We start from the raw sequence: 57,671 nt of genomic DNA, 5'->3' as shown, positions 1-57,671 counted from the left end.
TGGCTCTTCCCGGGCCAAGAGCACGCGTGCCGACCCTGGAGGTCGGCACGCGTGCTCTGCCCTTTGGCAATCGCGCCTACATCATGGGCGTGGTCAACGTCACTCCCGACTCCTTTTCCGATGGCGGCGAGTTCTTTGGGCCCCGGGCAGCCATCGCCCACGGCCAGGAGTTGGCGCGCTCTGGTGCCACACTGCTGGACGTCGGCGGCGAATCCACGCGCCCGGGCGCCGCCCCCGTCTCGCTGCACGAGGAGTTGCAACGGGTGATCCCGGTCGTGGAGGGCCTGGCGCAAACCACCGAGGCCTGGATCTCGGTCGATACGACCAAGGCCGAAGTCGCCCGCCAGGCGATCAACGCCGGCGCCCACATCATCAACGACATCAGCGCTATGAGGTTCGATGCGGACATGGCCCGGGTGGTGGCCGACCACCAGGTGGGCGTGGTGCTCATGCACACCGCCGGCCGCCCGGCCAACATGCAGGACCAGATCCCGGAGGGAGACATCGTCGAGGAGGTCATCTCCCACCTGAGCCAACGTGTGGAAAGCGCCCTTGCCGCTGGCATCGCGCGGCACAGAATTATCCTGGACCCGGGCATCGGCTTTGGAAAGAGCGTCGACCAGAACTTCCGCCTTATCGCCGAGCTTGGCCGTCTGCGCACGCTGGGCTGCCCGGTGCTCCTGGGAACCAGTCGCAAGAGCCTCATCGGCGCCGTGACCGGCCGGCCGCCCTCCCAACGCCTGATGGGCACGGCGGCTACCGTGGCATGCGGAATTATGTGCGGCGCCGATATCGTTCGAGTGCACGACGTCTCGGAGATGGTGGACGTCGTCCAGGTCACCCAGGCTCTGTGTCAGATGCCCGCCGGCGACTAATACATGCGAATTTTTTTGCCCTCTGCCCCGCTCTACGACACGATGGCCCCGGCGCGGCAGGCGCCCTGATTTAGAAGACTTTTAACGTCGCCTCGGCGGCGAATTCGGCAGCGCATGGAGCCCCTTTTTGACATCTTCCGGGTGGACTCGGGCTGGCAAGCCTTCCTCACCATCCTGGACATGGCGATCGTCTTTTTCGTCATCTACCGCGTCCTCTTGCTCATCAAGGGTACGCGCGCGCTGCAGATGCTCTTCGGGCTGATCTTCATCCTGATCTTTTTCTACATCTCACAGGAAGACTACCTCAATCTGGCCACGACCCACTGGTTGATCGATATGTTTATCGCCAACCTGATCATCATCGTGGTCATCATCTTCCAGCATGATATCCGCCGCGCATTGGCCCAGGTCGGCCGGGCTCCCATCCTGGGCGGAACCCGCTCCTATGAGGAAACCTCCGTCCTGGAAGAGGTCGTCAAGGCCTGCGTGATGCTCTCCAGCCGCAAACTCGGTGCCCTCATCGCCATTGAGCGCGAGGCCGACTTAAGTCACTTCACCGAAGAGGGCATCAAGCTCGATGCGGTGGTGACCAAAGACGTCCTCTTCACCCTCTTTTTGCCCGAACATCAGAACCCCTTGCATGACGGCGCGGTCATCATCCAGAAGGGTCGCGTCTCGGCGGCCGGCTGTTTCTTGCCCCTGACGATCAACCCGCGGGTGGAGAAAACCCTGGGCACTCGCCATCGCGCCGGCATCGGGGTCACCGAAGACACCGACTCCGCGGTGGCCATCGTCAGCGAAGAGACCGGCACCATCTCGGTGGCCTACGAAGGCGAGCTTTATCGGGATCTGGATGCCAACGAGATGCGCTCACTGCTGCAAAAGATCTACCGCGCCGGATCCAGCACGCCCTCCACCCGCTCGTTAATGGCGCGTCTGAAAGCCGGCCTCCAGGACAGCGCTTCGCCTGCGCCAACGAGCACTGACCACAAAGATCACCAGAAAGAGGACTCGAAGACCGATGAGGTGTCCTCGTGAGCTCGCTGACCCTGCGCAACATCCTGCGTCGCATCTTCGTGCACAACTTCTCGATGAAGTTCATCGCCGCGGTGCTGACGCTCGCGCTCTACATCTGGGTCAGTGAGGACCGCGAGACGGTGGTCGCCAGCTTCGCCCCGGTACGCATCGTGGTGCCCGACAACCTGGTGCTGGTCTCCGACCCGCTCGACCGGGTCAAAGTAACAATCCGAGGCCGGTGGTCCGACGTCAATCGATTCGATCCCAGCCAACTCGAGCCCATCCGCCTCGATCTCACCCGCGCCGACAGTGATTCCATCGTCACCATCACCCCCAACATGGTGAGGGTGCCCCCGGGGCTGCGCGTAGTCGCGCTGGAACCAAGCTCGATGTACGTGGAATTGGAGCGCGAATCGCAACGCGTGGTGCCGATCATCCCGCAGACCACCGGCGAGCCCCAGGCCAACTACGTCGTCGAGGGCATCCGCGTGAACCCGGCCCGCGTGGCCATCCGCGGGCCTCAATCACGGCTGGAACGCATCAACTCCGTGCAGACCGAGCCGGTCGACGTCAGCAATCGCAATGAGTCCTTTGACCGCAACATCCAACTGCGCGTGGAGGACGGCCTGGTGCGCGTCGACTACGACCGCCGCATCCGGGTCAACGTCGAAATCGGCTCGGAGCTCGACACCCGCACCCTGGAAGATATCCCGGTCACCGGCGTCAATACCTCGTTGCAGGTGGACATCTCCCCGGCAACGACCTCGGTGACCGTGCGCGGCCCCCGAGCGCTGGTCAACCGCCTCAACGCCGATGTGGTACGGGCCGAGATCGACCTGAGCGACGAAGATCGCCGCCCCCCGGGCACCTTCTCCAAAGAAGTGCAGATCCAGAACCTTCCTCAAGACGTCGAACAGGTCCAGGTCTATCCCGACCGCTTCCGAGTCGTGACCTCCGAGCGCTGAGGCTTGTCCGGCCCCCAGACGTGCGCATCTTCCCCGACATTCTTGTTGCCATCCCCGCCCCGCTTTAGCGGCCTTGGCGAACGTGCTATGGAAGGGCCCTTGCGCCCCGTGGCTCGCCACACCCTCGTTTGGCACCTCACCCAGAAAGGGACCACGCCATGACTACCCGACAGCTTTTTGGAACCGACGGCATCCGAGGCGTTGCCAATCAATACCCGATGACCGCCGATCTGGCTGTTCGCCTGGGACAGGCCATCGCCCGTCACTTTAAGTGCACCGCTGGCGAGCGCCCCTTCGGCCACCGCACACGCATTGTCATCGGCAAAGACACCCGCATCTCGGGATACATGTTTGAGTCGGGTCTGGCGGCCGGCATCACCTCCATGGGGGCCGACGTCCAACTGGTCGGCCCGCTGCCGACGCCGGGCATCTCCTTTTTGACCACCGGAATGCGCGCCGATGCCGGTATTGTCATCAGCGCAAGTCACAATGCCTACCAGGACAACGGCATCAAAATCTTTGCCTCCGACGGCTTCAAACTTCCGGACCAGGTGGAACTGGCCATCGAAGATCTGGTGCTGGGCGAGGATAATCTCCAACCCAATACCGACCGTATCGGCAAAGCCTCGCGTATCGACGATGCCACCGGCCGTTACATCGTCTTTTTGAAAAACACCTTCCCCCGCGATCTCACCCTGGACGGGCTGCGTGTGGTGGTCGACTGCGCCAATGGCGCCGCCTACAAGGTCGCCCCGGCGGTGCTCCGCGAGCTGGGAGCCGAGGTCTTCACCCTGGGAGTCGATCCGGACGGCTACAACATCAACCAGGACTGCGGAAGCCTTCACCCCCACAACACTGCCCGCCGCGTGCGTGAGACCCGGGCCGATGTCGGAATCACCCTTGATGGGGATGCCGACCGCCTGATCCTGATCGACGAAAACGGCGACATTGTTGACGGTGACGGCATCCTAGCCCTCTGCGCGATTCACCTCCATGAGCAAGGCAAGCTCGCCGACAACACCCTGGTAACCACCGTCATGAGCAATGTCGGGTTGGAGGTCGCCCTGCAAAAGCGTGGCATCCGCCTGGTGCGCACGGCCGTGGGCGACCGCTACGTGGTCGAGGAGATGCGCAAAGGCGGTTACACCCTGGGCGGCGAACAAAGCGGCCATATGGTCTTCCTGGAGCACTCCACCACCGGCGATGGCATGCTCGCCGCCCTGCAGGTGCTCGCGATCATGCAACGCCACCGGACCTCGCTGAGCAAACTTGCCCGGGTCATGACGCCCTTCCCCCAGGTGCTCTTGAACCTGGAGGTCAGCGAGAAGCCCCCGCTCGAAGAGCTGGAGGCTTTTCAGAAGATGGTCCGCCAGGTGGAGAGCGAACTCGCCGGAGAAGGCCGTGTGTTGGCCCGTTACTCCGGCACCGAGTCCAAGGCCCGCATCATGGTCGAAGGCCCCGACCCCGCCCGAGTTCGCACCTATGCCGAAGAGCTTCAGAAGACCCTGCGCCAGCTCATCGGCGCCTGAAACCTCGCTCTCGTTGTAAGGAGTCCTGCATGAATCCCACTCATCGTCGCCCCCGTCTGGGCGTCAACGTTGACCACGTCGCCACCATTCGACAGGCCCGTGGCACAACCTATCCCGATCCCGTCAGCGCGGCGGCCCTGGCCGAGCTGGCCGGAGCCGACCAGATCACCATTCACCTGCGCGAAGATCGCCGCCACATCCAGGACCGCGACGTGCGGGTGATGCGCCAGACGGTGCAAACGCGCCTCAACTTGGAGATGGCGGCCACCGAAGAGATGCTTGAGATCGCGCTCGAAGTCCGCCCGGACATGATCACCCTGGTGCCGGAACGTCGGGAAGAACAGACCACCGAGGGCGGGCTCGCCGTCGCGGGCCACGAAGACACCCTGGGCCCCTACCTGGAACGGCTGCGCGCGTCGGGCGCGTACTTAAGCCTGTTTATCGATCCGGAGCAGGCACAGATCGAAGCCAGCGCGAAGCTCGGCGTCGAGATCGTGGAGCTGCACACCGGGGACTACTGTGAGGCCGCCGCCGAGTTCACCAACAAACAGGTGCCCTCGGCGTTCGATCGCAACACCGAGTGGCGCCGCCTGCGCGATGCCGCCCAACTGGCCGCGTCCCTGGGGCTGACCGTCGCTGCCGGACACGGCCTCGACACCAAGAACGTGCTCGCCGTGGCGGCGATCCCGGAGTTCGAGGAGTTTAATATCGGTCATAGCATCGTGGCGCGCGCGATTTATGTAGGATTTGAGCGCGCGGTCGCCGAGATGATCGACGCCCTGGCCGAAGGCCGTTCGCTGGCCGAGTAACCCCTCTTAACTTCCAGCAGTGAGGAGCTATGCACCTGGTCACCCCGGAGTCGATGCGGGAGATGGATCGCCGCACCGTCGAGCATGTAGGTCTTCCCTCGATTCTTTTGATGGAGCGCGCCGCACGCGGCGCGCTCTCCTCGCTGCTGGAGCACTTTAACCCCGAGCCGGGGGCCCGCATCGGGGTACTCTGCGGCATGGGCAACAATGGCGGCGACGGCGTGGCGCTGGCCACCATGCTTCATCACCGGGGATTCCACCCGATCCTGGTGCTGATGGGAACCCCGGAACGCTTTAGTCCCGAGGCGCAGAGCTACCACCGGGTCGCGGAATCCCTCATCAGCGACCGCCACCAGCTCAATGGATTGGACGCCGCCGGGGTTCGCCACGTGTTGACCTCGCTGCCTCCCTGCGCCCTCTGGTGTGATGCCCTGCTCGGCACCGGACTGGATCGGCCAGTCGAAGGGCGATTCGCCGCGGCGGTGCGCTTCTTAAACGATCAGCCTGCCCCGGTCTTCGCCCTGGATACCCCCAGCGGAATCGATGGACGCACCGGACAGGTCTTAGGCGTATGCACGCACGCCGACGCAACCGCCACCTTCGGGTTCACCAAGATCGGCCAGATCCTGGATCCCGCCCGCGAACACAGCGGCACCCTCTACCCCATCGACATTGGTATCCCCGAGAGCGTTCGCGACGAGGTCGGAGTCGATGCCTTTGCGCTCGACGACGCCTGGCTCACCGGCAAAGTACCGGCGCGACCGCCTCACGCACATAAAGGGGCGGTGGGGAAAGTCGCGCTGATCGGAGGTCGCGCGCCCACCACCGGCGCGCTCACCCTGGCGGCCCGAGGAGCACTCCTGGGCGGCGCGGGGCTTCTCTATATGGGCACCGATCTCGAAGGCGTCAGACGGGCTCAGAACTCGCCAGAACTGATGCCCCGCACCATCTTTGACGCGGAGGGCTCACTCGACGCCCGGGCGCTGGGTGAGGTGCTCGAAAAAGCCGACACCCTCGTCGTCGGCCCGGGGCTCGGTACTGATGCCGCCGCTCGCCAGATCCTGCATCACTGCCTCTCCGCGGCCCCGCGCCCCACGGTGCTCGATGCCGATGCCCTGACCTTGCTCGCGACAGACCCGGAGCTGCTTCAGGCAGCTCGCGATCTGGCCGCCCGCGCTCCGCTCGTACTCACGCCTCATCCCGGAGAGCTCGCTCGCCTGCTGAATATCAGCATCGAGGAGGCCCTGAGCGACACGGTGGGACACGCCCGCGCATTGCTGGAGGTGGTCCCCGCAGTCGTCGTGCATAAAAGCGCGGCGACGGTGGTCGCCGCGCCAGCTCATCCGCCCGGCATCAACCGGACAGGTAACGCAGGCATGGCCACCGGTGGCATGGGCGATGTACTCAGTGGCATCATCGCCGCCAGCCTCAACGATCATCTGGATGCGCCCTGGACCGCGGCGGCCATCGCGGTCTGTGTCCACGGACTGGCCGGCGATCGGGCTTGCCGCCGCCACGGTATGCGCGGAACCACCGCAAGTACACTGCTCGACGAATTAGGGGCGATCTGGCGCAGGTTTGAGTAATGAACCTCTCTCGGCCGATGCAGATCCTGGGCCTTTTGCTCGCACTGCTGCTCTTCGTCGGCTGTGAGACTCCTTCAGACCCGGTGGCCCAGGGCACCCTCTGCACCCCACCCACCGGAGATTGCCCCTCGGCGGTGAGTCTGCAGCGCATCGGCGTGGGTCGAAATGCCCTGGAGTTCGAAGTCCGAGCTCCGGCCGATGAAGACCTGGAACTCACCCTGGAAGTCAGCACTCCCGAGGACAGCGGTTTGCCCCTGCCTGAAGACCTGCCACGACGAGAGGGGCGCGTCGTTCTTGCTGAGCGCTCCTATATGCTGGGCGCCGGAGAACGACTCGTCGAACGTATCGAACCCTTTGAACTAACCGTCACCCCAACCCTCCTCATCACAGCCGAGGCCAACGCCTCGGCGCAGATCAACTACCTGCTAGTTGCCGAACCCCTGGAGTGCATCGACGACGGAGATTGCCCTCGCCGCGAGACCTGCGAACCGACCTACGGACGATGTGCAAATTGCCTGAGTGACGGAGACTGCCAGGCCTCGCAGACCTGCGATCGGCGGAGCGGGCGTTGCTTCCCCGAGACCCAGTCCGGCTGCCAGCTCGCGCCATCTCCCGGCCACGCGCCCCCGCTGTGGCCGCTGGGCCTGCTCCTCCTGGGAGCCGTCCTGCGAGCGCGCCGGGCCTCTCCTGCTCGCGCCGCCTCGCTTAGCGCGGTGATACTATTCGCCTCAACCTTTCTGGCCACATCCACGGCTCACGCGGCCCCGGGAGCCTCATTAAGCGTGGGTGCCGGAGGACGACTGATGGTTGGCTCATTTGCCGAAGGCGCGCGCCCCGGCTGGGGGCTGGCTCTCAATCAGGAGTTTCGGTGGCGACATGCCGGCATGAGCCTGCAACTTATCAGCGGCAATCACACCACACACAACGACAGTCCTCCTTTTGAAGCCCCGGCCCACAGCTACGGCGTCAGCGCGGGACCGCGCGCCTACCTCCCCCTGGGCCCCATCGAAGCGCAGGCCGGTGTAGATTACATGTGGGTAGGGCTTGCCGGCACCGGCCTCGTCCAGAATACGGGCCTGGATAGGACCTTCCACGCCCTGGGAGGCACCGCCGGCGCGCGCTTTAGCCTGGGGTCTTTTCACCTGATCGGACGGGCGACCTACCATCACCTCTTCGACGCCCCCGGCGGCCTCATCGGCCTCGACGTCATGGTGGGCATGGGGTTCTGACGCTCGCTACTTGGAGCGCTTTGCCTCTTTCTCGCGGAGTTCCTTCAGACGCGTTTTGAGCTTGCGGCGGCTAAGCACCCGTGCCTCCACCAACATCTCGGCCAGCGCCTGTAGAATCGACTTCTGATACTCGACTTCACGCTCCAGACGCATGATGTGCTTGCGCTGACGGGATACCACCTGGGCCAGCGTCGGCTCGCTTTCGGCCCCTTCCGTCTCTTGATCGTCGAGGAAACCAAAGGGCTGTCGTTCCACCGGAAAGAGCCCGGATTCCCCGCTATCAAAGCCCGGCGCCGAACTTACCCCGGGATCAGACGACGGCGCCCCAATACCCGACCGACTGTAGTTCGAACCGGTGCGCACTCGACGCTCAAATCCAGAGTGCCCCAGACGGCTGGAACTCGACTGCTCTCGGGGCTCAGGAGACGCCTGCCCCGCGTCGAGCTGCGCGTCAAAGTCGCTAAGCACTCCCGTCATATCACCGAAGTCGCGCTCTGCCAGAGTTTGCACCTGCGGTGAGTGACGCCCTGCAGCAGGCAACGAGGGCTCCGAGGTCCGGCTTCTGCTCTTAGGCGCCCCGCCTCCCAATTGATGCTCATTCAACGCATCGGTGAACGCGTCCTCGAACCCATCGAAGAAATCGTCACTCGTCTGAATCCCCGGGGTGGTACGCTTGGTAAGGTTGGCCTGGGGCGCGGTGTCACGAGCGTTTTTCAACAAGTCCAGAAAGGGGTTATCTTCGACCGATGCAACGTCCACCTGACGCGTCGGACCGCTGTCATCAAGGTGCACCACACGCGTGGCCTGATCGTACTGCTCACCAGGCATATGACGAGCCGGACGTGCGCTGCGAGACATCGCAACCATTGAGGGTTGCGCCGGCGCTGCCACCGTCTTATCGGCTGCATGCTCGTGGTTGTAATGTCGAAAGACCTCGCGCTCAATCGTGGAACGCGGCGCTATCACCAGGGATGGCGAGATACCGGTAGCTTCTCGCACCTCCTGAATGATCGGTCGGGCGCGATCCAGGTCAAAGATCGCCAACTGCACCTTCCCGGCCCCTTTGTCGTAGACCACCGCAAGCACGCCGTAGGTCTCCGAACGCTCCAGATCAAGCAGCGCCAGCGCCTCGGCCTGCGCGTGAATCGAGGGCATTTCATGAACCGAGAGGCCGAAATGTTCGGCCATTGCGCGGGCGAGTACACGCTCATCGACTCCAGCACGCGTGAGCAGCTCTTCGACCACCGAGCCCTTCGACATAGAGGCACGCAGCATGCAGCGTTGGATGTCCTGTCGGCTGACCACTGCTCGCGCAACCAGGTGGTCGACAAGTTGGCGTTCCATGGGCATTGGCCCCTATTCTAGTGCTGGCAAAAGTGAATTTCTGTAGCGAGCTAAGCCCGGCCAATCTAATACGCCGCGGGAGGCGAAGCAAAGCCTTTTACATTCCGGCCTGCCAGGCTCGCGCTTAAAACGCCCTATCTGCGTGCATCGGGTACGTTGCTGGCCCCCACCTGAGCGCCATCCTAAGCGATGCGCTGCCTCATAAAAGGGCGTCGCCTCAAAATATCGCCCATTCTCCCTTCACGTGAATCATCGAGGTGCGTCTACGGAGTTGACTTCCTGGTCGCCCCTCCCTCCTGGCGCATACGTTGCGCACGCCCCTTGGCCGTCGGCAACCGAACCTGGAGTCATGGTCGCGCTGGCGAACCTCGGCACACGTCCTTCGTGCACCAGCCGGCTGCCCGCCACCTCCCCCGGAAAGCTCCTTGTCCGTCGCCGGCGGTGGTCTTCCACGTGGCGAAGAGCGCTTGACGCTCCCCCTCGCCCCCAGCGATCGTCACCACGCGCACCGCCTCACTACGCGCGCCCCTCCTTTCATGCAGGCTCTCTCATGACCACCGAACTCCGCTTTGAATGCACCCGCTGCCAGCGCTGCTGTGCGCGCCCCGGCGAAGTCTTCTTCAGCGCCCCGGAGGCCTTTCTGGCTGCCGCCTTCCTCGAAATCCCCCTACTCGAACTCATTGACACCTACATGCACCGGCACAACGAAGGCTGGCGTATCGATGTGCAAAGCGATGCCCCCTGCCCTTTTCTGACCTCGCAGGGCTGTGCGATCCACCCGGTGAAACCCTCCCAGTGCCGCACCTACCCCTTCTGGCCCGAAATCATCGGCGAGGCCGGAGCCTGGGACGCCGAGGCAGAACATTGCCCGGGCATTGGCCAGGGACCGCTCTACGATGCCGATCGCATTGCCGCGATCACCGAGGGCGAGGACGATACCCTGGAGAACCTCCCGCAATCGTAGCCCCCTCACGTAATGTAGCCTGGGATCGACTCGATTCAGCCCAGCGCCCGGGCAAAACGTGAGACCGCACCAAGGAGCAGGCCCCGGGCATCCGCCAGTTCGGGCTGGGAGAGCGTGCGCGTTCCCAGGCCGATCAAGAGTGTATCCACCGGTTGCCGGAGCCCTTCACCGGCGGGATGAGCACGACGGTGAGTCTCCAGCCCTTCCCCCGGCACCACCGAGCCGAAGATGCCGTCCGCTGCGCGGTAAGGCCAGGAGCGCACCAGTGAGAAGAACTCGGCGGCCGCTGCTACCACAGCCGGGTCGCTCAACTCCCGCGCCTGCGGGTAGGCCCCGCGCTCGGTCGCCGCGAGCTCAAAAAACGTGCGGATCAACCGCGGGTTCGTGATGACCAACCCGTAGAGGTAGGAGTCGGGCACGGCCGCCAGCACGAGGTTCACCTCCTCGCGTTTGAGCACCGCGTGCGCCGCACATAAATAATCTTCGCAGGTGTGGCGATCATACACGCCGCAATCGCGGCCATCGACGCCATCATTCTGCAGCGGATGCACCAGGCAACCGACCCTCCCCCTGGTATCCAGGCCGTCGAGCAGCCCCAGAAAGGGACAACTCGCCAGTTCACCGAGCAACTTCACCTCGGGCGGGTCCTCCCACTTCTGGCGGAATGCCCGCAACGAGGCGGCATCGTCAATCGAGGCCTCCCGCCGGAAGGCCTCGGTACGATGACGCAGCCGTGCCATCAACTCCGGCTCCGCCGTCTGGCGATGGTTGTACATCCCACAGCACGCCCCGCAGCTCTTCTGGCCGTCGGGATGGCAGAGCGCGCGCCGGCTCCGGTCTTGCTCGCTCAAGCTGGCGGTGCTCATTTTTACTCACACTCCTGCTGAGCGTTGAGCAGACGCGCACCCTGGGGAGCTTCAAACTCAAACCCGGAATCGGGCAAGTTTCGGTTCACCCGGGTGTTCTGAAACACGATCTCGTTGGTGTTCCCATAAGGATCGTAGACCGTGGTGCGCGTCACTTGAAAGGTCTGAGGATCGACCCGGAAACGCAGCTCCCGATAATGCGGGGTGGGTTCTCGCGGCGTGAGCTTAAGCTCAGGAGCCTGAGCCGTGGAGCGCTCGCTGAGTTCCGCGGTGAACTCCTCCAAAAGATCGCCTTGCCCCATCAAAAAACGCAGGCTGGTGGGAAGCTGACTATCGGCCAGGCACTGCTTGAAGACCTGCTGGAACTCGAATTCATAGATCCAGAACGCCGCGCCATCGCTCACCAGCACGCGTTCGCGCCGGGTGGCGTCGGTGGCGCTGTAGTAGTCCCAACGCATCTTCCCGGGCTTCTTAAAGTAGACGCGTCCGCGCGAGCGCTTGCTCTCCCCGGCGGCGATGTCGGTATAGGTCTGGGCAAACGCAGCCTGGAAGTCCCCGGTCTCCTGATAGAAGCGCTGCACGCGGCGAGCCACGTCCTCGGCGCTCATGTTCGCCGGCGCTTGCGCCTCAGCCGTCGCGGCGGGATCCTGGGCCTGCGACTCCATCGGGGCTCCCAGCACCGCGACTCCTCCCAGGGCCAGCATTGCCAGAGCCCGGCGAATGGAAGTCACCTTCGTTCGTCTACTCACCATGTCTTCTCTCAATTCAGTAGTGGCGCGTCATCGACCGCCCCGAAACCCGGGGCTCGCTCGTGTATAAGACGCGGGCCGGCGGGGATTATTCGCACGCATTCTCGACTCGCCAGCCCGTGATACGGGCTTCCCTCTCAGGAAACCAACTCCTGCGGATCGCTCTCTTCGGCGGGCCGACGCTCGATCTCCACGCTGATCACGCGTTTGGCGTCGGCGTCAATAACGCGAAATACCAGATCGTTCCACACGATCTCATCGCCCGGCTCCGGAACACTCCCCGATTGCGAGAGCAAGAACCCTCCCAACGACTCGTAGTCCGGGTGTTCCGGAAGATCGATGTCGTAATACTCCTCGAGTTCGTAGATCGGCACCCGGGCGTCGGCCATCACCCGCACGTCATCGACCGCAATGATCTGAGCCGGCTCCGCGTCATATTCATCCTGAATATCACCAAAGAACTCTTCGATAATATCTTCCAGGGTGATGAGCCCCGCAGTACCCCCGAACTCATCGACGACCACCGCCATATGGATCCGGTTGATCTGAAACTCGGTCAGGAGGTCAGCGATCCGCTTGGTCGCCGGCACAAAATAGGTGCGCCGCAGTAAGCGGCTGAGCTCAAACTCCTGGCCGGAGGCCATCAGCTGAATGACGTCTTTGGCGTAAAAGAGCCCGACAATATCGTCGATCGTCTCCCGGTAGACCGGAATTCGACTGTGCCCGCACTCCATCAGCACTTCGAGCACCCGTTCCAGAGTGGTGTCCTCGGGAATCGCCACCATATCGGTCCGCGGCACCATGATCTCGCGCACCACCGTATCGGGAAACTCAAAGACCGAACGCAAAAGACGCTCCCGATCCTCGGTGAGCTGTCCTTCACGTGAACCGACGTCGATCATGTACTGGATCTCGTCGCTGGTGGCGTAGGGCTGCTTCTCGTCCACGCTCCCGCCAACCAGTCGCATCACGCCGGCGGCAAGTTTGTTGAAAAAAAACGTGACCGGCGCGAAGAGCATCACCGGCAGACGCATGGGCCACATGACCAGGCGCGCCACCTGCTGATTGCGAACTTTGGCGAGCGTCTTGGGCGTGATCTCACCAAAGGTCAGCAGCAAAAAGGTCGTCGCTCCAACCGCTACCGGGATTGCCCACTGCGAGGCCGAAGTCCCCCCGAGCACCCGTGCCGCCAGATCGGTCGCCAGCGCCGATGCTGTGATATTGAAGATGTTATTGCCGATGAGGATCGAGGTCAGAACGACCAGAGGCTTCTCGCGCCACAGACGCAACGAGTTGATCCCATCTTCTTCGATAAGCCGCTCGGTCTGGCCCTCGCTCAAGGAGGTTAGAGCCGTCTCCGAACCGGAAAAGTAGGCGGAGCAGATCAGACAGACAAAAATCCCGATGGCTTCCGCTATGACAACGTCCAACGCCGTCGACCTGGGTTAAGGTAATCCATGCGGGCCCGGCCCCTTTTAATCAGGGGGCTGTTCCCTTCCCTGTGCGCCGCGGCGCCGCTCACCACCGAAGGTGCTACGCGGACATCGGAGGCGAATGGGATAAAGGTATAAACACTCCGTCTCCCCTACTATTTCAGACCTTTCGAGCGATGTCGATGCTCACGAGCACGCCGCGCGCCCATCCCTGTGGAAATACGTACCACCAGGGGGCCACGGACTTCGGCTACTCATCGTCGGGCATCTACGATACATCCTCCCCACGTTGTGCATTGCCTGCTGGTTTACTCAGGCCGTAGCCCCCACCGGCCCGCGCTCGGGATTTCCCGTATCGGAGCCCTGTTTCGGAGGTTCCCGTGCGCTTGCTCAAGTGTATCGCGTCCCTTGTTCTTGCCCTCATCGGCCTCTACCTGCTCAATTTGAGCTTCGCTCAACTTCAAGACGCCCGGCGCATCAGCCGTATGCCACTGAGCAAGGTTCAGGGCGCTCTCCCCGGCGAGGTCTACCTGCGTGGCCAGGTCCACCAGCTTGAGGGGACGACCCTGCTGCGGAGCACCGATACCGACACGCCCTCGGTCTACTACCACTACGAGATCGAACGCGAGGAAACCGACAGCGACGGCGACACCCGCTGGGTTACGATCCACAGCGAGCAACGCTTCATTGATTTTGTGCTCCAGGATGACACCGGCCCGATTCGCGTGCATCCGCACGACGGTGCCCCCTTTAGCCTCCCCGTCTCATCGATGCGTACCGCCGGCGATAAGCGCTACACCGAGCGGCGCCTGGAACCGGGACACTCCGTGCTGGTGATGGGCATGGCCGGCTATGCCGACGAGGCCCGACTGAGTGTCGGATTCGCCTCTCCCGGAAGCTACGTGCCCATCATCGCCAGAGCAGATCAGAGCAGCGAGACCCACCGGCGCGCGAATCTCGCCGTCGTTAGCAATGGTTTCGGCCTGGTGCTCTTGATGATTTCGGCCTTTCTCTTCCTCGGCCTGTTCCGCGCCCATAACACCACGCTTTTCCTGATCACGCTCTCAGCCGGCGCCTCCATCATCCTGATCGTTATGGGCCTGCAGCTGGCCCAACGCGACGTCGAGGAGTGGCACGACCGCCTAACACGCCTGGATGCGGCCATGTCCACGGAACTCTCATCCCTGGGGGCGCTACCAGCCGATGGCGACTGGCGAAATGACCCGCTGCAACTCGGCGCCCTGGCAAATAACTACGACCGTCAGCGGGCACGGCGCATTCGTGTGGCGGCGACCCAGGTGATCGAATCAGCCCGCGCTGATCTGACGCGTTTCCCCGAACTCGTGTTTGCCTCCCGGGTACCTGAAGCCCTGCTCGAAGGGCCGGAACTCAGCAAGGAGGAGGACGCACTGCGTGCACCAATTGAGTCTCCGTCCTCTGCCCCCGGAATGTTCGGATGGATCGTGTTCGCGATCTGCTCCGTCGCCATCTTTTTCTTCACGCGCAGCGGCCTACGCTCGGTGAAACTCAAACGCATGATGGAACACATGCCCACCACCAGCGCTCGCGGCGCGACCTACGGACTCAACGAGCTCCACGGTCAGGTAACGCTCGGCGACGAGCAGCAACCCCTTAACTCCCCGCTCTCTGACAAGCGATGCGTGTATTATCATTATAAGGTGACTAAAAAGTCAGGCGACAGAACCACAACCATCACCGATGAAACCCACCACATCCCCTTCTGGCTCGACGACGGGAACGCAGCGATACGCGTCACCCCCGAGCAGGCAACCTTTTATACCCGCCACCACAAGTCGAAGACCGCCGGCTCCAAAACGTACTCCGAGAGCGCCATCCTCCTCGGCGAGCCTCTCTACGTGCTGGGAGGCGCCGGCATGCGCGATGATAACCACGCATGCCTGGAGATCGGCGCGCAGGACGATTTGCCCTTTGTGCTCTCGGCGCTGCCCGAGCGAGAACTCCACTATCGTATCGGCCGCCAAGGCAACCTGAAACTCGGGGTGGGCATCACCCTGGCGGCGGCCCTGGGGATGTACACGTTTACCGCCTTTGGGACCTTTGGCGCGGGAGACTACTTCTACGCAACGGCAACCAGCCTGGCGTACACCACGGTCTGCTTCATCGCGCTGATGTTCAACGACCTGGTCTTCGTCCGTCAGCGCGTGCGACGTGCCTATGCCAACATCGAAGTGGCGCTCAAAAAACGCTTCGACCTTATTCAGGCTCTCCTCCCGGCAGTGAAGGCCTACGTTGCTCACGAGCACGAAACACTCCAGATGATCGCGGCCCTGCGCACCCACGCCCCGGCATCGGCGCCCTCTGAGATCACCCTGCGCCAGACCAATCAGGATGTGGCCGAAAGCAACGCCGCCAGCACCCGACTCTTCGCCCTCCGCGAGGCCCACCCCCACCTGCAGGCCGACGCACATATCACTCGCCTGCTGGATACGCTGACCGACGTGGAGGACGAACTTGCGCTTATGCGCTCGGGCTACAACGACGCGGTCGAGCACTACAACACACGTATCGCTACGCTGCCCGAGTTCTTCATCTCCCGCACGTTCGGATTTGAACCGATGCTCCTCCTCGATGAGACCATCGCCCGCGTATCCGACGCGCCGGACATCGGAATCCTCTGGGAGGCCCCCAGCCGGCAGACCTCCCCCACGCATTGAACCTCCTGAGCACCTCTATCCCGCCGAAGGGTGCGACAACCTGCCACGGCGCCCATGTGGAATGCCTCTGCAAAAGGGCGACGTTGGCGTGTTGCGATCCGGGAGGCTCCGTGCCACAAGAGGCCCGGCCCCGGCCCATTCTCATTTTTTAGCGCGTCCGCCGCGCTCTCCCCGCCTCTAAGAGCCCCCTCCAGATGACCCCGCGAAGCCCCATACGCCGCCTCTTTCCGATCCTGCTGCTCAACATCACGGGCTTCGCCATCGCGATCCCGGTGTTACCCGCCCTGGCCGAAGCCCTGGGCGGAACGGCAGTCGATGTAGGTTTGCTCTACGCGACCCAATCGCTGGGGCAATTTCTGATGGCTCCGGTCTGGGGACGACTCTCCGATCGTCTGGGTCGCAAGCCCGTCCTGATGGCGACCTTTGCCGCCGCGGCGCTGCTTGAACTCTTGACCGCGCTCACCCAGAGCCTTCCCCTTCTCTACGTAGCGCGCTTTGTTGCCGGACTCTGCGCCGGCAACGTTGCCACCGCCAGCGCATTGATCGCCGACAGCACCGACGCCCGTGGGCGCAGCCGTGGCATGGCGGTGATCGGGATCAGCTTCGGACTCGGCTTTACTCTGGGCCCGGCACTCGGTGCGATCGCCGGCACATTCGCTCAACCCGGTGCCGGCCTCCTGGGCGCGGGGCTCCCCTTCGCCGCCAGCGCTGTCTTGAGCCTGATCACCTTTGTCCTTGCCGCATTTGTACTGGTGGAACCTCCCGCCAACGAAGAGACGCGCCGTGCCAACCGCGTCCGTTACCGACCGGCACGGGTCAGCGAACACCTCAAAAGTCCGCCGATTCTGGCGCTCTGCGCGCTCTTTTTTGTCTACACCGTCGCCCTGGCGGTGCTTGAAGGCACCTTTTTTCTCTATATGTCGGCAACCTACGGGTATGACATCGTCGAAGTCGGATTCATCTTCGCCGGCATGGGCATCGCCATGGCGATCTTCCAGGGCGGCGTCGGCCCGATCTCCCGTCGACTTGGTGACCGACGCATGACCGGCCTGGGGCTCGCAGCGCTGGCGCTCGGACTGGCGATCGCACCACTCTACCCCTCGCTGATCTACCTCTTTGCCACCCTGGGGATCGCCACGATAGGACGCGCGCTCGTGCACCCGGGGATCCTCGCCCTGACATCGCGCCAGGCAGAAGCGCAGCAGAACACCGGTCAGATCATGGGCATCCTGCAATCCTCGGCGAGCCTGGGACGTATCGCCGGCCCTGCCGCCGGCGGCGTGCTTTTTGCTGCGCTGAGCCCGGCGGCACCCTTTGTGCTCTCGGGCATCCTGCTGGCCGCCTCCGGGCTTGCCTGGTGGGTCCTCTGGCCTCGAATCAATCGGACTGCCAATGCCTGATGCGTCAAAATGCCACACTCGATCCCCCCACCCTAAACTGGTCGGGATACCCCGGCGCTGATACCTTCAGCCGGTGTGATTTCGGTGCTCGCAAACCACTGCCTTATCAACACCTTGGCGCGATACAGCGGTAACCTTGCGATATCACTGGAATATTTCACACCGCTTCAACACAGCACGCTCAAAACTGCGTTTCACCGCGAAAAATCAAGGCAAAACGCGATCTTAGTTGCTGCTATAAACCTGTTGACAAGGCCGCCAACCGCGTGTGAATAAAGGCCTCGTTTCCGCAGGGCGAAGTGCTCTCAATGAATCTGGCGCCCGGCGCCTGCTCGACGAAGTTATCCCATCGGTTCACGGAGTCGTTGGACGTATGAATGCACGTTATCTGACCATTACCGGCATCCTTATGCTGGCCGCAGCGATCGGGTTCTCAGCCTGCTTTAATCCCCGGCAAGGTTACGCCCCCGAACAGCCCATCGCCTTTAGCCACCAGCTTCATGCAGGGATCAACGAGATCCCCTGTGGCTACTGTCACGTTAACCCCGGCGAGGGCCCTGTTTCCGGCGTTCCCTCGGTCAACACCTGCATGAACTGTCACTCGCAGGTCAAAACCGACAGCCCTGAGATTCAGAAGATCCACAAGAGCTGGCGCGACGGCACCCCGATCAAATGGGTCAAGGTGCACGATCTTCCCGATCACGTGCAGTTCAGCCATACGCCCCACCTCAACCGCGGCATGGATTGCTCCGAATGTCACGGTGCGGTGAACCGCATGGATGTGGTCGAGGTGACCAACCCCTTCAACATGGGTTGGTGTGTGGATTGCCACCGGCAGCCCCAGCACAACGCCCCGATCGACTGTGTGACCTGTCACTACTGAGCGACGCGCCAGCCGCCCACCCTTCTTAAGAGTGGACGGCGCGCATCGTTCACGTATCAGGCGCCCTGGCTTCGCGGGGGCGCCGAGGAAGTTTTCACTCAACGTCAGGTCGGACCCGGCTTTCACGCCCCGACCCGTCTGCCCCACGAATGGCCGCTATGAGTAAGCACCTCAAAGATCCCGATCTTCCCAAGCACTCGGAACCGCAACCGGGCGCCTCGGCGCTTCTGCGCGCCGACGCTCAGGGCGACGTCACGCTGAGTTTCTCCGATGGCTCCGAGCCCTTGAAGATGAACCGCCGTGACTTCCTGCGCGTAAGCAGCGTGGCAGCGGCCACCGCAGCCATGAGCAGCGCGGCGTGTCGCCGCCCGGTCCGCGAGATCGTGCCCTATGTCGACCGCCCCGAAGAGGTGCGCATCGGCATGGCCAATCACTACGCCAGCGTCTGTAACGCCTGCCCCTCGCAGTGCGGCATGCTGGTGAAGACCCGCGCCGGGCGCCCGATCAAACTCGAAGGTAACCCGCAGCACCCGGTCAGCCAGGGTGCTCTCTGCGCGCGCGGCCAGGCCAGCTACATCGACCTCTACGACCCGGACCGCCTGCGCGCTGCCCAGCGTGTGTCTGGCGAGAGCGTCGCCGAGGTCAGCTGGGAAGATCTCGACACGCAGGTCGCCGCCAAACTTGGCGAGATCCGCGGTGGTGGTGGTCTGCGCATCCTTACCGGTGCCCTGCACGGCCCGGCCACCGATGCGCTGATCGGCGAAGTAATGGCCAGCGTGCCCAACGCTCGCCACTACACCTATGAGGCGTTGGGTGATGACGCGATGCTCGCCGCCAACGAAGCCTCCTATGGCGCGGCGCACATCCCGCACTACCGCTTCGACAAGGCGACGCTGATCGTGGCCTTCGGCAGCGACTTCCTGGGCACCTGGCTCTCCCCTTCGGAGTTCACCCGCCAGTTCGCCAGCCGTCGTAATCCCAACGGCGAGATGAACCAGCTCATCTCGTTTGAGCCGACTCTGACGCTGACCGGCATCAACGCCGATGAGCGCGTTCGCGTGCGCCCCGACACCCTGGTGGACGTGGCCATGGCCGTGGCTCATCAGCTCTTCACCGCGCACAACCCCAAGGGCGTGCCCTCCTCGGCTGTGCGTCAGGCTCTGGCGCCCTTCGCGCCGGCAGATGTGGTGGAGCGCCTCGGTGGCGACCTCAGCGTTGAAATCATCGAAAGCGTCGCCGCGAAACTCGCTCAGACGGCCGGCAAGTCCATCGTGGTCGCCGGCGGCCAGGCCAGCGCCACCGCCAATGGTGTCGCCCTGGAGAGCGCGGTCAACCTGATCAACGCGGCCCTCGGCAACGACGGCCAGACCATTGAGCGCGATCGCCCCTCTTACGGCGCCGCCGGGCTGGCCAGCCTTCAGAAGCTCATCGCCGAAATCGAAGCCGGCGACGTGGATATGCTCATCATCCACGGCACCAACCCGGTGTACTCCGCGCCGGCCGGTCTCAACGTCGCCGCCGCGTTCGCGAAAGTGCCGATGGTCATCAGCACTTCGACCCACTTCGACGAGACCGCCCGGCACGCGCATTATGTGGCCACCGGCTGTCACTCGCTGGAGGCCTGGGGCGATTCCAATCCCCGCGTGGGGGTGCATGCGATCCGCCAGCCGGCGATCCTGCCCCTCTACACCACCCGCTCCTTCGAAGACAGCCTGCTGACCTGGTTCGGAACCGCCGAACTCAGCCGCAAGCTCGCCGCGTTCATCCCGGCGCCGCCCCAGCCGGCCGGCAACCACCCGGGTGCCAACCAGGCGTACGACGCCGGGCCCTTCTATCGCTTCCTCCAGAACTACTGGAAGAGCGAGGTCTACCCGAAGGCCGATTCGCTGGCGAGCTTCGACCAGTTCTGGCTGGCCACGCTTCGCGAAGGCGTCTACCTGAGCGACGATGCTCAGCCCGTCGCTGCGCTCAACGTGCGCCAGACCGTCGCCAAACTTGCGAAGGCGCCCACCGAGTTTGAAGCGCCGGCCGATGGCGACCTCAGCAAGAAGGTCATCCAGGCCTACGCGTCCATTCCGCTCTACGACGGTCGCCAGGCCAACAACGGCCACCTCCAGGAGCTTCCCGATCCGATCAGCCGCCACACCTGGGGCTCGTTCGCGATGGTCAGCTACAAGACCTTCAAGGGCGCCAAGCTCAAATCCGGCCAGTACATCAACGTCCAGGTCGAAGGTGGTCCCGAGATGGGCTTCCCGGTGATCATGGTTCCGGGGATGCACGACGATGTGATCGCCATCCCGCTGGGATACGGTCGCACCGGTGCCGGCGATGTTGCCAACGGGGTGGGCGCCAACGCCTTCAAACTTACTCGTGTTGGCGATGAAGGTGCCCTCTTCTCCGGTGCCGCGACCTCGGTTAAGAAGACCGACAAAGTCGAAACGCTCTCCGTGGTTCAGGAAGGCCAGATCATCGATCAGGACTACCACCGTATCCTGGCGACCGCCGACCTGGCCGAATATCGCGAGAACCCGGCCGCCGGCATCTACAAGCCGCTGGCGACCAAGAACCTCTGGGAAGACCACAACTTCGGCAACCTGAAGTGGGGCATGTCGATCGACATGTCCAAGTGCACCGGGTGCTCCGCCTGCGTGATTGCCTGCCAGGAAGAGAACAACATCCCGGTCGTCGGCCGCCAGGGCATCCTGGAAGGTCGCGAAATGCACTGGATGCGCATCGACCGCTACTACAAGCTTCCCGAAGAAGCCGTGAAGATCCGCTCCTCGGTGGTCAACGACCCGATGTACTCCTCCGAGCCGCACATCGCCTTCGGTGAGTATCTGGAGAACCCGCGCGTCGTGATGCAGCCGATGCTCTGCCAGCACTGCGATCGCGCTCCCTGTGAGACGGTTTGCCCGGTTCTGGCCACTATGCAGAGCAGCGACGGCCTCAACCAGATGAGCTACCAGCGCTGCGTCGGTACGCGCTACTGCTCCAACAACTGCCCCTACAAGGTGCGTCGTTACAACTGGTTCAACTACTCCGAGAACCGTGGAGACACTTTCTTCGCGCGCCTCTACCCCGAGCTCAAGGACCACGGTCGCTTCAACCAGACCGAACCTCTTCAGCTGGGTCTGAACCCCGACGTCACCGTACGTACCCGTGGTGTGATGGAGAAGTGCACCTTCTGCGTGCAGCGCATCCGCCGCGGCAAGTGGGAACTCATGAAACAAGGACGTCGCTCCTTCAAAGAAGGCGAAGTCGTCACCGCCTGCCAGCAAGCCTGCCCGGCCGGCGCTATCGACTTCGGCAACGTCCTGGATGATTCCCAGACCGTGACCCAGATGCATAAATCGCCGCGTGCGACCTTCGCGCTCAGCGATATCAACACCAGACCGGCCATTGCCTACATGACCAGCGTCTGGAACACCGACGAAGAGCTCGTCTAAGCACCCCATTGTTGTCGTGGCGAGCCCCTGCGCTCGCCATGATCCCCCGATGTTTTGATCCACTGACGCTCCAAAGAGTTCCGGCATGAAACAAAGCGAACTACAGGGACGCCCACGGGCTGCCGAAGCCGAAGGGCCTTTTGGTGGCCCGTTGGCCCGGCGAGAGCCCCTCGTCGCCGATAACAAGACCTGGGCGCAGGTCGACGATGACATCGCTCGCCATACCGAGGTGATGCCCACTGCCAGGTGGTGGGCGGTCTTTGTGCCCTCGGTGTTGCTGATGCTGGTCTTCCTCACCTCGCTCGGGGTTGCGATCGGTACCGGTATCGGTACCAGCGGCATCAGTCACCCGGTTGGTTGGGGTGTGTTCATCATCAACTTCGTCTTCTGGATTGGTATCGGACACGCCGGGACCCTGATCTCGGCTATCCTTTTCCTCTTCCGGCAGAACTGGCGTACGGCCATTAACCGCTCTGCGGAGGCGATGACGATCTTCGCCGTTATGGTCGCCGGTCTCTTCCCACTGCTGCACACCGGCCGGCCCTGGTTCGCCTACTGGCTCTTCCCGATCCCTAACGGGCGCGGGCCGCTGTGGGTGAACTTCAACTCGCCGCTGCTGTGGGACGTGTTTGCCGTTTCCACCTACGCCACCATCTCCGTGGTCTTCTGGTACGTGGGCCTGGTCCCTGACCTGGCCACCGTGCGTGACCGCGCTCAGCACCCGCTGCGCAAGAAGATCTACGGCATCCTCAGCCTGGGATGGACCGGTGGCAACCGCTCCTGGCGCCACTACGAAGCCGCCTACCTGATGCTCGCCGGCCTGGCGACGCCCCTGGTTCTTTCGGTGCACACGATCGTGTCCTTCGACTTCGCCGTCTCGGTGATTCCCGGCTGGCACACCACGATCTTCCCGCCCTACTTCGTGGCCGGTGCGATTTTCTCCGGGTTTGCCATGGTGATCACGCTGACGATCATCCTGCGCCACGTCTTTGAACTCAAGAGCTACATCACCATCAACCACCTGGAAGCGATGGCCAAGGTCGTCCTGCTCACCAGTGGCGTGGTCGGTGTCGCCTACCTTACCGAGTTCATGATCGCCTACTACTCGGCGGTGCCCGCGGAGCGCTTCCACTTTGCCAACCGTATGTTCGGCCCCTACGCCTGGTCGGCCGCCATTATGTACGGCTGCAACATGGTGCTTCCGCAGCTGCTGTGGATCAAAAAGATCCGCCGCTCCATCCCGGCACTCTTTGTTATCTCCCTCTTTGTGAACCTGGGCATGTGGTTTGAGCGTTTCGTCATCGTCGTCACCGCGCTCCACCGCGACTTCGTGCCCAGCTCCTGGGGTATGTACAACTTCAAGGCGATGGATTGGCTGCTGACCATCGGGTCGTTCGGGATGTTCTTCACCCTCTTCCTGCTCTTCGCCCGCGTGCTGCCGACCATCACCATGTTCGAAGTCAAGGCCGTGATGCCGCCCGAAGAAGCATCGCGCAAGAACCGTAAGGAGGTCGTCGGTGGCTAAGGACAACAACGAGAAAGAGACGCTGGAAGAAACCAGCGAAGAAACCGCCGCTGAGACCTCTGCTGACGATGTCGAGGCCTCGGCCGAAGACAACGGGAATGAGACCGTGAGCGACAAGCCCGAAAGCACCTCGGAAGAGGTGGCCGAAGAGGCCGCCGCCGAGAGCGCCGAAGAAAGCGAAGAGGCCCAGGAAACCCAGGCCGCCGACGACGCCAATGCTGAAGAAGCTGCGCCCTCCGATGAGGACGCCAGCCTCACCGGCGAGGGTTCCGGCGACGCGACGGTGCCGCCGGCAGCCGAACAAGGCTCCGAGGGCGAAGGGATGAAAGGCATTGCCGCCTATTTCGACCTTCCCGACGACCTGATGCTCGCTGCGGCGCATACCCGCGACTCCAAGTACGACGACTTCGAAGCCTACTCGCCCTTCCCCATCCACGGGATGGACGATGCGATGGGCCTGGGTCGCTCCTGGATTCCCTGGGTGACCTTCGGCGCCGGCTCGGCGGGTTTCCTGACCGCCAACGCGCTGCAGTTCTTCACGATGTCCTTTGACTGGCCGATGATCGTCGGTGGCAAGCCCTTTGCGCCCTGGCCCTCCTTCGTGCCGATCATGTTTGAACTCACGGTGCTCTTTGCCGGTGTGACCACCGCCATCGTGATGCTGATCGCGGCGGGCTGCTTCCGCAAACCCTTCATCATCGATCCGGAGATCACCAAGGACCGTTTCGTCCTGTGGATCTCCGCCGACGACGACGCTTTTGACCCCGAAGAGGTTCGCTCTTTCCTTGAGGGCCTCAACCCGGTTGAAATTCGAACCATCACGAAAGGCGCTTAATCTCATGAGCATTCCAAGCACGCTAAAAACTCGCGTCGCTGTGACCGCGTTGGCCCTCCTGGGCGCCTCGTTCGTGGGCTGCATCTATGAGGTGGGAGTTCCGGCCGACGGCAGCAAACCCTTTGCCGAGCTCAACCCGATCGAGGGCATGCATAACCAGACCTCGTATAAAGATCAGGAAGCTCAGCCGGTATTCCGCGACGACCAGGCCCCGGGGATGCGTCTGCCGCCCCCCAAAACCGTGCCCGTCGACGGCTTTCTGCGCCCTGACCAGCCGACCCCGGCGCAGAGCGCGCTGCTGGAGAACCCGGTTCCGGTCAACGCCCAGAGCCTGGAGTACGGTCGCTTCCTCTTCCGCACCAACTGCGTGGTCTGCCACGGCACCGAAGGCGCGGGCAACGGCCCCATCGTCGAGTCGGGCGCCTACGGCGCGCCGCCCAGTCTGCTGACCGATAAGCTGCGCGGATACGAGGACGGACGCATCTACCACGTCGTCACCTACGGACAGGGCGCGATGTGGGCGTATAAGAACAACCTCACCGAAATGGAACGCTGGGCGGTGATCAATTACGTGCGTGCACTTCAGCGCGCGGATTTCCCCGAACCCATCGATCTGGACCGACTGCGCGATCAGTAAGTTATGGTTGACCGGTGCGCACTCCGACGCACGAACGACCGCTGAATTAGCATAGAGGCAAATTCCAATGGCTCACTCCTCTCACCACCACGACATCGCGCCGCCCAAGCGCTTCGAGCTCCCCAAGGGCTTCCAGACGGCCGGCATCGCGCTCTTTGTGCTGGGCCTGGTGGTCTTTGTGGTCGGTCTCCTGATGGGAGACGACAGCGCTGAGCGCGCCTGGCGCGGCTACATCATTGGCTTCTGGTTCACCATGAGCCTGGGCCTCTCAGGCCCCTTCTTCATCGCCACCCAGTATCTGGCCAAGGCCGGCTGGAGCATCTCCATTCGTCGCATCCCTGAGGCGATGGGCGCGTTTCTCTACCCGGTGATCATTCTCGGGGCGATCGCGCTCCTCGGCGTGGACGTGCTCTTCCACTGGGCCGATCACCACCACGCGATGGAAGACCCGGTGGTGGCTCAGAAGCTCGGCTTCCTGAACTTCACCGGCATCAGCCTGACCACCATCGCTTCGGCGCTGATCTGGGCGGGAATCTACTTCCTGATCCGTCGCAACAGCCTCAAGCAGGACGAAGTTGGCGGCTACAAGCTCTTCCACACCAACATCTGGTTGAGCGCCGGCTTTTTGCTGATGTTCGTCGTCGGGTTCTCGTACATGACCTGGTACTGGATCATGTCGTTCAACCCGCACTGGTACTCCACGATGTTCTCAGTCTACGCCTTCGCCGGCCTCTTCCAGTCCGGTCTGAGCGTGATGGTCCTGGTGATCCTCTACCTCAAGCGTCGCGGCTACTTCGGCGACACCGTCGGCACCAAGCACATCCACGACATGGGCAAGCTGGTCTTCGCCTTCACCGTCTTCTACGCCTACATCGCGTTCAGCCAGTTCATGCTGATCTGGTACGCAAACATTCCGGAGGCGGCTGACTGGTTCGTCCAGCGTACCGAAAATGGCTGGGGCTTCTTCCTGCTGATCCTGCCCTTCATCAAGTTCATCATCCCCTTCTTGCTCTTGCTTCCGCAGGACCATAAGAAGAATAAGAACAACATCCTGCAGTACGTGTGCGGCTGGCTTATCATCACCCAGCTCTACGAAGTGTGGCTCTGGGTAATGCCCTACCCCAAAATCGGCGACAGCTACGCGCCGAAGTGGCCCATCCTGGAACTCCCGATTGCCCTGGGCTTTGTGGGACTCTTCATGGTCGTCGTCGGCAAGGCGCTGGCCAAGCACAACCTGGTACCGCTCAAGGATCCTTTCCTCGGCGAGAGCATCCCGCACTCCCACGACGACCTCATTTACCCCAACGGCAAGCCGGAATAAGGTTCTTCCTCCCTGTCCGCCTTGAGGTTTTGGCATCCACGCTCTTCGCAGTGACGTCATGAAAAACGCTACGCTTAAAAATGGTCTTAAAATCGCGCTGGTCGCCGGTGGCATGGTGGCCCTGATTCCCACGGTCTACGGCCAGGGAATCGGGCTTCAGACGCTCGACCGCATGCTGGTGCCCACCCCCCAGAAGCTTGAGCGCGGGGAGAAGGTCTTTGCTGAACAGTGCGCTACCTGCCACGGCGATCAGGGCCAGGGTGGTGCCGAGCTCGGTGAGCGCAATGGCGCTCAGGGCTTCGTGGGCACCGAGGTCCAGCGTTCAGGTCTGGAATCGATCTACAGTGTCGTGGCCCACGGCTACGCCACTGAGACCTTCGAACATACCCCGTTCAACAACCTCTTTTTTCAGGATCAGTGGGCGGTATCGCACTACGTTCACAGCCTGATCGACAACCCGAACCCGGTGCCGGCGGCGCTGCAAGAGCGAATCCGCCAGGAAGCCGAGTTTGGCGTCTGCGATCCGGAGATCCGCGGTGGGATCGCCGGCCTGGTGGAACCCTCGGGTGATGAGCAGTTGGCCAAGGGCGAAGAGATTTTCGCCGCCCAGTGTGCCTCCTGCCACGGCGCCCAGGGTGGCGGCGACGGCCCTGCCGGTGGTGCACTCAACCCGCCGCCGCGCAACTTTGCGGCGCCTCCGGCCGATTGGACCAACGGCACCAGCGCACTGGCGATCTACAACACCCTCTTCTCGGGTATCGCGGGCACCTCGATGCCGGCGTACGGGCACCTGGCCGAAGATGAGCTGTGGGCCCTGACCCACTACGTGCGCGAGAGTTTCGTGCCCGCAGAGAACCAGGAGCCGGCTACCGATACTCAGGTCGACGATGTCTGCCGTTCCTTGAGCGCCCCGCCCCGCCCGGATGCCATTCCGGTCAACGACGCGATGCGCTTTTTGGCGGCCGATGCCGCCGACACGCGCCTGATCCGGCTGGGCCAGTACGATGCTCCGGTGCTCGCCGCCGATGCCGACGCGTCCAACGGCCAGCAGATCTACGGTCAGATGTGCGCCAGCTGCCACGGCAGCCAGGGCGCCGGCGCTCGTAACGTCGGTCCCTACGGTGCCTTCCCGCCCTTCCTGCACATCAACGTCGGACGCCTTGTCCCGGCGGCGATGGGCGGCACCTATCAGGATGTAGCTGCGCGCACCATTGGCGGTGTTCACGCCACGCTTCCCGACATGCCTCCGGTCGCCACGCTCTCCGCGCAGAGCTGGAAGGATCTTCAGGCCTATGTCGCGTCCTTCGAAGGACAGGGCAGCGATCGCGTCGGCACCGCTCAGCCTGCTGAGGTTCCGGCTGATGACTTGACTCCTGAGCAAGGCGCTTCCGCCCCGGCTCCCGAGCAGGTTCCGGCCGAGGAAACCCAGAACTAAGATGACGGGCGGCGCTACTTTTTGAGCGCCGCCCTGGAACCTACTTACGCTCTGCGTTATGAACGCTTCAACCTCCAGTCTAACGTCGAAGCGGGTTGGCCCAGTGCCTCCGACGAACGGCAAGCATATGAGTAAAAAATTCATGAGCGGCTCTCTCAACCAAAGCCTCCTGAAGCGCGCCGGTTTGCTCCTCGCGCTCGTGCTGGCAGTGATGATCCCGGCGACAGCCTTTGCCGTCCCCGGTTCCGGCGACTTTGTGGCTCACTACTCAGTGAATGGCCGCGACATGACCGCCCTCTACAACATGATCGCCAAGATCTGTCTTGGCGTTCTGGTCATTGTTGAGAGCGTTCTGATCATCTCGATCATTCGCTTCCGTCGCCGCAGCGAAGACGAACGGCCGGTGCAGAACCACGGCAATATGGCGCTGGAGATGGGCTGGACCGGGGCCGCGGTCCTCTTTCAGATCTGGATTGGCGTCGCCACCATCAATGTGATGTTCGCCACCGAGGTCATCCCCGACGACATCGACATGACTGTCGAGGCCGTGGCCTATCAGTGGGACTGGCAGTTTGTGTACCCCGATCAGGGTGGTCTGGTGCACGGTGACCTGGTGGTCCCGGCCAACACCAACATCAAGCTCGAGGTCACCTCGCGCGACGTCATCCACTCGATCTTCGTGCCCGACCTGGGCATCAAGATCGATGCCGTGCCGGGCCGCTTCAACTACTGGTGGTTCCGTGCCGATGGCCCGATCAACCAGGTGCGCGTCGACGGCTTTGCCATGGTCGACCGCCCCGAGTTTGAGTATCCCTCTACCCGCCCGGACTTCATGCAGAGCCGTCCCGACGCTACGAAAAAGACCATCAACGGTCTGGAGCGCCGCGTCGGATACCTGGGCCGCTCTCGCCAGGTCGAAGAGGTCTCTCCTTACGCTAACTACAGCGCCATTGAGTACCAGGGCACCTGCACCGAGCTCTGCGGCCTGGGCCACTGGGATATGTACTTCCGCGCCGTCGTGATGACCCCCTCGAGCTTCCGCCAGTGGGTCCACGACATGCAGAACCAGGTCACCGAAGCCAACGGCCCCGAAGTCTTCGCCGCGCGCTGCGCAACCTGCCACGGTGAAAGCGGCCAGGGCCAGGGCGACCAGTTCCCCACCCTTGTGGGCGCCGCCCGCGTGGTGGAGGAAGGTCAGAAAGACTCCCACATCCAGCTCGTCCTGCAGGGTAAAGGCGTGATGCCTCCCTTCGGACAGGTACTCAACGACGCCGAAGTCAGCGCGGTTATCAATCACGAGCGCACGAGCTGGGGCAACAGCGGTGGCGAAGTTAGCGATGAAGACGTTGCCCGCGTGCGCGAGTCGCTCGGCCTGCCGCCCTTCCCCGCCGGTGGCGTGGAGCCGACTCCGACCCCCGAGCTGATGGCTGCCGGTGAGCGCCTCTTTGAGAGCTGCGTGAGCTGCCACGGACGTGACGGTCAGGGCCCTGACTACATCCCCGCCCTCGCCGGTAGCAGCAAGGTCAATGGCGATCCCGCCGCCCTGGCGAAATTGCTTATCGAAGGCGCGGATACCCCGCAGTGGCCGGGCGAGAAGACCCCGGTGGCGCGTTCGATGACGGACTTCCAGCTGGCGTCGCTTCTGACCTACCTGCGTGGTTCCTTCGGCAATGAGTCGGAGCCTGTGCAGCCTGGCGACATCGAACGCATCCGGCGCGACTTGAACTAAGAGACGCTCGACAGCGGCGCCGCCTTGTACGGCGCCTCATCGACCCGACATACACCCGGGGAGCCCCGCGCTCCCCAAGCAGGCTAAAAAGCGGCGAGGCATCGCATCATGGAAATCAAGGCCAAAGGTTACCTGTCTCCTCTCTCCGAAGAGGCCAAGACCTCCCTGTGGGTCTACCTCAAGGAATGGATGTGCACGACGGACGCCAAGCGTATCGGAGTGCTCTATCTGCTCTTCGCCACCTTCATGGCGCTGTGGGGAGGTTTGCTCTCAGTCATCATCCGTCTGGAGCTGGCCCAGCACGGTCCGGACATCATCACTGACGCTTCCTTCTACAACGCGCTGCCGGGGATGCACGCCACGGCGATGATCTTCTTTTTCATCATCCCGGCGTTCACCGGCGTGGCCAACTTCGTGGTGCCCATTCAGATTGGCGCTCCCGATATGGCCTTCCCCAAGCTCAACCTTGCCGCATTCTGGATTCTGCCGCCGGGTGCCCTTCTGACCTTCGCGGGCTTTTTCATGAATAGCCTCCCGGAGTTCGGCTGGACGGCGTACCCGCCCCTCTCCAACTCGGTCTACACCCCTATCTGGGGCGCGGACTTCTGGGTTGTCGGCCTGATTCTGGTGGGTGTGAGCTCGACCCTGGGTGCGGTGAACTTCCTGGCAACCGTCTTCAACATGCGCTGCAAGGGCATGAAGATGTTCCAGTTGCCCCTCTTCACCTGGGCCATGACGGTCACCAGCTTCCTGATTCTGGCGGCTACTCCGGTGCTCACCAGCGCGCTCATCATGCTGACCTTCGAGCGTATGTTCCCGGGCGTCTTCTACTTCTTCAACCCGGCCGGCGGTGGTGACCCGATTCTCTATCAGCACCTCTTCTGGTTCTACTCTCACCCGGCCGTCTACATCATGATCCTGCCTGGCTTCGGCATGGTCAGTGAGGTCATCCAGGTCTTCAGCCGCAAGCACATCTTCGGTTACGTCCTGATGGTCTGGTCGATGATCGCCATCGCCGTGCTCGGCTTCCTGGTCTGGGCTCACCACATGTTCGCCACCGGTATCGCGCTGAACGTCCGCGTGGGCTTCATGTTCCTGACGATGCTCATCGCCGTGCCTACCGGCATCAAGATCTTCAGCTGGCTGGCCACGATCTGGGGCGGTTCCATCAAGTTCGATACCCCCATGCTCTATGCCACCGGTTTCCTGGCGATGTTCACCATCGGCGGTCTCTCCGGTGTCGTCGTGGCCAGCGTGCCGGTCGACATTCAGCTTCACGACACCTACTACGTCGTCGCCCACATCCACTACGTTCTCGTGGCCGGATCGCTGATGACCGCGTTTGCCGGGGTGTACTTCTGGTTCCCCAAGATCACCGGCCGCTTCTACAACGAAACACTCGGCAAGATTCACTTCTGGTTGACCGCGATTTTCATCAACGTGACCTTCTTCATCCAGCACTGGCTGGGCATGAAGGGGATGCCGCGCCGCTACTACGACTACGACCCGGCCTTTGAAATGGCCAACCTGATCTCGTCGGTGGGTTCGGTGGTGCTCTTCCTGGCGCAGTTCATCTTCATCGCCAACATGCTCTACAGCTGGCGCAAAGGTAAGGTGGCCGAAGGCAACGCCTGGGGTGACGGATTTACCCTGGAGTGGCAGATCACTTCGCCGCCCGATCACCACAACTTCCATCACCCGCCCTACTGGAAGCCGATCATCCGCCAGCATGTCGCCGCCGACCAGCCTGGTGGCGTCTGGCACCGCAACGGCGACTGATCCCCAGGCGCCCTCGCCCACACCGCGGGGTAGGGGCGCCTCGCCAGAGTCTTTCCTGATACGAGTAATTGACTTAAGAGGTCATTGAAATGGCAACACAAGACGCCTCCCTTGCGGCAGATCCGATGATCGGCGAAGAGTCGTTGGGTGTAACCAACGGCAAAATCGGCATGTGGACCTTCCTGGTCATGGACGCCATGACCTTCGCCGGTCTGCTGGCTGGCTACGCTCGCCTGCGCTGGACCCCGGGCAGCGAGTGGCCCCTGCCCATCGAAGCCTTCGGCTTTACCGGAATTCAGCTCACCGCGCTGAACACGTTCATCCTGATTTGTTCCAGTGTCTCCATGGTGCACGTGCTCGCCGAGCAAATGCGCGGCAACATGGACCGCGCCAAAAAGTGGATGCTCGCCACCATTATCGGCGGCCTGCTCTTTCTGGGTATTCAGGGCTTCGAGTGGACGCACCTGATCCTGGACATGTGGCCCTACCTCTTTGACGAGGGCTATGAGGCAGCGTACAGCGTCAACTTTGCGGCTACCTTCTTCATCCTCACCGGCTTCCACGGCCTGCACGTCTCGGTCGGGGTGATCTACAACGTGATCATCTACCTGGGCCTTAAGAGCGGCAAGATCAGTAAGGATGACACCTCCGTCGTAGAGATCGCCGGCCTCTACTGGCACTTCGTCGACCTGGTGTGGATTCTGGTCTTTACCTTCGTGTACTTGATTTAAGGTCAGGCTGCGCGCCTTGTGACTCGTACAACGCATCTACAGGACTTTTGACATGGCTTCTCACGACGCAACCAAAGACCCGAACGAGGGCTGGGGCTGGGGGGTAGACTTCCTCTACAGCCAGTACATGTGGGTCTGGCTCGCCCTGCTCATCCTGACGCTGGTCGAAGTGATCATCCCTGAACCGCAGATCATCGGGTTGAGCTTCCAGTTCCCTCGTACCTTTGTGGTCATCTCACTCATCAGCCTGGCGCTGGTGAAAACTTGGATGGTTGCCTGGTACTACATGCACCTGATCGCGGAGCGCCCCTCGATCATTCTGCTGGCCTGCGCGCCCTTTATGTTCTCGATCTTCCTGACCATCGGGATCTTCCCCTGGAACGGCGGTTGAGCTAGCGACCAGCGCGGCCTGCACGACCTTCATCGCCTCACGTCGACCTGAATCAGGGTTCGATGTGAGGCGTTTTTTGTGCACATCCTGCGCGACAATTTGCCCTCTTGGCTTGAAAGTCCCCCCCTCCCATGATTAGGTTGGCGCGATCAAGGCTCGCCATGCGAGCCCCTTTGCAGCCCCTTCCTGTACTGCCCTTCTCAAGAGTCTGGCCGATGCAAGGCGTTCAACGATTTCTGTTTCTGGCGCGCGAATTTGCGCAGTTGACCAAGCCGGGCATCCTGCGCCTGCTGGTCATCACTCAGTTCTGTACGATGCTGGTTGCCGCCGGCGGAGTCCCGGAGCTCTGGACGGCGATCTGGGCGACGCTCGGCACAGTGCTTATCTGCGGCAGCGCCAACACCATCAACATGGTCTGGGATCAGGATATCGATCAGCTGATGGGCCGCACCGCCCACCGCCCCCTGGTGGTCGGGACGATCAAGCCCGCCCACGCGCTGATCTTCTCGGGTGTCCTTGGGCTCAGCGCGGTGATGATTCTCACCTTCCTGGTCAACCCGCTGGCGGCCTTGATGGGCATTGCCGGGCACGCGTACTACGCGGTCCTCTACACCATGTGGCTCAAGCGCAGCACTCCGCAAAACATTGTGATCGGCGGCGCCGCCGGGGCCTTCCCCGTCCTGATCGGTTGGGCGGCGGTCACCGGTGAATTGAGCATCACGCCCTGGCTGATCTTTGCGATCGTCTTCTTCTGGACGCCGCCGCACTTCTGGGCGCTGGCCCTCTATAAAGATGTGGAGTACGGCAAGGCCAATGTGCCGATGATGCCCAATGTACGCGGCCACTACACCACCAAGTTGCAGATGCTCGTCTACATGCTGCTGCTGCTGACCACGACTCTGGCGCTGGGACTCACCGGGGATGTGGGGCTGATTTACCTGATCGCCGCGGTGATCCTGGGCGCCGGCTTCACCTACTGCTGCATTCGCGTGGCCTTCGATAAGACCGATCACTGGGCCAAGCGCACCTTTGCATTCTCCATCATCTACCTGGGGCTGCTCTTCGCGGCGATGAGCGTGGACAGCCTGCAGACACACCACTTCACCGAGCGCCACTACCTGGCTGCGATCGAGCGCGATGCCGATCGGATGCGTGCCGAACAGGATATCGACGAGATTCGTCGCCTGCATAACGCCACCGAAGCCCCGGTATGGACCGCCACCCCCTGAGCCTGGGAGCGTCATTATGGCGAGCTCACCGCATTCTACTGTCACATCTGAAATGGCCGAACGTAACGCAAAGATGAGCAAATGGCTCATCAGCGTAATCGTGGTCATGTTCCTCTTTGGTTTCGCCTCCATCCCGCTCTACCGCTGGGTATGCGCGAAGATCGATCCGGGCGGGTCCTCCTATTTCACGGGGGATTCCGACGTCTACGAAGGCGTGACCGTCGATGAAAGCCGCACGGTCCGCGTGCGCTTTGCCACCAACGTCGAACGTCAGCTGCCCTGGACCTTTCGCGTCGACGAGTCGCACGTCGAGGTGCACCCCGGCGCCAAGCGCCTGGTGACCTTCGAGGCGTTCAACGAAGCGCCCTTCCCGGTCAAAGGCAAGGCCGTCTACGACATCAATCCGCCCGAAGCCGCGCCCTACTTTAAGAAGATCGAGTGTTTCTGCTTTGTCGAGCAGACCATCGACGGCGAATCCGGTTACTCGATGCCGCTGTACTTCTGGTTCGATCCCGAGCTTCCCGAGCACGTCAAAGAAGTCACGCTGGCGTACACCTTCTTTAATGCCGACAGCTCGATGTCGCGCTCCAATCGAGGCCCGCGATGACCGAGCAGCGCTCGAACGAAGACGCCATTTCGAGCCCAGAACCTGTGCCGGGCCCCGGCGGCTTCCAAATCGATGAGGCCACCCGACGTCGCAATCGCAATACCGCGATCATCATCGCCGTATTGGTCCTGATCATGATTCTTGTCGGCACACGTAACCAGCTCTTTGGACCCTGATGTCATCCCGACGTTTTAAGGCCCCGGGGCCCATCGCCACGTTCTTTGCGTTGCTCGGTCTGGGGATTCTCCTCTCGCTGGGGAGCTGGCAGGCCCTGCGCTACCAGCAAAAGTCACACGCCGAGGGGCAGCGCGACGCCCTCGCCGAGGCCACACCCCGCCCTATTTCCGACCTGGCGGCGCTGAATCGCGGCGAGCTTGATTTCCACCCGGTGACGGTCCGCGGCGAGTTTTTGAGCGACCGGGCTTTTTTGATCAAGCATCGCGTCCATCAAAATAAGCCGGGTTACTGGCTTGTAAGCCCGCTGCGACTGCCCTCGGACGAACTTCTGCTGATCAACCGTGGCTGGGTGCCTTATGAGCGTGGTGAGGCCATCGCCCGGTCGCTTCTGGAAGCCAGCGCCGGAGAGCAAGAGTTCCACGGGCTTGTGCATTTCCTGGATTATGTCGTCGCCGACACGCCTGCGCGCCAACGTCTGGCGCGCGGCGAAGCATCCGAGGCGATTCTGCTCTGGGACTCTTACGATACCGAAGGCATGCACAGCGCGCTTGAAGGAACCACCGCGCAACGTGCCGTGATCGTCACGCTCGCCCCAGACCATTCCGGTGAGCCCTACCCGATCGCCAGCCTCGCTCATATCACTGAGCCCTACCTCACCGCCGAAAAACACTTCGGCTACGCCCTCACCTGGTACAGCCTGGCGGTGGCGTTGATCGTCATTTATGCCGCCGCCGGATTTGGCGTTCTTCACGCCCAACCGATGGCAACGCGTGCCTGAATGCGCTGGACGGGGGCCCCGAGTGTCGAGGTCGCCCCCTCCTCCCGCCGACGCGGCGCTCAAAAGCGCCCCCGAACCTGCACACTGGCGGCATCCCGACTAAATCCCACCTCCAGGGCCGGGGCTCCTGCGGGCATCGGCCGCTCACGTGCCGATCCTTTGAGCAACACCGCGCCAAGCACCGCCGCACCCAGCCCCATGGTGATGCCGGCGCCGAGGCGATGAAGGTGGTTCGCTCTGGCGCTGGCCAGTCGCTCGGCGTCGCTCTCAAAGTGCAAGGCCTGTGTGCCTTCACAACTCATGAACGAATCGCCACCAGTTTGCGCGGAACACCGGTAGCGATGGGACTCCATCAGCGCCCATCCCATCCAGGCAGCACCGGCCACCAACGCCGACGACGAGCCGATGATGGCGCCACGCCTCGCCACAGAAGGCTTTGGCGGCTCGGTGACAGGCATCATCCCGGGAGCTCCGGCGCGCGCATAGAGTTCGGGAAGAATGGCCCCCAGGGAGCGTTGCGCCGCTGCCCCCTCGCCAGGCGCGTAGCGCGCGTCTTCTTCTGCCGACGAACTCCACACGCATATCTCGCCATCCCCGGCTTCAGCGCCCTCGGAGCAACGAGCACTCTTCCCGACCACGACCACCACCTCGACCCCCAGCGTAGCGGCTGCCGCCGCGAGCCCGTCTTCATTCGGGGCTTCGGCAGCAAACGCGCCCGGCCAGTACACATACCGGTTCTCGCCAGGCGCCCTCCCGACCACTGACCACGCCGCCGGATCAGGCATCCCGGGCGCGGGGTCCGCGCAGTGGCTGGAAAGCACGTAGCGTCCACCAGGACGCACGCGCAGGCGCTGTACGTGCACCCGCTGTCCATTGATATACAGTGGGCACTCCCAGCCCTCTACGGCTCTCAGGTTCATCCAGGCATCATCGCCAGCCAGGGACGCCCGCGCCTCCTCCCAGACCTGGGCCAACTCCGGCGGCCAGCGTTGCCCGAGCACAGATTGAGCCACAAAGAGTTCGGTCAAGCGCGCGGTCAGCGCCCGGGCCAACTCCGGCTCTTCGAGATCGAGAAGCGCACGCGCCAGATAGAGCGCGGCGTATTGAACCGCCTCCGCAAACTCCGGATCTCCTCCCCATAGTTCAACCTGCTTAAGAGCCTGCTCGACCGGCTGCTCCAGCATGGCACGAGCCGCCTCGGCGCCCTGATAGAAGTACGCACGCTCGGCGGCTTCCTTGCGCTCGATCCATGTTTGTTTATCGGCCTCGTCGACCTCGGGCAGCGCCTCCGGCGCATCAACCATCCGAAGGGACGACCAGCTCTCCAGGCTCCTGCGCACGTGATCGCGGGCCTGAAGATCAGCCTCTTCGGCACTCAACGCCATCACCACGACCGTGCTGCGATCTCCGGGCTCCGACCACACGACCGGCGCCAAATGCTGCGCGCTCAACGCCAACGGCATCATCGCCACCCAGATGCTTATCACCACCCCAACGCTCCACCGCATCCCTGCCTCCCTCATCTCTCAACACCCGTGGTTGTCGAGCTGGCACCAGCTCATGTCGATCTATTGTCGGGAAGCGTCGACTTACCTTGCTATTGTTTACATAGTTTTACACACACCCCCCACTCACCGCCTGCGCCGCCCCCCTTCAACAAAAAACCCCGCCCTCACGTGGAGGACGGGGTTGAGAAACGTTGAGTTACCGTTTTCGGGCGGCGTCGCTCAGTACACGGTCAACGCGTGGTAAGGCACACCCTTAAGACGCTCTCCCCCCTTTAAGAAGGCAAGCTCAATAAGGAATGCGCACTCCACCACCACGGCGCCCAGCTCCTGCACCAGAGTGATGCTCGCACCACAGGTGCCGCCGGTCGCCAGGAGATCGTCGATCACGACCACACGATCGCCGGGCTTGAGTGCATCAACGTGCATCTCTACGCGGTCCGTACCGTATTCGAGGGTATAGTCGACCCCAATGCGTTCGTAGGGCAGCTTTCCGGGCTTACGCACCAGCGTGAACCCCACTCCGAGCGCGTTGGCGAGCGCCGCCCCAAAGATGAAGCCCCGCGACTCGATACCGACCACGCTGGTGATGTTTTGTGAGGCGTAACGCTCCCGCCAGGCCTCGATAATCTCACCAAAGAGAACGCCGTCGGCGAGTACCGGGGTGATGTCCTTAAAAACAATGCCTTCGTGGGGGAAGTTCGGGACGTCGCGCAGGGTCTCATGAACTTTCTGGCTTAAATCACTCATTATCGTCTCGCGTCGGCTGATCCGAGTTCATATCGGACACAGGTTGGAGTTCGTCCCATTGGCGCAGCTCACCGAGGAATCGGTAATGGGTCAGATCCAGGTCCACCGGGCTCAGGCTGATGTCGCCTGCAGCCACGGCATTGCAATCGCTGCCGGGCATATCATCAAACCCGAGTTCCGAGCCACCCAACCAGTAGTAAGGAAGATGACGCGGGTCTTCTTTTGCAACGACCTGGCGACCATAATTGCGGCGCCCCAGCTTACTGACGCGAATGTTACTTTGCGGCGAGAGCGTGGGAGGGAAATTCACGTTGAGGAAGGTCGCCCGCGGCATCCCGCGCGCGAGCGCTGCCCGCGCGATGCGCTCGACCCAGGTAGCGAGCAGGCGCTCCTCAAACGCACCGCGACCGGCCTGACTAAAGGCGATGGAGGGCACGTCGGAGAGGGTTGCCTCGATGGCCGCGGCGACCGTCCCACTGTAGAGCACGTCATCGCCCAGATTTGCCCCGTGATTTATCCCGCTGACACAGAGCGTGGGTCGGCGCGGAAGGGCGTGGTTGAGCGCGATGTACACACAGTCGGTGGGCGTCCCACTGACGGCGAGCCGGCGCTCCCCGTGCTCCACGATGCGCAGGGGCTGGCGCAGACTAATCGCCCCACTCACCGCGCTCTGCTCGGTGGCCGGCGCCACGACCCAGACCTCTCCCAACGCCTCCATGGCCCCGGCGAGCAGTTCGATGCCGGGAGCATGAATCCCATCGTCGTTGGACACCAGAATCAAAGGTCGGTTCACAACGGTCCTCAAAGCAAGCTGTAGAGAGAAAGTGCGCGCGGCAAGCCTCAGCCGCCCTGCCCCAGAGAGACTTTCATCAGGTAGAGCGCTTCGCGGGCGGCGTTCGCGACCAGCTGACTCTCGACCGGCTCGTTGGCCACCGGCTTAATGGACTTATCCGGCCCCACGTCAAACGAATCGTCCAAACTCAAGCCCACCAGCTGATCCAGAAACTCCCCTCGGGTCAGCGCCCGGTCGCCTCGATAATCAAAGAGGCGTACCCGCTTAACGCGTCCGCGCGCATCAACTCCGATGCCCACTTCAATGCGAACCACATTCCCCTCAAGCAGACGTGATTCGACGCGGGGGTCGATAAAGATTGCCACGCCTAAAAAGCGCCGTTTGCCGCCGCTTTCATCGACGGCGATATAGAACTCGGGATTTCGATCTTCCGGATAGAGCTCAAATCCGAGTTCGGCTTCGATCTGGCGCACCTGCGCCTCGGAGTAGGTATCGCGACGACGCAAGAAATCGGTCGCATCCGGGAAGATCTCCTGGAGATAGCCACGGGTGATCTCCCAGCTCCCGAAGTTCGCCAGATGTGCCTCAGCCGAGGGTGGAGTGCCCAGCGTCAGCGCACCCAACACAAAACAGGTCGCGACCATGCGTCCGACCACAGGAAACGTTCTCATGGGGTTGCCCCGGGGCCTGGATTCAGCCCTCTTCGTCTTCTTTTTTCTTCTGGGCTCGTTTCAGCGAATCGACCTGACGGTGGAGACGATCGAGTTCACGCTTCATCGTGCGCAGATCATCGCGGGTGGCCAGGTTAAACCGACGGGCAAACTCGTCGCGTTTTTCGTCGATGCCGTTTTTGATCTCAAACGAGGCACGAAAGGCTTTGCTTACGCCTTTTTGCACCTTCTCGTTGTTCATGAGCTTCTGCGCTGTGGGGCTCTGCAGCGCCTTGAGCGCGCTGTTGACGAGATCGTCTTTCCAGCTTGGCATGATCGGACTCCTTGATGTCATCGATGGCCGCGCGCCGGGCGGCGCGAGTCGGGGTGAAGATTGCCCTGCCACCTATAAATGTCAAGGCGGCCCCGACTCGCTTGGCCTGGGTCAGCCAACACGTTAGAGTCACTATCTGTGAGACTCATGTTCATTCACGACACAGCCGCCAAGCCGGCCGCTAATGCACCGCTATATTCCAGGAGAAGCGATGGGAACGCCCAGAACGTCTTCACTTGCACTCGCCGCCTTGATCCTTACGAGCGCCCTCTTACTGCTGGCCGGGTGTTCCTTTGAGTCGGCTCAGCTCGCGTCGGTGCGCTGCGAGCAAGAGGGCGAAGTGCGAGACGATCAGCGGTGCACCGAGGGCTACTGGGTGAAAACCGACGATCTTCTAGACCTTGGCCTGGGAGATACCGCAGACACCCCCGACGTCTGTGTACCTGAGTCCGACTCCGCGCTCTGTGCAGATCACGGCGCGGTGTGCGGACCGCTCAGCGTGACCGACCGCTGCGGCGAGCCTCGAAACGTGGAGTGTGGCAGCTGTCCTGGCGAGTCGTACGAGAGAGAAGTTGGCGATCCCTACCCCTGCTGTGAGGGCAATCAGACCTGCATGTGCCAGGACGTGGAGCGCTTCGGCCCCGGCTGCGAGGACGGCACCTGCAAGGAAATCTTTCTGGGACAGGAGACGCGCACCAGCGGTTGCGCGCCCTGCGCCGCGGAGTGCGATTCCTGGGGAGAGTGCAGCTGGTCGTCGACCTGCGCGCTCACCGGCGAGCGCACTCGCTCCTGCACCGGCCAGGCCTGCCAGGCAGGAGCCTGCGTCGACGCCGACGCCCCCTTTAACGAAACCGAGGCCTGTCCGCGGGACACCGACACCCTCAGCTGCGCGGTGCCCGATGCCTGCTCGACCGGAACCTGCGGCGCCGGAGAGTGTCAGAGCAGCCCCCGTTGTGAAGGCACCACCGAAAGCTGCGGCTGCGAGAGCTGCGAGGACTGCAGTCTGCGTGACGGCTGGTATAATAGAGGCACTGCCGAACCCTGTTGCGGAACCGGCTCGACTGCGTCGAGTTGCCTGTGCCAGACACGAGAGTATCGCGAGTACAGCTGCGATGGTACTGCGTGCACATATGAGGTGACTAACACCGACGTCATCCAAAGCAATTGCACGACCTGTCAGCCTAAGAGCTGCGTGGACTACTCCCCTTGTGAGACGGGCTCCACGTGTGGCACCCAGGGCACCCGCACACGCACCTGCCAACGCGAGATCTGTGAGCCGACCACGGGAGAATGTACCGCTCGCATAAACGTCGAAGAACACAGCTGCGTGGTAGACACCGCGGGACGCTCCTGCGACCTCAATGACACTGACAGCTGCATAATGGGGGTATGCTCGGAAGGAAGCTGCATCTCGGTCCCGGTCTGCGAGGGGACAAACGCCAGCTGCGGGTGCGCGACCTGCGAGGACTGCACTCAGCGAGCAGACGAGTGGATCGTGGATGAAGACTCCCTTGCGGACTGCTGCCACGAGGGGGGGGTATGCCAGTGTGGGCAAGAGGTGCTTCACACGTGGCGCTGCGGTGATACGGGCTGCGAGCGCTACCCTACCGCCACCGTGCGAGACGCCCAAACGTCGTGCACTCACTGCCAGCATGGCTGCATCGAGCCGGGAGGCAGCCCCTGCTGTAGACGAACCGGCAGCGATCACGACACCAGCTGTCAGCAGTGAGGCGGAGCGCCAGCGCGCTCTTTGCGAAGGATCGGTTCAGAGCTGGCCAGCGGCCACATGGCGCTTTGATTTCTAGCTCCGATTCGGATAATTCGACAGGGGGTGCGTAGGGCGCCTGGCGCGCGTTGCGCCTTAACATCCATCAGCCTCACGGAAATCATGACCCACACCACCGCAGAGCAGCCCGGAGGGTCTGCAACCTCCAAAAGACTGCTCAAGATCGGGGCGGGAGTCCTTCTCCTTCTTCTCCTCCTCGGTGGCGGCGCCTGGCTCCTTGTTCCTCGCCTGGCCGGGCGCGTGCTCACCTCTCAGATCGAGCGAATCGAAGCGCGCTCCGGACTCACAATCACCACGGGCACGCTCAAAACCCGCGGCTTCAGCGGCGTGGAAGTGGGTCCGGTGGAAGTTCGCCTGCCCGGCGAAGATACCCCCATGCTTTCGATTGAGCGTGCGGAAATCAGCGCGGCGCTGAGTTCTGCACTGAGCGGCTCCCCGTCGATCAGTGCCGTCCACCTGGAAGGCGTCGAGCTGGCGTTGAGCTACGATGAGAGCGGTCGTCACAGCCTGGAGCGGCTGCTCGCGCTCCAGGCCGACCACGACAGCGCGAGCGAGGACGCGTCGCAGGCCCCCGCGCCCACGCTGGCGGCCAGGCTTGACGCACTGCAGTCCCGTGCACTTCGTCATTTCGGCGGCGAGTTCCCCGACGTGAGAGTGCGGCGGCTGCGCGCCACCTTCACCGACGTGCAGACGCCGTCGCGCTGGCCGCTGGCTGCGTTGAGCTCGGAGCAGCTGACCCTGGAGGGCGACAAAACCCGCGCCCCCTACCGCGCACAGCTGGAGCTTACGCCGCTTGCCGATCATGTGCTGTCCCTCCCCGAGAGCCTCTTGGTGGAAGGCGTCCTGGCGGCCCCCCTCTCCCACAGTTCCCTGGATCTGACCCTCTCAACTCCGATTCGCGCCCGGGCCCCGGCCCCCTACGACTTTCTCGCGTTTGAACTTGGAGGGCTGCGTATCCTGGAGGACCACCGCGTGGAGGTTCGGAAGTTCGCGTTACGTAACCACCTGGATCCCAGCCCCGAGCCTCTCTTTCGGAGCGAACTGGCCAGCCTGGGCCTGGGGGAGCTTAGCGCGAGCCTGGCCGATCTTCGCGTGCAGGACATGCAGGTCGACCAGCCGCAGCTGCGCTTGACCTACGCCGCCCACGGAGCGTCCAACGTGGGGGATCTGGAGGCGCTGTTAACCCGGCGCGCAGCGAAGCTCAGCGTGCGCACTGCCGGGGAGGTCGCCGAGGCCATGGCGGCAGCACTCGTCGAAAGCCCGGACACTCCCCTCGCCACCCCGGAGGATATCCCCGATGAGGCCGATGAGTTGACCGTTTCCCCCGCACCGGTGCCCGCCCCCAGCGGCTCCTCCCTGCGCGACCTGCTGACCGAGAAGCTCCCTCAACATATCAAGGTCACCGAGGCTACCATTGAGGTCGATGATCCGCGTCCCCACCCCGATTTGAGCGCTCCCCTGGCCCGCTTCGCGCTTCGTCAGGGTAAGCTCGCTGTGAAACATCGGCCGATTCAGGGCCAGATCGACCTGGAGGCACACGCGCTGATCGAGGGTGGCGATCCGGCCGCGCGCGTCGATATCACGCTGAGCCTGCCCTATCGCAAAGGGGGCTGGGAAGCCGAGATCGATGTCGAAGAGCTCGAACTCTCTCAGCTGGCCCAGCTCGGCGGCAAACGCGTCTCCAGCAAGCTTTTTGGCGGCCGCCTCAACGCCACACTCGACATGGGGGAGAGCGAGCAACGCGGCCGCGCATCCTTTGAGGGCATGTTTGCCATCGACGGGTTTCGCGCTCAGCTGGCTCCGGTGGCCGCGGCGCCCATCGAACTGGGCGAAGCCAGCCTCACGGTCGCCGGGTACTTTGATCCCAAAGCGGCCATTCCTCCGGCACGCCTGCTGCGGCCGGCCCCCCTCGAAGAGAGGGACCCGACCGAGGAGCCGCCGGAAACGGCCGAAGAAGCGTCCAGTCCGCCTACCGCCGGCGCCTTTGTCATTGAACGCGGCACCGCCCGCCATCGCGACGCAGAGCTGAGCTTCGGCCTGGCGTTTTATGGCCTCGACGGGCTGAACCGCCGCCCCGCCCGCATGGATGTGAACCTGGAGCTCCCCACCACCCCGGTGCAAACGATCATCGACGCGATCCCGGAAGCCATCCTGGGGCCGCTGGCGGGCATGCGCCTCTCAGGAACCTTTGGCTGGACCTTTGCCCTGGAACTCCCCCTCTACGACGCCGGACGCATGCAGTGGGACGCCTCACCCGAGGTTCTCAACCTGGAGGTCAAGCACCTGCCGCACGCCGTCGACGTCTATAAGCTCTTCGATCGCTTCGAGCACACCATCGAAGATGACTGGGAGGTCAAGGCCTACCGACACACGCGCCAACAGTCTTACACACGGACGGTGAGAATCCCCGGCATACGACCGATTCCCGCCCCCTGGCTCGTCGAGAACGCCGGCCTGACCATCGAGTCGATCGACCGCCGACGACGACGCCGGGGCTGGCCGGAGGTGCCGGCGTGGTTCTCGGGCCTGGGCATCCCGCGCCATGCCATCAACTCCCCGGAGTACTGGCTGACCCGCCACGCCACCGCCCAGGCCGCCGCCCGGCCCTGGAAAGAGCGCGAGGAACCCACATCTGGCCTGGACGCGCTCTTCGGCGACTGGAATGCGCCGGCTCGCGAAGATGTGCCCCGCTGGAGTGGTCCATCCCCGGCCTCTCGCCAGGCGCGGGAAAATCAAGTCAACCCCGGACGCTACGGAGCCTATGTCTTTGTGCCTCTGCACCATATTTCGCCCTACATGGTGCGCGCGATCCTGACGACCGAGGACAACTCCTTCTTCGATCATCCCGGGTTCAACTTCTACGCGATCAAACAATCGGTCGCCGCCAACTTGCGGGCCGGAAAATTCGTGCGTGGCGCCAGCACCATCTCCATGCAGTTGGCCAAAAATCTCTTTCTCGACCGAGAGAAAGTCCTGGCGCGCAAGTTCCAGGAGGCCACGCTCGTCTGGCTGATGGAAAGCGTGGCGGATGTTCCCAAAGCACGCCTGCTCGAAATCTACCTCAACATCATCGAATACGGCCCGGGCGTCTTTGGCATCCACGAGGCCGCGGTGCACTACTTCGGCAAGCGCCCTGACGCCCTCACGATCGGCGAAGTGGCCTGGTTGGTCAGCATCATCCCCGGCCCCAAGCGCTACCACTCCTACTACGATCGCGGCGCCATCTCCCCATCGTGGTTCCGGCGCATGTCGCGCTACATCCGGGCGATGGAAAGCCGCGAGCGCATCACGCCCGAGGAGATGGAGCTAGCCTTGCAGGCACCGCCGGAGTTCTACATTCCCGAAGATGGCGAGCCGATTTTCCGCGCCGATTACGAGCGGGAGAACCCGCCGCCGGCGCTCGAAGCGCATCAGCCCACCGAGGAGTCGGCCACCCCGGCCCCGCAGCAGCCCGACCCACGGCCGACATTCATGCAATTATTTGATTGAATCTCCGGCATCCCCCGTCCAAGTGACGAGCCTCCTCGGTCGTGGTTGTCGCCACCGGCCCTTTTGCTAAGCTGTCTCCATGGTCTCGATGTCGAAGTCTCCCTCCAATCAGATTCAGACGCTTGTCGCGATGATCGATCGCCTGGAGCGACGTGTGCGTCTTCAGCGCTCGGTCTACGCGGCCTTTGTCGGAGCCTGCGTGGCGCTGATGTTGAGCGCCGTGGGCGTGGCCGCACTGCGCACCGATTGGCTGGCAAGCCAGTGGTGGTGGACCCTTCCCCTGCTCGCGACCCTGCTGATCCTCTCGGCCGCTCTGTGGGGCTGGCGACGACCGCTCCATCGCATTGAGCTCGCCCGGCGCCTCGACGCCCACCACCAGCTCCATGACCGCCTCTCCACGGCGTTAAGCCTGATGGAGGCGCCCCCGCAGACTCCGGCGGCCCGCGCGTTTGCGAGCGCTCAACTCGATGATGCGCTCGCCCACCTCGACCGGGTGGATCTGCAGCAGGCCACCCCCTGGACACGCCCGCCAGACACTACTCTGCTGGCCGTCTGCGCCCTGGTGGTCATCGGCGTCGGGCTCGTCCCCCTGCCGGATCACGTCAAGCCGCTGCCGCCTCCCTTTGAAGTCCGCTATGAGGCCTTTGTCGACGATGCCACCCTGGCCCTGGAACGCGATCGCCTGGCGCGCCTGCGCGAAACCCTCGGCGAGGATCCCGACCCACAAGCCGAAGCGATGCTCGATGCCATGGAAGCGTTGCTCGACAAGGCCGCGGCTCAAGAGATCTCGCAACGCGACTTTCTTGAGGAGCTCGCGGCGATCGAAGAGCGATTTAGCGCAGCCGACGAAGTCATCGCCAAAGAGCTGAACACCCTCACTCAGGCGCTGGCCGACATGGCCCAGGAGGTCGCCGCCGACCACACCGAGGCGCTGGCCAAAGAACCCGAACTCAAAGAAGCCCTCGATGCGTTGAGTCGTCAGGACATGGCCGAGGCCAGCGAAGCGCTGGAGAAGCTGGCCGAATCCATTCAACAGGAGGGCATCTCCGAGGAACGCGCCGAACGCCTGGCCGAGCTCTTTGAGGCCTTCTCCGACCGGCTCGACGCCGAAGACGAGCGCCTCCAGGAGCTCGTTGAGAAGCATCGCGACGCCCTCGAAAAACTCGCCGAGCAGTTCGGCGACGAGAGCCAGCTCAACGATGAGCAACGCGCCCTACTCAACGAAGCCGAGGAGATGCTCTCCAACGCCGAGAACGCGCGCCAGGACTACGACACCTCCGAGGCGAAGAACCAGCTGGAGCGCCTCTCCCGCGATCTCGACGAAGTGGCCAACGAGTATCTGGCCGACGCCAAGGGCTCCGAAGATGGCAAAGAAGGCATCGCCGGACAGGCCGAAGAACGCGATGGTGAACGCCCGGACTACCGCAACGAAGTGGGCCGTAAGCTCGATGACGCCTCCGAGCAGCTCTCGGAGGCGGACAAGGAGCGCCAACGCCAGGAGCGCCGCGAGAGCATTCGCCAGCAGATGCAGGAGATGCGCGAGAGCATGGCCCGAGGCTCCGCCGAGCAGTCCGAAACCCAGGAGCGCCGCGGCGACCAGGTCGAAGACTTCATGGAACGCGCCCGGGGAGAGGCCGAAGCCCGCGATGACGCCGCCCTCGATGAGCAACGCGCGCGCGAGCAACAAAACGAAGGCTCCGAACCCGGTGAGGGTGACAAACCCCAGTTGGGCGAAGGCACCCCCGAAGACGCATCCGGCCAGGAGGGCCAGGCCGGCCAGGAAGCGCCCGCCGGCGGCGCTCCTCCGGAGGGGGAAGGCGGCGAGGGCGAGCCCAACACCGAAGGTGACGCCAGCGGTGGCGAGTACAACCCGGGCCAGAGCGACGCCCCCGGCAGTGACGGCCCCGACGAGCAGGCCCCGGGCGGTCAGGATTCGCCAGGCCCGGGCGAAGGCGAAACGATTCAGAGTCAGACCCGAGGCCAGGAAAACTCCTCGGGCAAAAGCCGCTCCGAAGTGATCCGCGGCGCCAGCGAAGAGGGCTTCGCCTCCACCGAGTATCAGGAAGTCTACGCCGACTACGAGTCCATCGCCGAAGAAGTCATGGAACGCGAGGACGTGCCCGAAGGCTACCGCCACTTCATCAAACGCTATTTCCAGCTCATTCGCCCGCAGCAGCCCTGAGCTGCGCGGCCCTACCCGCTCCTTTGGAGATCATTCATGGCCAGTGAAGCATCTGCCCCCGACGCCTCGGTCCAGGCCCAGGTCGACGCCTTTCAAAAGGACACCCGCCGCGTTCGCGAAGAAGTCGGCAAAATGATCGTCGGGCAACGCGAGATCATCGACGGCGTCATCCAGGTCATGCTCGCCGGCGGCAACGTCCTGCTGGAGGGCGTGCCCGGGCTGGGCAAAACCATGCTCGTGCGCACCCTCTCGGAGGCGCTGGGGCTGAACTTCTCGCGGATTCAGTTCACGCCCGACCTGATGCCCACCGATATCGTCGGCGCCACCATCATCGTCGAGGATGAGAACCGCCAGAAGCACTTCAAATTTGAGCGGGGACCGATCTTCTCCAACATCGTGCTCGCCGACGAAGTCAACCGCGCCACACCCAAGACGCAGTCGGCGATGCTGGAGGCGATGCAGGAGCGCAGCGTCACCGTCGGCAAGGAAACCTACCGCCTGGACGATCCCTTCTTTGTGCTCGCTACCCAAAACCCGCTGGAGATGGAAGGCACCTACCCGCTGCCGGAAGCCCAGCTCGACCGTTTCCTGTTTAAGCTCGTAGTGCAGTTCCCCGACCTTGAGGAGCTCCACACCATCATGGAGCGCACCACCCAGGTGGAAAAACCTCAGGTCACGCCGGTGCTCGACAAGGCGCGCCTCCTGGAGATGAAACGCTTCGCGCGGGAGGTCCCGGTGGCGCGCCACGTCCAGGACTACGCGCTGCGCATCCTTCAGGGCACGCACCCGGAGCACCCCGGCGCCCCGGCCATCACGCGCCAGTACGTGCGCTTTGGCTCCTCGCCACGCGGCGCCCAGGCGATCATGACCACCGCCCGAGTGCGAGCGCTGATCGACGGGCGCTTTAACGTCAGCTGTGAAGACGTGCGCCAGAGCGCTCGCAACGCGCTCCGTCACCGCGTCATCCTGAACTTCGAGGGCGAGGCCGAAGGCATCGCCGCCGACACCATCGTCGAGCAGATCATTGAGGCGACCCCCGAGGCGAGCTGATACGCCTCGACTTTGTCTGCCCCTTCTGCCCCCCGACCCTCTCGAACGCAGTGAGTTCCCGTGGCCAGGTCCACCGCACAACCACCCGCCGACGCGCGCTTTGACGATGAGTTTCTCAAAAAACTCGACTACCTCTACATCGTCTCCCGCAAGATGGCCGCCACCGGCCAGCGCGCCAAACGCCAGAAAAAGATCGTGGGCTCGGGCCTGGATTTTGCCGACTACCGCACCTACACCCCGGGCGATGACGTCAAAGGCCTGGACTGGCGCGTCTACAGTCGCACCGAGCGCCTCTTCCTCAAGCTCTACGAGGAAGAGGAAGACCTCCACATCTACTTTTTGGTTGATGCCAGCGCCTCAATGCACCTGGGCTCCCCCAACAAGTGGAACTACGCCCGGCAGGTGGCCGCGGCGCTGGCCTACATCGGACTGAGCAACCTGGACCGGGTCAGCATCATCCCCTTCTCCTCCCGGGTTCAGGGGCGACTGCCCCCGGGGCGAGGCAAAGCGCAGATCTTCAAAATCTTCGACTTCCTCGACAGCGTGGAGCCCGGCCAGCAGACCTCGCTGCGCGACGCCTTTAAGACCTTCGTCTCGCAGAATAAACGTCGCGGTCTGGCCGTGGTCATCTCCGACTTCTACGATCCGGCCGGCATTGAAGAGGGCCTCAACGCCCTGCGCTACCATCGCTTTGAGCCCATGGTCATTCAGCTCTTTGATCAACGCGAACTCGACCTGGCGTTTCACGGCGAAGTGCAAATCGTGGACTGCGAATCCGCAGAGACCCGCGACATCACCGTCACCCCGGCCCTGCTGGCGGCCTACCGCCAGGTCTTCGAAGCGTTCTGCGCCGAACTTGAAGGCTACTGTAAGAGCCGACAGATATTGTACTTTCGCGCGCCCATCCAGCAGAGCTTCGATGAGCTGATTCTGCGGGTGTTCCGGGCCGGGGGATTTTTGAAATGATCGGGAGTCGTCGATGCAACTAACCGGCCTACCCATAGAAAGCGTGCTGGGCGTGGCCGGGTTTGTCGCGGTGTTCATCACCGCGCTCTACCTGCTCCGCCTGCGCAAACGCCGGGTGCAGGTGCCCTACTCCGCGCTCTGGAGCCGGGTGCTCACCGAGAAAAAACGCCAGACCGACTGGTGGCGTCGCTTCAAGCGCCTGCTCTCCTGGCTCTTCTACATGATCATTGCCGGGCTCATTGCCTTTGCCGCACTGGGACCGCGCTCCGCAGACGAAGTCGTGGAAGGCCGTCACCTGCTGATCATGCTCGACACCTCGGCGAGCATGGGCGCCACCGATGTCACCGGCGGGGTAAACCGCTTTGAGCTCGCCAGACAGGAGGCGCTGGCGCTTCTGGAAAACGTCGGCGGCGACGATCGGGTCATGGTCGCGCTCTTCAACAACCGGGTGCAGCCCCTGGGGCCCTTTGTTCGCGAGACTCAGCCCCTGGAAGCCGCGCTTCGCGCGGCCTCCATCAGCGCCAACGCCACCGATTTTCCGCAGGCTCTGAGCTTTGCCCGCGACAGCCTGCGGGAGCGTGGGCAGGCCGAACTCATTTTCCTCAGCGATGGCGCTGGTCTTCAGGATAGCGCGCTGGACACGCTCGCCATCGGAGACAAGGTGCGAGTACGCCACATCGTCTACGGGGAGCGCTCCGACAACCTGGCGATCACCGGCTTCAACGCCCGCCGCTATCCCTCGAACCGCCTCGATCACGAGGTCTTTGTCGAGATCACCAGCACCTTTGAGCGGCCGATTCAGGCTCGCCTGGAGCTGCTGACCGAGGGACGCATCATTGAGACGCTCCCCATGGAGCTGGCCCCGCAGGAGGTGCACCGGCAGTTCTACCCGGGGCAGGCCTTTGCCGGCGAAGAACTCGAAGCCCGGGTGCGCGTGACCACGGCCGACGCCGACGATGCCTTCCCCCTCGATGATCGCGCGTACGCGGTGTTGCCGCCGGCGCGCACCCTGGAGGTGCAGGTAGTGTCCACGGGCAACCTCTTTTTGGAAGGCCCGCTCCTGCTCAACACCCATATCAACGTCACCCGGGTGCACCCCGATCGCTACGATCCGGAGCGCGCGTTCGATGTCACCTTTTTCGACAACGTCGCCCCCGAAATGCCGGTCTCCGGCGATCTGGTGTTCTTCAACCCACCGGCCGGCGCTTCGCCCTTTGAGATTCGAGGGGTCGACGACGAACCCATCCTCACCGATATCTCCAAGAGTCACCCCCTGATGCGCTGGATCAACCTCCAGGATCTCAACATCGCCCGCACCTCGACCTTCCGCCGCGAGTCCGGCGACACGGCGGTGGCCAGCGCCTTTGGGCAGGCCGTGATTGTGGAGCGCACCACCGAGACGCGGCGCATGCTGGCGGTGGGCTTTGATCTGCGCGAGAGCGACTTCCCGCTGCGGGTGGCCTTCCCGATCTTTATCCTCAACATCGTCGACTACTTTGCTCAGGACGACGTCGACCTGATGTACGCCTTTGAAACGGGACGCACCGTCAGCCTTCCCGTCCCCCGGGACGCATCTCAGGCACGCGTGACCTCACCGGATGGGCGCACCACCGACGCGGCGCTGCACCAGGGCCAGGCTATGTTTTATACCGACCAGCCCGGCTTCTACACCGTCACCGCGGGAGACGAAGCGCCCATCGCGGTGGCCGCCAACCTCGCCAGTCCGGCCGAGAGCCGCATCGCCCCGGCCGAGCTTGAGCTCACCGACGCTCAGGTAGCGCGCACCACCGAGGGGCTGATCTTTGAGCGCCGCGACATCTGGATCTGGCTGGTACTTCTGGCGATGGGACTCCTCTTCCTGGAGTGGCTGACTTACAACCGCAGGTGGACTGAATGATCGGCTCACGATCGATACTCAGCCGAGTCCTCTTCTGGAGTGGTCTCGTCGTGCTGTGGGCCCTGGGCGTCTGGGCCTACCTGGCTCGTGTGGCGGACAGCGCCGCCGAGACCTGGAGCGTGGTCTATGGCGAGCGCACCTTCGAGCTCATGGCCCCACACTATCTGGGTCTGCTGCTGCTGTTGCCGCTACTCGCGGTGGTGGCGCGCGCCACCCTTTCGGACTTCCCGCTCTACCAGAGCTTACTCAACCTGGGCCTGCGGGCCTTACTTATCGCCACCCTTGTCCTGGCCCTGACCCAGCCGGTGGTGACGAGCTTCGACTCACGCATCGCCACGATCGTGGTGGTCGATACATCGGCCTCCTTCCCCGACGCCGCACTCCAGGAAGCCCTGGAACGCATCAACGCCTATGTCGACGCCGCGGCCGATGACGATCAGATCCAGGTCATCGGCTTTGCTGCCCATCCCTACGTGATCGAACCCGGGGCCGACGGCCGCTACCAGGCGCTTTTGCGCCCCCCCGCGGCCGAGCCCACGCCGGCCGAAGCCCCCGAAACCGAGGACACGCCCCGGGCCGCCCTCCAGGAGCTTGCCTCCGACCCGCAGCTTCAGACCGATATCAGCGCCGCGCTACGCATGGCCTACGGGCTCTTTCCCGACGATCACCTCAAGCGCCTGGTGCTGATCAGCGATGGCAACCAGACCCGCGGCGACTTTCTGGCCGAAGCCCACCGGGCCGCCGATTTTGGTATCCGCATCTACGCGGCCGACATCGCCTTTGAGCAGCCCCCGGAGGTGCTGATCGAAGCGATCGACGTCCCGGAAGACATCGAATTGGGCGCCCCCTTCTACCTGGTGGCACGGATCTTCTCGACCTACCCCACCACCGCACGCCTGACCCTCTGGCAGAACGAGTACCGTGACGCCGAGCAAGACGTGGAGTTGCAGGCCGGCGTGACCGAAGTGCGCTTTCAGACCGAAGTCTACGAAGCGGGATTTCGCCAGTTCCGCCTGCAGATGGACGTAGAAGGCCCGGACACCCACCAGGCGAACAACACCTACATGTACAGCGCCCATATCCGCGGCAAAGCCCGCATCCTCTACGTGGAAGGCGAAATGCGCTCTCGCCACCACCTGGAACGGGCCCTGCGGAATGAGAACTTCGATGTAGAGACGCGCAGTCCCGCCGGAATCCCCCGCACCCAGGAGGAGCTCGACCGCTTTGATCTGGTCCTGCTCTCCGATGTGCACTCTCGACACGTCAGCGCCACGCAGCAGGCCCTGCTGACCGAGTATGTGCGCGACCTCGGGGGCGGCTTGATCATGGCCGGCGGGCAGGACTCCTTCGGCCCGGGCGGCTGGGAAGGCAGCGCCGTGGAGCGCCTGATGCCTCTGAGCTTTGAGGGGGAACGCCAGCGTGAGACCCCCTCTCTGGCGCTCTTGATGCTCATCGACCGCTCGGGCTCAATGGCCGGCGAACGCATTGAACTGGCCAAAGACGCCGCCCGCGCCGCGGTCAACGTCTTGCAGCCCGGCGACCAGGTGGGCGTGATCGCCTTTGATCAAGATGTCGATCCCATTGTGCGCCTGCAGCCGGCGGCCAACCGCTCCCGGATCTTAAGCTCCATCAACCGCCTGCAGGTCCGCGGCGGCACCGACATTGAACTCGCCCTCAACGAGGCCTACGAACAGCTGGCCTTTGCCTCGGCCCGGGTCAAACACGTGATCCTCTTGACCGACGGCATGTCGGAGCCCGGCTCGATCTTCACACGCATCATGCCGGCGATGAATCTGGAGAACATCACCGTCACCACGGTGGCCGTGGGCGACGGGGCCGAAACCTCCATGCTCCGGCGCATCGCCGACCGGGCCGCCGGCCGCTATCACTTCACCAACAACCCCTACAACGTGCCGCAGATCTTCACGCAGGAAACGCGCACGGTGGCCCGCTCCGCCCTGGCCGAAGAGCCGATCCGCGCCCAGGTGGTCGGCCGCGCCCGGCTCCTGGAAGGCATTGCCTGGAACGCCTCGCCATACCTGATGGGCTACGTCACCACCAAAGCCAAACCCCAGGCCGAACTGCTCCTGGCGGCCGAAGGCGGCGATCCCCTCCTGGCGCGCTGGCGCGTGGGGCTGGGCAAAACTGCGGCCTTCACCTCCGATATCAAGAACCGCTGGGGCGCCGAGTGGGTCCGCTGGCCGGGATACTCCCAGCTCTGGGCGCAGCTAATCCGGGACACGATGCGCACCGACGACCGCGACCGACTGCCCATGCGCGTCACCCTGGAGGGCGATCGCGCCCGGGTGATGGTCGATGCCATCGGTCCCGATGACCGCTTTATCAACGATCTGGAGAGCACTCTGCGCGTCACCGACCCGGCCGGAGAGGACAGCGCAATCACGCTGCACCAGCGCGCCCCGGGGCGCTTTGAGGCGGAGTTTGCGTTGCGCGACTTTGGCGCCTATCAGCTCTCCGCCCAGCACGATCGCCAGGGCGACACCTTTGCCGTGAGCCAGGCCAGCCTGGCCTACCCCTACCCCTCCGAGATGACCTACCTGGAGCCCCGACGCGCGCTGATCGCCCAGGCCGTGGCCCTGGGCCAGGGCGAAGTCGACCCGCTCCCGGCCACGATCTTCGATGCTAATGACGAGGAGGTCCGCTATCGACGCCACCTCTGGCCCTGGGTGCTCCTGATTGCCCTGGCGCTGATGGTGCTCGACCTGGCCCTGCGCCGCATCCGCCTGAGCGGGCAGACCGAACTCTCCTGGCTGGCGTTAACCCGCTCGAAGTAACGCCTGCCCCCGGGCTCCTTCGGGCCCCGTCGGTGGCCCGTGTCAGGCCAGCGCGCTCTCGTTGCCGGAGTCGCGCACAAAGAGCACCGAGCTGCCGGTGGCCGCGACCATACGCTCCATAAACTCGCGATCGATGGTGTCGGCCAGCCCCATGATCTGAAGGTCGGCACGGGGAGCATCATGAAGCCACTTCATGAAACTCCCGCTCTCGACCCACTGCCGGGTATCGCGTGGCAGGCGAGCGTCATCGACGAGCAGCTGCAGGTAGCGACAGGCGTTGTCCACTTCGGCCGGATCGGGGCACACCGTGAGCAGACGCAAGATGCCCTGCCAGTTGCGCTGCGCCTGGTAGCCCAGCAGCAACGAGAGGTCGAGGTTAGCCAGGCGCAGCCCCAGCGGCCAATCCGGGCTCTGGTCGCGCACCCACACGTTTATCCGTCGCTCATGGCCCAACGAGGACTCCGGGTGCTCGAAGAGAAAGGCTGCGCCCATGTTGCGGTGGATCGCGATCTCCAGAAGTTCCCCGAGCGTCTCCTGGTCGTAGAGGTCGGCGTTCACAAAGAGGATGTTCGGCCGGAAATAGCTGCCCTGCATCACCGCCGAGGCCATATCGACGCCGGCCGTGTAACTGGACGCTTCAATGGTCACGGCGGTGGCAAAGAGCCCCTCACGCTGAAAGTCCGAGGCCACCGCGCGCAGATCCCCGAGCGCCTGCGGGCGCCCCGCCGCGCTGGTCACCTCCGGCAGCTGCCCGGCGCCCATCCCGGGGAGCGTCCGCCCCCGTTTTCGCGGCGAGGACCGCGGCCGGTAGCGCGCGTGCTCATCCGCCGGCCCCTTTTTGTCTCCATCTTCGTCGGCGCGGCCTTCGGCCCCCGGGGCCTCCGCCGCACGCAGCACCCCCACGACCTGCAACGAGCCCTTGGGAGCGGTGAGCAGTCTCAAAAAACGAAACTGCCCGTCGAGCTGCGCGCTACTCTCCACCGGCACCAGCAGGTCGGGCTTCCAGCTGCGCTCGTTGGCTTCCCGCGGCCCCCGGGCGATCCGCTTGGCGGCCCAGTCGGCCATCGACACAAAGATCGAGCTGCGCACCGTCTCCCAGGGCGTCTCCAGACGCCGCCCCACCAGCACCACATAGATGGCCCCGATCACCGACAGTGCCACCAGGGCAAAGGCCGGGCTGATCACAAAGACCGCCAGCAGCGAGAGCGCTCCGCCGGCCACCGGCACCGCCATCGGCACGCTGAACGTGGGGCGAAACGAAATCATCCCCAGGCTCTTCTCCACCAGCACCACCAGGTTGATCGTCAGGTAGGTGAGCAGGAAAAACATCGTGATGAGCACCGCGATGCGATCCAGGCTCCCCAACATCAGCGCAGCGCTGACCAACGCCCCGGTGAAAAAGGCGGCATTGCGCGGCTCACCGCGCCCGCGCTGGCGAGCAAAAAATGCGCTTCGGGGCAAGATCCCATGAGAGCCCAACGCCTGAAGCACCCGGGGAGCGGCCACCAGCGAACTCAAGGTCGCGGTAAAGGTCGAGGCCAGGATGCCCACCAGCACCAGCTCTCCCCAGGCCGCCCGATCGACCACGATGAGCACGTTCTCACTGAGCTCCGCCGGGGTGGCCACCGCCGAGTACCAGAACGCCATAAAGATGTAGATACACAACGCCACTCCCACCGCCGAGAGGGTCCCCAACGGGATGCTCCGTCGGGGGTTGGCCAACGCCCCCGACATGCTCGCGCCGACCTTGATGCCAGTCCCGGCCGGAAAGAAGATCGCAAATAAGATCCAGAACCCTCCGGCTTCAAAACTCCCAAAGAGCTCCGGATTATGAAGTTCCACCTCCTGGCTCTGGCCCATCCCGGTAAGCCCCAGGGCGATCGACACCAACGAGGCCACGATCACCACCATCACCAGCCCCTGAAGGCGAAACGCCAGCCGGGTCGAGATAAGCGTGGCGCCAAACGAAAGCGCGAAGACCGCGTAAGCCACCGCCATCGGCGGGTGGTCCGGAAAGATGTACCCCCAGGCCTCGGTGAAACCGTAGATGTAGAGCGCTGCCGAGAGGGCCTGCCCCACGTAGAGCGGGATGCCGATGCTGCCGCCGGGCTCCAGCCCCAGGGACTGACTGATGATCGAGAACACCCCGCCGGCGCCCACCCGGATGTTGGTCGTCACCGACGAGAGCGACATCGCCGCGGTCCCGGTGATGGCGAAGGTCAACAGGAGCACTCCCAGCGCCCCCAACAGCCCGGCCTGTCCGACCAGCCAACCTTCGCGCAGGTACATCATCACCCCGCAAATCGTGAGCACCGTCGGGCGAAACACCCCGGCAAAGGTCCCCAGCCCCTTGCGCTCCGAGAATATCGGCGACGCGCTGCCCTCTCCTCCTCCCGCCGGCTCGGAAGGCTCGCCATCGGGCGACGTCGCCCCCTCAGCCCCGTGCTCCTTCTCCGACGCCTCGCCAGGCTCCCCCACACTCATACAACCTCCCTCATCATCGACTCCCTCAGGCATCTTCGGTGCCCGCGCTCCACTCCGGTCAGGCATCGATTGTCGGTGCGATCTCCACCTCTGTCCAGAAGCCCGATCCCCATGCCGACGCTAGACATTGCGCCTGCGGTGGGGCTATCATCGCGCCTGAGCAACGCTACTTTTCTACCTCTTCGATCCCACCTAAAGATGATGGCCATGCGAAAGTTTATCGGAGTCGGGCTGCTGGTATCTCTGCTTACGACGGGAATTCCTGCCCAGGTATGGGCACAATCAGATGCCGAAGCCGCCGACATCGCGCGGCAGGTGGAGTCCCTCTCGGCCCGCGGCGCCGAGCATTTCCGCGCCGGGGAGTACGTGCAGGCCATCGCGCTCTTTGAGCAGGCCTACGCCCTCGATCCGGTCCCGAACCTCCTCTACAACATCGGTCGTTGCTACGAGCAGATGGAAGATTGGGACGAAGCCATCGCGCAGTATGAACGCTTTATGGTGGCTCCCGATGTCGAGAGCGAGGCCCGTGCCCATGCCATGGAGCGTGTGCAATCGCTGCGCGAGATCAAGCAGATGCAGGCCGCGGAGGGGAGCGCCGCCCCCGATAAAGAAGAGCCCCAGGTCACCGAGCCCCTCCCGACTCCCGAGCCGGCCTCGGTCAACCGCACCCCGGGCGTTCTGACCACCGTCGGCGGCGTAGCCCTGATCGGCGGCGGCGTGGTCATGGGCCTGATGGCCAGCGGCAACGCCGAGAGCCTCTCGGACACCTCGCTGGCCTACGACGATCGCGTGAGTGCCCGCGACAACGCGCGCACCCAGGCTCTGGTGGCCGACGTCCTCTATGTCTCCGGCGCGGCGGTCACAGCCCTGGGCCTCTACCTGCTGATCACCGCCGACAGCTCCGAGGAATTGCCGCGCACCGCGCACCGCCAGATCACTCCCTGGGTCGGCAAGGGCTCGGCTGGCGTCGGATTCACGCTGGGCTTCTAAGTCGCTTCGTTCACGCGCCACACACGCTGGCGCTCCCTCGCTCTCTCGATGGACGCTATGGCATCTTCCCGCGACCAACGCCGCGCGCTCTACGAAAAGCTCGTCGGCCAGACGGTAGCCGACCGCTACGAGATCGTCAGCCTGATGGGGTTTGGCGGGATGGGGGCCGTGTACGAAGCCATCCAGCGCAACATGAACCGCCGCATTGCGCTCAAGTACATCCCTTCCCACAACCCGGTGACCGCCGCGCGCTTTGAGCGCGAAGCGCTCACCGTCAGCCAGCTGCGCCACCCCAACACGGTCACCGTCTTTGACTACGGGCAGACCGACGACGGCTTTCTCTACCTGACCATGGAGATGCTGGCCGGACGCACTCTGACCGAAGCCATCAAAACCGAGGCTCCCTTAAGCCCGCAACGCGCGGTGCATATCGCCTCGCAAATTTGCCGCTCGCTGGCCGAGGCGCATCGAAACGGCATCGTCCACCGCGACGTCAAACCCGACAACATCTTCCTGATCGAGGTCGATGGCGACCCGGACGTGGTCAAGGTCCTCGACTTCGGGATCGCCAAAGCCGTCGGCGGCGAAGACGACGTTCAACTCACCGGTGACGGCCGCATCGTCGGCACCCCGCGCTACATGTCACCCGAGCAGATCCTCTCGCAGAGCGTCGATCACCGCAGCGACATCTACAGCCTGGGCTGCATCATCTTTGAGATGCTCTGCGGCGAGCCTCCCTTCCAGGGGCCGACAACCACCGCGCTGATGATCAGCCACGCTCAGGACCCGCCGCCGCCCTTCGCCGAGCGCCTCTCGGAGTCTGCGCTCGACATGATCCCGCTGGATCTGGAGCACGTGGTGCGCCGCACCATGAGCAAAGATCCAGGAGCCCGGCCGCAGACCACCGATGAGCTTCGCGACGAACTTGAGGCCGCGCTCCGCCTGCACCAGGCCAACCTCGCCGCCGGCCTCCCTTCGCCGACCTCCACCGGAAACCACTTCGCCCCGGCCGCAGCCACTCCGGGCTTCGCGCAC

Annotated in this window: 44 protein-coding genes (2 of these 44 cut by a window edge); 34 read left to right on the top strand and 10 right to left on the bottom strand. The window is 63.4% G+C overall.

Going from position 1 to position 57,671, the window contains the following annotated elements; translation table 11 throughout:
- The 7 genes from folP to DL240_RS12215 form a co-directional block, all read left to right on the top strand.
- Positions 1-875: the 3' portion of a dihydropteroate synthase gene (gene folP / locus DL240_RS12245; RefSeq protein WP_111730188.1), read on the top strand. The gene continues 10 nt to the left of window position 1, outside the view; the window shows 875 of its 885 coding nt (coding positions 11-885); its start codon lies off the left edge, out of view; the stop codon is at positions 873-875.
- Between the two features lie 114 nt (positions 876-989).
- Positions 990-1,913 (top strand): diadenylate cyclase CdaA, encoded by a 924-nt coding sequence (gene cdaA, locus DL240_RS12240; RefSeq protein ID WP_111730187.1) that lies wholly within the window; start codon positions 990-992, stop codon positions 1,911-1,913.
- Positions 1,910-2,857, top strand: coding sequence for a CdaR family protein (locus DL240_RS12235; RefSeq protein WP_111730186.1), 948 nt, complete (start codon positions 1,910-1,912; stop codon positions 2,855-2,857). The genes cdaA and DL240_RS12235 overlap by 4 nt, the downstream gene beginning before the upstream one ends.
- A gap of 158 nt (positions 2,858-3,015) precedes the next feature.
- On the top strand, positions 3,016-4,386 hold the full coding sequence (glmM, locus tag DL240_RS12230; protein WP_111730185.1) for a phosphoglucosamine mutase: 1,371 nt from the start codon (positions 3,016-3,018) through the stop codon (positions 4,384-4,386).
- Between the two features lie 29 nt (positions 4,387-4,415).
- Positions 4,416-5,195, top strand: a complete 780-nt coding sequence (locus tag DL240_RS12225) for a pyridoxine 5'-phosphate synthase (protein ID WP_111730184.1) — start codon at positions 4,416-4,418, stop codon at positions 5,193-5,195.
- A gap of 29 nt (positions 5,196-5,224) precedes the next feature.
- On the top strand, positions 5,225-6,781 hold the full coding sequence (locus tag DL240_RS12220) for an NAD(P)H-hydrate dehydratase (RefSeq protein WP_111730183.1): 1,557 nt from the start codon (positions 5,225-5,227) through the stop codon (positions 6,779-6,781).
- Positions 6,781-8,010, top strand: a complete 1,230-nt coding sequence (locus tag DL240_RS12215) for a hypothetical protein (RefSeq protein ID WP_111730182.1) — start codon at positions 6,781-6,783, stop codon at positions 8,008-8,010. The genes DL240_RS12220 and DL240_RS12215 overlap by 1 nt, the downstream gene beginning before the upstream one ends.
- Before the next feature lie 6 nt (positions 8,011-8,016).
- Here DL240_RS12215 and DL240_RS12210 read toward each other — a convergent pair whose 3' ends face one another.
- Positions 8,017-9,354, bottom strand: a complete 1,338-nt coding sequence (locus tag DL240_RS12210; RefSeq protein WP_158542524.1) for a GspE/PulE family protein — start codon at positions 9,352-9,354, stop codon at positions 8,017-8,019.
- Positions 9,355-9,904: 550 nt separating this feature from the next.
- On the opposite strand from DL240_RS12210, the gene DL240_RS12205 reads away from it, so the two are divergent.
- The gene (locus tag DL240_RS12205) at positions 9,905-10,318 is read left to right on the top strand and encodes a YkgJ family cysteine cluster protein (RefSeq protein ID WP_158542523.1); all 414 of its coding nucleotides are present in this window, start codon (positions 9,905-9,907) and stop codon (positions 10,316-10,318) included.
- Positions 10,319-10,353: 35 nt separating this feature from the next.
- Here DL240_RS12205 and DL240_RS12200 read toward each other — a convergent pair whose 3' ends face one another.
- The 3 genes from DL240_RS12200 to DL240_RS12190 all read right to left on the bottom strand — a co-directional run bounded on the left by DL240_RS12200 (position 10,354) and on the right by DL240_RS12190 (position 13,363).
- Complete coding sequence (locus DL240_RS12200; RefSeq protein WP_111730179.1) at positions 10,354-11,184, bottom strand: hypothetical protein; 831 nt, start codon at positions 11,182-11,184, stop codon at positions 10,354-10,356.
- Positions 11,185-11,186: 2 nt separating this feature from the next.
- On the bottom strand, positions 11,187-11,936 hold the full coding sequence (gene lolA / locus DL240_RS12195; protein WP_111730178.1) for an outer membrane lipoprotein periplasmic chaperone LolA: 750 nt from the start codon (positions 11,934-11,936) through the stop codon (positions 11,187-11,189).
- Positions 11,937-12,070: 134 nt separating this feature from the next.
- Positions 12,071-13,363 (bottom strand): hemolysin family protein, encoded by a 1,293-nt coding sequence (locus DL240_RS12190; RefSeq protein ID WP_111730177.1) that lies wholly within the window; start codon positions 13,361-13,363, stop codon positions 12,071-12,073.
- A gap of 383 nt (positions 13,364-13,746) precedes the next feature.
- On the opposite strand from DL240_RS12190, the gene DL240_RS12185 reads away from it, so the two are divergent.
- The 17 genes from DL240_RS12185 (at position 13,747) to DL240_RS12105 (ending at position 34,965) form a co-directional block, all read left to right on the top strand.
- Entirely contained in the window at positions 13,747-16,062 is a 2,316-nt protein-coding gene (locus DL240_RS12185) for a LemA family protein (protein ID WP_111730176.1), read from the top strand.
- Positions 16,063-16,256: 194 nt separating this feature from the next.
- Positions 16,257-17,462, top strand: coding sequence for an MFS transporter (locus DL240_RS12180; protein ID WP_111730175.1), 1,206 nt, complete (start codon positions 16,257-16,259; stop codon positions 17,460-17,462).
- Between the two features lie 373 nt (positions 17,463-17,835).
- Complete coding sequence (locus DL240_RS12175) at positions 17,836-18,345, top strand: cytochrome c3 family protein (protein ID WP_111730174.1); 510 nt, start codon at positions 17,836-17,838, stop codon at positions 18,343-18,345.
- Positions 18,346-18,503: 158 nt separating this feature from the next.
- Entirely contained in the window at positions 18,504-21,791 is a 3,288-nt protein-coding gene (locus DL240_RS12170) for a 4Fe-4S dicluster domain-containing protein (protein ID WP_158542522.1), read from the top strand.
- Between the two features lie 85 nt (positions 21,792-21,876).
- Complete coding sequence (gene nrfD / locus DL240_RS12165) at positions 21,877-23,316, top strand: NrfD/PsrC family molybdoenzyme membrane anchor subunit (RefSeq protein WP_111730172.1); 1,440 nt, start codon at positions 21,877-21,879, stop codon at positions 23,314-23,316.
- Positions 23,309-24,151, top strand: coding sequence for a DUF3341 domain-containing protein (locus DL240_RS12160; RefSeq protein WP_111730171.1), 843 nt, complete (start codon positions 23,309-23,311; stop codon positions 24,149-24,151). Before nrfD ends, DL240_RS12160 begins: the two co-directional genes overlap by 8 nt.
- 4 nt (positions 24,152-24,155) lie before the next feature.
- The gene (locus DL240_RS12155; RefSeq protein WP_111730170.1) at positions 24,156-24,788 is read left to right on the top strand and encodes a c-type cytochrome; all 633 of its coding nucleotides are present in this window, start codon (positions 24,156-24,158) and stop codon (positions 24,786-24,788) included.
- 67 nt (positions 24,789-24,855) lie between these two features.
- Complete coding sequence (locus tag DL240_RS12150) at positions 24,856-26,109, top strand: hypothetical protein (protein WP_111730169.1); 1,254 nt, start codon at positions 24,856-24,858, stop codon at positions 26,107-26,109.
- Positions 26,110-26,167: 58 nt separating this feature from the next.
- Positions 26,168-27,544 carry a c-type cytochrome gene (locus DL240_RS12145; RefSeq protein WP_111730168.1) on the top strand — a complete coding sequence of 459 codons (1,377 nt, stop codon included), beginning with the start codon at positions 26,168-26,170 and terminating at the stop codon, positions 27,542-27,544.
- A 142-nt stretch (positions 27,545-27,686) separates the two neighbouring features.
- The gene (locus DL240_RS12140) at positions 27,687-29,273 is read left to right on the top strand and encodes a cytochrome c oxidase subunit II (RefSeq protein WP_158542521.1); all 1,587 of its coding nucleotides are present in this window, start codon (positions 27,687-27,689) and stop codon (positions 29,271-29,273) included.
- Positions 29,274-29,381: 108 nt separating this feature from the next.
- The gene (gene ctaD, locus DL240_RS12135) at positions 29,382-31,052 is read left to right on the top strand and encodes a cytochrome c oxidase subunit I (RefSeq protein WP_111730166.1); all 1,671 of its coding nucleotides are present in this window, start codon (positions 29,382-29,384) and stop codon (positions 31,050-31,052) included.
- Positions 31,053-31,141: 89 nt separating this feature from the next.
- Positions 31,142-31,783, top strand: a complete 642-nt coding sequence (locus DL240_RS12130; protein WP_111730165.1) for a cytochrome c oxidase subunit 3 — start codon at positions 31,142-31,144, stop codon at positions 31,781-31,783.
- Between the two features lie 52 nt (positions 31,784-31,835).
- A complete protein-coding gene (locus DL240_RS12125) occupies positions 31,836-32,174 on the top strand; it encodes a cytochrome C oxidase subunit IV family protein (protein ID WP_111730164.1) in 339 nt (112 codons plus the stop codon).
- Positions 32,175-32,389: 215 nt separating this feature from the next.
- On the top strand, positions 32,390-33,403 hold the full coding sequence (locus tag DL240_RS12120; RefSeq protein ID WP_158542520.1) for a heme o synthase: 1,014 nt from the start codon (positions 32,390-32,392) through the stop codon (positions 33,401-33,403).
- Positions 33,312-34,010, top strand: coding sequence for a cytochrome c oxidase assembly protein (locus DL240_RS12115; RefSeq protein ID WP_111730162.1), 699 nt, complete (start codon positions 33,312-33,314; stop codon positions 34,008-34,010). Before DL240_RS12120 ends, DL240_RS12115 begins: the two co-directional genes overlap by 92 nt.
- Positions 34,007-34,186, top strand: coding sequence for a hypothetical protein (locus tag DL240_RS12110; protein ID WP_111730161.1), 180 nt, complete (start codon positions 34,007-34,009; stop codon positions 34,184-34,186). The genes DL240_RS12115 and DL240_RS12110 overlap by 4 nt, the downstream gene beginning before the upstream one ends.
- On the top strand, positions 34,186-34,965 hold the full coding sequence (locus DL240_RS12105) for an SURF1 family protein (RefSeq protein WP_111730160.1): 780 nt from the start codon (positions 34,186-34,188) through the stop codon (positions 34,963-34,965). Before DL240_RS12110 ends, DL240_RS12105 begins: the two co-directional genes overlap by 1 nt.
- A 59-nt stretch (positions 34,966-35,024) precedes the next feature.
- On the opposite strand, the gene DL240_RS12100 is transcribed toward DL240_RS12105, so the two are convergent.
- The 5 genes from DL240_RS12100 to DL240_RS12080 form a co-directional block, all read right to left on the bottom strand.
- On the bottom strand, positions 35,025-36,473 hold the full coding sequence (locus DL240_RS12100) for a hypothetical protein (protein WP_146618269.1): 1,449 nt from the start codon (positions 36,471-36,473) through the stop codon (positions 35,025-35,027).
- 219 nt (positions 36,474-36,692) lie between these two features.
- Positions 36,693-37,220 (bottom strand): adenine phosphoribosyltransferase, encoded by a 528-nt coding sequence (locus DL240_RS12095; RefSeq protein ID WP_111730158.1) that lies wholly within the window; start codon positions 37,218-37,220, stop codon positions 36,693-36,695.
- Positions 37,213-38,013 carry a 5'/3'-nucleotidase SurE gene (surE, locus tag DL240_RS12090; protein ID WP_199589804.1) on the bottom strand — a complete coding sequence of 267 codons (801 nt, stop codon included), beginning with the start codon at positions 38,011-38,013 and terminating at the stop codon, positions 37,213-37,215. The genes DL240_RS12095 and surE overlap by 8 nt, the downstream gene beginning before the upstream one ends.
- A 47-nt stretch (positions 38,014-38,060) precedes the next feature.
- Entirely contained in the window at positions 38,061-38,684 is a 624-nt protein-coding gene (locus DL240_RS12085) for a hypothetical protein (protein ID WP_146618268.1), read from the bottom strand.
- Between the two features lie 22 nt (positions 38,685-38,706).
- Positions 38,707-38,997 carry a hypothetical protein gene (locus tag DL240_RS12080; RefSeq protein ID WP_111730155.1) on the bottom strand — a complete coding sequence of 97 codons (291 nt, stop codon included), beginning with the start codon at positions 38,995-38,997 and terminating at the stop codon, positions 38,707-38,709.
- A 211-nt stretch (positions 38,998-39,208) separates the two neighbouring features.
- On the opposite strand from DL240_RS12080, the gene DL240_RS12075 reads away from it, so the two are divergent.
- The 7 genes from DL240_RS12075 to DL240_RS12045 all read left to right on the top strand — a co-directional run bounded on the left by DL240_RS12075 (position 39,209) and on the right by DL240_RS12045 (position 53,162).
- Positions 39,209-40,726: a hypothetical protein gene (locus DL240_RS12075; protein ID WP_111730154.1), complete on the top strand. Its 1,518-nt coding sequence runs from the start codon at positions 39,209-39,211 to the stop codon at positions 40,724-40,726.
- Positions 40,727-40,885: 159 nt separating this feature from the next.
- On the top strand, positions 40,886-44,272 hold the full coding sequence (locus DL240_RS12070; protein ID WP_111730153.1) for a biosynthetic peptidoglycan transglycosylase: 3,387 nt from the start codon (positions 40,886-40,888) through the stop codon (positions 44,270-44,272).
- Positions 44,273-44,360: 88 nt separating this feature from the next.
- Positions 44,361-46,454 (top strand): hypothetical protein, encoded by a 2,094-nt coding sequence (locus DL240_RS12065; protein ID WP_146618267.1) that lies wholly within the window; start codon positions 44,361-44,363, stop codon positions 46,452-46,454.
- 36 nt (positions 46,455-46,490) lie between these two features.
- Positions 46,491-47,504 carry an AAA family ATPase gene (locus DL240_RS12060; RefSeq protein WP_111730151.1) on the top strand — a complete coding sequence of 338 codons (1,014 nt, stop codon included), beginning with the start codon at positions 46,491-46,493 and terminating at the stop codon, positions 47,502-47,504.
- A 60-nt stretch (positions 47,505-47,564) separates the two neighbouring features.
- Positions 47,565-48,470 (top strand): DUF58 domain-containing protein, encoded by a 906-nt coding sequence (locus tag DL240_RS12055; protein ID WP_199589803.1) that lies wholly within the window; start codon positions 47,565-47,567, stop codon positions 48,468-48,470.
- A gap of 13 nt (positions 48,471-48,483) precedes the next feature.
- The gene (locus DL240_RS12050) at positions 48,484-50,367 is read left to right on the top strand and encodes a vWA domain-containing protein (protein WP_111730150.1); all 1,884 of its coding nucleotides are present in this window, start codon (positions 48,484-48,486) and stop codon (positions 50,365-50,367) included.
- Positions 50,364-53,162, top strand: a complete 2,799-nt coding sequence (locus DL240_RS12045) for a VWA domain-containing protein (protein WP_111730149.1) — start codon at positions 50,364-50,366, stop codon at positions 53,160-53,162. Before DL240_RS12050 ends, DL240_RS12045 begins: the two co-directional genes overlap by 4 nt.
- 42 nt (positions 53,163-53,204) lie before the next feature.
- On the opposite strand, the gene DL240_RS12040 is transcribed toward DL240_RS12045, so the two are convergent.
- On the bottom strand, positions 53,205-55,646 hold the full coding sequence (locus DL240_RS12040) for an amino acid permease (protein ID WP_158542518.1): 2,442 nt from the start codon (positions 55,644-55,646) through the stop codon (positions 53,205-53,207).
- A gap of 207 nt (positions 55,647-55,853) precedes the next feature.
- Between DL240_RS12040 and DL240_RS12035 the strand changes: the two genes are divergently transcribed.
- Positions 55,854-56,636: a tetratricopeptide repeat protein gene (locus tag DL240_RS12035; protein ID WP_158542517.1), complete on the top strand. Its 783-nt coding sequence runs from the start codon at positions 55,854-55,856 to the stop codon at positions 56,634-56,636.
- A 57-nt stretch (positions 56,637-56,693) separates the two neighbouring features.
- Positions 56,694-57,671: the 5' portion of a serine/threonine-protein kinase gene (locus DL240_RS12030; RefSeq protein ID WP_158542516.1), read on the top strand. It continues 675 nt past the right edge of the window; the window shows 978 of its 1,653 coding nt (coding positions 1-978); the start codon lies at positions 56,694-56,696; the stop codon falls past the right edge of the window.

Source organism: Lujinxingia litoralis (assembly GCF_003260125.1).
Taxonomy (GTDB): domain Bacteria; phylum Myxococcota_A; class Bradymonadia; order Bradymonadales; family Bradymonadaceae; genus Lujinxingia; species Lujinxingia litoralis.
Note: the sequence above shows the minus strand (reverse complement) of the source record. Positions and strands in the feature narration are given on the sequence as shown.

Coding starts and splice junctions, on each gene's coding strand:
- cdaA (WP_111730187.1), top strand. CDS start 990: ATGGAGCCCCTTTTTGACATCTTCCGGGTGGACTCGGGCTGGCAAGCC.
- glmM (WP_111730185.1), top strand. CDS start 3,016: ATGACTACCCGACAGCTTTTTGGAACCGACGGCATCCGAGGCGTTGCC.
- DL240_RS12225 (WP_111730184.1), top strand. CDS start 4,416: ATGAATCCCACTCATCGTCGCCCCCGTCTGGGCGTCAACGTTGACCAC.
- DL240_RS12220 (WP_111730183.1), top strand. CDS start 5,225: ATGCACCTGGTCACCCCGGAGTCGATGCGGGAGATGGATCGCCGCACC.
- DL240_RS12215 (WP_111730182.1), top strand. CDS start 6,781: ATGAACCTCTCTCGGCCGATGCAGATCCTGGGCCTTTTGCTCGCACTG.
- DL240_RS12210 (WP_158542524.1), bottom strand. CDS start 9,354: ATGGAACGCCAACTTGTCGACCACCTGGTTGCGCGAGCAGTGGTCAGC.
- DL240_RS12205 (WP_158542523.1), top strand. CDS start 9,905: ATGACCACCGAACTCCGCTTTGAATGCACCCGCTGCCAGCGCTGCTGT.
- DL240_RS12200 (WP_111730179.1), bottom strand. CDS start 11,184: ATGAGCACCGCCAGCTTGAGCGAGCAAGACCGGAGCCGGCGCGCGCTC.
- lolA (WP_111730178.1), bottom strand. CDS start 11,936: ATGGTGAGTAGACGAACGAAGGTGACTTCCATTCGCCGGGCTCTGGCA.
- DL240_RS12180 (WP_111730175.1), top strand. CDS start 16,257: ATGACCCCGCGAAGCCCCATACGCCGCCTCTTTCCGATCCTGCTGCTC.
- DL240_RS12175 (WP_111730174.1), top strand. CDS start 17,836: ATGAATGCACGTTATCTGACCATTACCGGCATCCTTATGCTGGCCGCA.
- DL240_RS12170 (WP_158542522.1), top strand. CDS start 18,504: ATGAGTAAGCACCTCAAAGATCCCGATCTTCCCAAGCACTCGGAACCG.
- nrfD (WP_111730172.1), top strand. CDS start 21,877: ATGAAACAAAGCGAACTACAGGGACGCCCACGGGCTGCCGAAGCCGAA.
- DL240_RS12155 (WP_111730170.1), top strand. CDS start 24,156: ATGAGCATTCCAAGCACGCTAAAAACTCGCGTCGCTGTGACCGCGTTG.
- DL240_RS12150 (WP_111730169.1), top strand. CDS start 24,856: ATGGCTCACTCCTCTCACCACCACGACATCGCGCCGCCCAAGCGCTTC.
- DL240_RS12145 (WP_111730168.1), top strand. CDS start 26,168: ATGAAAAACGCTACGCTTAAAAATGGTCTTAAAATCGCGCTGGTCGCC.
- DL240_RS12140 (WP_158542521.1), top strand. CDS start 27,687: ATGAGCGGCTCTCTCAACCAAAGCCTCCTGAAGCGCGCCGGTTTGCTC.
- ctaD (WP_111730166.1), top strand. CDS start 29,382: ATGGAAATCAAGGCCAAAGGTTACCTGTCTCCTCTCTCCGAAGAGGCC.
- DL240_RS12130 (WP_111730165.1), top strand. CDS start 31,142: ATGGCAACACAAGACGCCTCCCTTGCGGCAGATCCGATGATCGGCGAA.
- DL240_RS12125 (WP_111730164.1), top strand. CDS start 31,836: ATGGCTTCTCACGACGCAACCAAAGACCCGAACGAGGGCTGGGGCTGG.
- DL240_RS12120 (WP_158542520.1), top strand. CDS start 32,390: ATGCAAGGCGTTCAACGATTTCTGTTTCTGGCGCGCGAATTTGCGCAG.
- DL240_RS12115 (WP_111730162.1), top strand. CDS start 33,312: ATGCCGATCGGATGCGTGCCGAACAGGATATCGACGAGATTCGTCGCC.
- DL240_RS12110 (WP_111730161.1), top strand. CDS start 34,007: ATGACCGAGCAGCGCTCGAACGAAGACGCCATTTCGAGCCCAGAACCT.
- DL240_RS12105 (WP_111730160.1), top strand. CDS start 34,186: ATGTCATCCCGACGTTTTAAGGCCCCGGGGCCCATCGCCACGTTCTTT.
- DL240_RS12100 (WP_146618269.1), bottom strand. CDS start 36,473: ATGCGGTGGAGCGTTGGGGTGGTGATAAGCATCTGGGTGGCGATGATG.
- DL240_RS12095 (WP_111730158.1), bottom strand. CDS start 37,220: ATGAGTGATTTAAGCCAGAAAGTTCATGAGACCCTGCGCGACGTCCCG.
- DL240_RS12085 (WP_146618268.1), bottom strand. CDS start 38,684: ATGAGAACGTTTCCTGTGGTCGGACGCATGGTCGCGACCTGTTTTGTG.
- DL240_RS12080 (WP_111730155.1), bottom strand. CDS start 38,997: ATGCCAAGCTGGAAAGACGATCTCGTCAACAGCGCGCTCAAGGCGCTG.
- DL240_RS12075 (WP_111730154.1), top strand. CDS start 39,209: ATGGGAACGCCCAGAACGTCTTCACTTGCACTCGCCGCCTTGATCCTT.
- DL240_RS12070 (WP_111730153.1), top strand. CDS start 40,886: ATGACCCACACCACCGCAGAGCAGCCCGGAGGGTCTGCAACCTCCAAA.
- DL240_RS12065 (WP_146618267.1), top strand. CDS start 44,361: ATGTCGAAGTCTCCCTCCAATCAGATTCAGACGCTTGTCGCGATGATC.
- DL240_RS12060 (WP_111730151.1), top strand. CDS start 46,491: ATGGCCAGTGAAGCATCTGCCCCCGACGCCTCGGTCCAGGCCCAGGTC.
- DL240_RS12050 (WP_111730150.1), top strand. CDS start 48,484: ATGCAACTAACCGGCCTACCCATAGAAAGCGTGCTGGGCGTGGCCGGG.
- DL240_RS12045 (WP_111730149.1), top strand. CDS start 50,364: ATGATCGGCTCACGATCGATACTCAGCCGAGTCCTCTTCTGGAGTGGT.
- DL240_RS12040 (WP_158542518.1), bottom strand. CDS start 55,646: ATGAGTGTGGGGGAGCCTGGCGAGGCGTCGGAGAAGGAGCACGGGGCT.
- DL240_RS12035 (WP_158542517.1), top strand. CDS start 55,854: ATGCGAAAGTTTATCGGAGTCGGGCTGCTGGTATCTCTGCTTACGACG.